60 protein-coding genes, 1 tRNA gene and 1 pseudogene (1 of these 62 cut by a window edge) are annotated in these 54,640 nt (G+C 62.7%); 36 read left to right on the top strand and 26 right to left on the bottom strand.

Annotated elements, in window-relative coordinates:
* From ACIOVF_RS13810 to ACIOVF_RS13740, 15 genes are all read left to right on the top strand, one after another.
* A protein-coding gene (locus ACIOVF_RS13810) for a GntR family transcriptional regulator (protein WP_045196763.1) crosses the window boundary here: on the top strand, positions 1–655 show its 3' portion. 17 nt of this gene lie to the left of the window's left edge; 655 of the gene's 672 nt are visible here — the last part of the coding sequence; the start codon falls outside the window, past its left edge; its stop codon occupies positions 653–655.
* A 122-nt stretch (positions 656–777) separates the two neighbouring features.
* Positions 778–1,710 carry a 4-hydroxyproline epimerase gene (locus ACIOVF_RS13805; RefSeq protein WP_401290066.1) on the top strand — a complete coding sequence of 311 codons (933 nt, stop codon included), beginning with the start codon at positions 778–780 and terminating at the stop codon, positions 1,708–1,710.
* Positions 1,707–2,822: an FAD-binding oxidoreductase gene (locus ACIOVF_RS13800; protein ID WP_045196760.1), complete on the top strand. Its 1,116-nt coding sequence runs from the start codon at positions 1,707–1,709 to the stop codon at positions 2,820–2,822. Before ACIOVF_RS13805 ends, ACIOVF_RS13800 begins: the two co-directional genes overlap by 4 nt.
* Positions 2,815–3,051, top strand: a complete 237-nt coding sequence (locus tag ACIOVF_RS13795; protein WP_045196758.1) for a (2Fe-2S)-binding protein — start codon at positions 2,815–2,817, stop codon at positions 3,049–3,051. Before ACIOVF_RS13800 ends, ACIOVF_RS13795 begins: the two co-directional genes overlap by 8 nt.
* Complete coding sequence (locus ACIOVF_RS13790; RefSeq protein WP_093383882.1) at positions 3,048–4,298, top strand: FAD/NAD(P)-binding oxidoreductase; 1,251 nt, start codon at positions 3,048–3,050, stop codon at positions 4,296–4,298. Before ACIOVF_RS13795 ends, ACIOVF_RS13790 begins: the two co-directional genes overlap by 4 nt.
* 56 nt (positions 4,299–4,354) lie before the next feature.
* Positions 4,355–5,104: a helix-turn-helix domain-containing protein gene (locus ACIOVF_RS13785; RefSeq protein ID WP_401290061.1), complete on the top strand. Its 750-nt coding sequence runs from the start codon at positions 4,355–4,357 to the stop codon at positions 5,102–5,104.
* 231 nt (positions 5,105–5,335) lie between these two features.
* Positions 5,336–6,154, top strand: coding sequence for a transporter substrate-binding domain-containing protein (locus tag ACIOVF_RS13780; protein WP_401290058.1), 819 nt, complete (start codon positions 5,336–5,338; stop codon positions 6,152–6,154).
* A gap of 10 nt (positions 6,155–6,164) precedes the next feature.
* Positions 6,165–7,946, top strand: coding sequence for an aconitase X (locus ACIOVF_RS13775; RefSeq protein WP_401290056.1), 1,782 nt, complete (start codon positions 6,165–6,167; stop codon positions 7,944–7,946).
* Positions 7,939–8,610, top strand: coding sequence for an amino acid ABC transporter permease (locus ACIOVF_RS13770; RefSeq protein ID WP_045196750.1), 672 nt, complete (start codon positions 7,939–7,941; stop codon positions 8,608–8,610). The genes ACIOVF_RS13775 and ACIOVF_RS13770 overlap by 8 nt, the downstream gene beginning before the upstream one ends.
* A gap of 10 nt (positions 8,611–8,620) precedes the next feature.
* Complete coding sequence (locus ACIOVF_RS13765; protein ID WP_045196748.1) at positions 8,621–9,271, top strand: amino acid ABC transporter permease; 651 nt, start codon at positions 8,621–8,623, stop codon at positions 9,269–9,271.
* Positions 9,264–9,986, top strand: a complete 723-nt coding sequence (locus tag ACIOVF_RS13760) for an amino acid ABC transporter ATP-binding protein (protein ID WP_401290053.1) — start codon at positions 9,264–9,266, stop codon at positions 9,984–9,986. The genes ACIOVF_RS13765 and ACIOVF_RS13760 overlap by 8 nt, the downstream gene beginning before the upstream one ends.
* A gap of 94 nt (positions 9,987–10,080) precedes the next feature.
* Positions 10,081–11,109: a proline racemase family protein gene (locus ACIOVF_RS13755; RefSeq protein ID WP_401290050.1), complete on the top strand. Its 1,029-nt coding sequence runs from the start codon at positions 10,081–10,083 to the stop codon at positions 11,107–11,109.
* A 124-nt stretch (positions 11,110–11,233) separates the two neighbouring features.
* Positions 11,234–12,151 carry a dihydrodipicolinate synthase family protein gene (locus ACIOVF_RS13750; protein WP_045196743.1) on the top strand — a complete coding sequence of 306 codons (918 nt, stop codon included), beginning with the start codon at positions 11,234–11,236 and terminating at the stop codon, positions 12,149–12,151.
* Positions 12,152–12,221: 70 nt separating this feature from the next.
* Complete coding sequence (gene abaF, locus ACIOVF_RS13745) at positions 12,222–13,604, top strand: fosfomycin efflux MFS transporter AbaF (protein ID WP_258597496.1); 1,383 nt, start codon at positions 12,222–12,224, stop codon at positions 13,602–13,604.
* 26 nt (positions 13,605–13,630) lie between these two features.
* Complete coding sequence (locus tag ACIOVF_RS13740; protein WP_401290047.1) at positions 13,631–15,211, top strand: aldehyde dehydrogenase (NADP(+)); 1,581 nt, start codon at positions 13,631–13,633, stop codon at positions 15,209–15,211.
* Positions 15,212–15,220: 9 nt separating this feature from the next.
* Here ACIOVF_RS13740 and ACIOVF_RS13735 read toward each other — a convergent pair whose 3' ends face one another.
* The 10 genes and pseudogenes from ACIOVF_RS13735 to ACIOVF_RS13690 form a co-directional block, all read right to left on the bottom strand.
* On the bottom strand, positions 15,221–16,228 hold the full coding sequence (locus ACIOVF_RS13735) for an Ldh family oxidoreductase (RefSeq protein ID WP_401290044.1): 1,008 nt from the start codon (positions 16,226–16,228) through the stop codon (positions 15,221–15,223).
* Between the two features lie 96 nt (positions 16,229–16,324).
* Positions 16,325–16,417 (bottom strand): annotated as a pseudogene (locus ACIOVF_RS13730) (DUF1330 domain-containing protein); the annotation flags it as partial.
* A 48-nt stretch (positions 16,418–16,465) separates the two neighbouring features.
* Positions 16,466–16,654, bottom strand: coding sequence for a hypothetical protein (locus ACIOVF_RS13725; RefSeq protein WP_045196737.1), 189 nt, complete (start codon positions 16,652–16,654; stop codon positions 16,466–16,468).
* 233 nt (positions 16,655–16,887) lie between these two features.
* Positions 16,888–18,450 carry an alkyl hydroperoxide reductase subunit F gene (gene ahpF / locus ACIOVF_RS13720; RefSeq protein WP_093383925.1) on the bottom strand — a complete coding sequence of 521 codons (1,563 nt, stop codon included), beginning with the start codon at positions 18,448–18,450 and terminating at the stop codon, positions 16,888–16,890.
* A gap of 121 nt (positions 18,451–18,571) precedes the next feature.
* On the bottom strand, positions 18,572–19,135 hold the full coding sequence (gene ahpC / locus ACIOVF_RS13715) for an alkyl hydroperoxide reductase subunit C (protein ID WP_010223911.1): 564 nt from the start codon (positions 19,133–19,135) through the stop codon (positions 18,572–18,574).
* A gap of 206 nt (positions 19,136–19,341) precedes the next feature.
* Positions 19,342–20,697, bottom strand: coding sequence for a glutathione-disulfide reductase (gene gorA, locus ACIOVF_RS13710; RefSeq protein WP_401290039.1), 1,356 nt, complete (start codon positions 20,695–20,697; stop codon positions 19,342–19,344).
* A gap of 89 nt (positions 20,698–20,786) precedes the next feature.
* The gene (gene galU / locus ACIOVF_RS13705) at positions 20,787–21,626 is read right to left on the bottom strand and encodes a UTP--glucose-1-phosphate uridylyltransferase GalU (RefSeq protein ID WP_045196734.1); all 840 of its coding nucleotides are present in this window, start codon (positions 21,624–21,626) and stop codon (positions 20,787–20,789) included.
* Positions 21,627–21,807: 181 nt separating this feature from the next.
* Positions 21,808–22,713 carry a c-type cytochrome gene (locus ACIOVF_RS13700; RefSeq protein WP_401290036.1) on the bottom strand — a complete coding sequence of 302 codons (906 nt, stop codon included), beginning with the start codon at positions 22,711–22,713 and terminating at the stop codon, positions 21,808–21,810.
* Positions 22,710–23,360 (bottom strand): cytochrome c, encoded by a 651-nt coding sequence (locus ACIOVF_RS13695; protein WP_258610430.1) that lies wholly within the window; start codon positions 23,358–23,360, stop codon positions 22,710–22,712. Before ACIOVF_RS13695 ends, ACIOVF_RS13700 begins: the two co-directional genes overlap by 4 nt.
* A gap of 132 nt (positions 23,361–23,492) precedes the next feature.
* Complete coding sequence (locus ACIOVF_RS13690) at positions 23,493–23,843, bottom strand: hypothetical protein (RefSeq protein ID WP_195883793.1); 351 nt, start codon at positions 23,841–23,843, stop codon at positions 23,493–23,495.
* Between the two features lie 158 nt (positions 23,844–24,001).
* On the opposite strand from ACIOVF_RS13690, the gene ACIOVF_RS13685 reads away from it, so the two are divergent.
* The 8 genes from ACIOVF_RS13685 (at position 24,002) to csrA (ending at position 29,729) form a co-directional block, all read left to right on the top strand.
* Positions 24,002–24,304, top strand: a complete 303-nt coding sequence (locus ACIOVF_RS13685; RefSeq protein ID WP_038995738.1) for a DUF1883 domain-containing protein — start codon at positions 24,002–24,004, stop codon at positions 24,302–24,304.
* Positions 24,305–24,308: 4 nt separating this feature from the next.
* Positions 24,309–24,479 (top strand): hypothetical protein, encoded by a 171-nt coding sequence (locus tag ACIOVF_RS13680; RefSeq protein ID WP_177329152.1) that lies wholly within the window; start codon positions 24,309–24,311, stop codon positions 24,477–24,479.
* A gap of 29 nt (positions 24,480–24,508) precedes the next feature.
* Positions 24,509–25,582: a nitronate monooxygenase family protein gene (locus ACIOVF_RS13675; RefSeq protein ID WP_045196724.1), complete on the top strand. Its 1,074-nt coding sequence runs from the start codon at positions 24,509–24,511 to the stop codon at positions 25,580–25,582.
* A gap of 82 nt (positions 25,583–25,664) precedes the next feature.
* Positions 25,665–26,423 (top strand): molybdate ABC transporter substrate-binding protein, encoded by a 759-nt coding sequence (modA, locus tag ACIOVF_RS13670; RefSeq protein WP_401290031.1) that lies wholly within the window; start codon positions 25,665–25,667, stop codon positions 26,421–26,423.
* Positions 26,423–27,103, top strand: a complete 681-nt coding sequence (gene modB / locus ACIOVF_RS13665; RefSeq protein WP_195883790.1) for a molybdate ABC transporter permease subunit — start codon at positions 26,423–26,425, stop codon at positions 27,101–27,103. The genes modA and modB overlap by 1 nt, the downstream gene beginning before the upstream one ends.
* A 2-nt stretch (positions 27,104–27,105) precedes the next feature.
* The gene (modC, locus tag ACIOVF_RS13660) at positions 27,106–28,194 is read left to right on the top strand and encodes a molybdenum ABC transporter ATP-binding protein (protein ID WP_045196718.1); all 1,089 of its coding nucleotides are present in this window, start codon (positions 27,106–27,108) and stop codon (positions 28,192–28,194) included.
* A 42-nt stretch (positions 28,195–28,236) separates the two neighbouring features.
* Positions 28,237–29,250, top strand: a complete 1,014-nt coding sequence (locus ACIOVF_RS13655; RefSeq protein WP_195883789.1) for a DNA topoisomerase IB — start codon at positions 28,237–28,239, stop codon at positions 29,248–29,250.
* A gap of 281 nt (positions 29,251–29,531) precedes the next feature.
* Positions 29,532–29,729, top strand: a complete 198-nt coding sequence (gene csrA / locus ACIOVF_RS13650; protein WP_010223936.1) for a carbon storage regulator CsrA — start codon at positions 29,532–29,534, stop codon at positions 29,727–29,729.
* A gap of 78 nt (positions 29,730–29,807) precedes the next feature.
* Here csrA and ACIOVF_RS13645 read toward each other — a convergent pair whose 3' ends face one another.
* The 4 genes from ACIOVF_RS13645 to ACIOVF_RS13630 all read right to left on the bottom strand — a co-directional run bounded on the left by ACIOVF_RS13645 (position 29,808) and on the right by ACIOVF_RS13630 (position 33,168).
* The gene (locus ACIOVF_RS13645) at positions 29,808–30,179 is read right to left on the bottom strand and encodes a response regulator (RefSeq protein ID WP_045196714.1); all 372 of its coding nucleotides are present in this window, start codon (positions 30,177–30,179) and stop codon (positions 29,808–29,810) included.
* 19 nt (positions 30,180–30,198) lie between these two features.
* Positions 30,199–31,644, bottom strand: coding sequence for an ATPase domain-containing protein (locus tag ACIOVF_RS13640; RefSeq protein ID WP_045196853.1), 1,446 nt, complete (start codon positions 31,642–31,644; stop codon positions 30,199–30,201).
* 1 nt (position 31,645) lies between these two features.
* Entirely contained in the window at positions 31,646–32,806 is a 1,161-nt protein-coding gene (locus tag ACIOVF_RS13635) for a nitrogen regulation protein NR(II) (RefSeq protein ID WP_045196712.1), read from the bottom strand.
* An 80-nt stretch (positions 32,807–32,886) separates the two neighbouring features.
* Positions 32,887–33,168 (bottom strand): hypothetical protein, encoded by a 282-nt coding sequence (locus ACIOVF_RS13630; RefSeq protein ID WP_045196710.1) that lies wholly within the window; start codon positions 33,166–33,168, stop codon positions 32,887–32,889.
* Between the two features lie 138 nt (positions 33,169–33,306).
* Here ACIOVF_RS13630 and ACIOVF_RS13625 point away from each other — a divergent pair, with 138 nt between their 5' ends.
* Positions 33,307–33,501 (top strand): hypothetical protein, encoded by a 195-nt coding sequence (locus tag ACIOVF_RS13625; protein WP_045196707.1) that lies wholly within the window; start codon positions 33,307–33,309, stop codon positions 33,499–33,501.
* Here ACIOVF_RS13625 and ACIOVF_RS13620 read toward each other — a convergent pair.
* Complete coding sequence (locus ACIOVF_RS13620) at positions 33,495–34,256, bottom strand: helix-turn-helix transcriptional regulator (RefSeq protein WP_045196705.1); 762 nt, start codon at positions 34,254–34,256, stop codon at positions 33,495–33,497. The two genes, ACIOVF_RS13625 and ACIOVF_RS13620, sit on opposite strands and share 7 nt — an antisense overlap.
* 108 nt (positions 34,257–34,364) lie before the next feature.
* Between ACIOVF_RS13620 and ACIOVF_RS13615 the strand changes: the two genes are divergently transcribed.
* From ACIOVF_RS13615 to ACIOVF_RS13605, 3 genes are all read left to right on the top strand, one after another.
* Positions 34,365–35,153: a sulfite exporter TauE/SafE family protein gene (locus ACIOVF_RS13615; RefSeq protein ID WP_045196703.1), complete on the top strand. Its 789-nt coding sequence runs from the start codon at positions 34,365–34,367 to the stop codon at positions 35,151–35,153.
* 103 nt (positions 35,154–35,256) lie between these two features.
* Positions 35,257–35,341, top strand: a tRNA-Leu gene (locus tag ACIOVF_RS13610).
* Between the two features lie 144 nt (positions 35,342–35,485).
* A complete protein-coding gene (locus tag ACIOVF_RS13605; protein WP_045196701.1) occupies positions 35,486–35,899 on the top strand; it encodes a DoxX family protein in 414 nt (137 codons plus the stop codon).
* 39 nt (positions 35,900–35,938) lie between these two features.
* Here the strand turns inward: ACIOVF_RS13605 and ACIOVF_RS13600 are convergent, their stop codons facing one another.
* The gene (locus ACIOVF_RS13600) at positions 35,939–36,142 is read right to left on the bottom strand and encodes a hypothetical protein (protein ID WP_045196699.1); all 204 of its coding nucleotides are present in this window, start codon (positions 36,140–36,142) and stop codon (positions 35,939–35,941) included.
* Between the two features lie 123 nt (positions 36,143–36,265).
* On the opposite strand from ACIOVF_RS13600, the gene ACIOVF_RS13595 reads away from it, so the two are divergent.
* Both ACIOVF_RS13595 and ACIOVF_RS13590 read left to right on the top strand, forming a co-directional pair.
* Positions 36,266–36,508 (top strand): hypothetical protein, encoded by a 243-nt coding sequence (locus ACIOVF_RS13595; protein WP_045196697.1) that lies wholly within the window; start codon positions 36,266–36,268, stop codon positions 36,506–36,508.
* A 73-nt stretch (positions 36,509–36,581) separates the two neighbouring features.
* Positions 36,582–37,247: an SOS response-associated peptidase family protein gene (locus ACIOVF_RS13590; RefSeq protein ID WP_258716902.1), complete on the top strand. Its 666-nt coding sequence runs from the start codon at positions 36,582–36,584 to the stop codon at positions 37,245–37,247.
* Here ACIOVF_RS13590 and ACIOVF_RS13585 read toward each other — a convergent pair.
* Together ACIOVF_RS13585 and ACIOVF_RS13580 are read right to left on the bottom strand one after the other, a co-directional pair.
* Positions 37,211–37,543, bottom strand: coding sequence for a hypothetical protein (locus tag ACIOVF_RS13585; RefSeq protein ID WP_045196693.1), 333 nt, complete (start codon positions 37,541–37,543; stop codon positions 37,211–37,213). The two genes, ACIOVF_RS13590 and ACIOVF_RS13585, sit on opposite strands and share 37 nt — an antisense overlap.
* A 127-nt stretch (positions 37,544–37,670) precedes the next feature.
* On the bottom strand, positions 37,671–37,958 hold the full coding sequence (locus tag ACIOVF_RS13580) for a hypothetical protein (protein WP_045196690.1): 288 nt from the start codon (positions 37,956–37,958) through the stop codon (positions 37,671–37,673).
* A 155-nt stretch (positions 37,959–38,113) separates the two neighbouring features.
* Here ACIOVF_RS13580 and ACIOVF_RS13575 point away from each other — a divergent pair, with 155 nt between their 5' ends.
* Complete coding sequence (locus ACIOVF_RS13575) at positions 38,114–38,584, top strand: hemerythrin domain-containing protein (protein ID WP_045196688.1); 471 nt, start codon at positions 38,114–38,116, stop codon at positions 38,582–38,584.
* A 37-nt stretch (positions 38,585–38,621) separates the two neighbouring features.
* Here ACIOVF_RS13575 and ACIOVF_RS13570 read toward each other — a convergent pair whose 3' ends face one another.
* The 6 genes from ACIOVF_RS13570 to ACIOVF_RS13545 form a co-directional block, all read right to left on the bottom strand.
* Positions 38,622–40,208, bottom strand: coding sequence for a diguanylate cyclase domain-containing protein (locus ACIOVF_RS13570; protein ID WP_401290018.1), 1,587 nt, complete (start codon positions 40,206–40,208; stop codon positions 38,622–38,624).
* Positions 40,209–40,390: 182 nt separating this feature from the next.
* Entirely contained in the window at positions 40,391–40,747 is a 357-nt protein-coding gene (locus ACIOVF_RS13565; RefSeq protein WP_045196686.1) for an I78 family peptidase inhibitor, read from the bottom strand.
* 62 nt (positions 40,748–40,809) lie between these two features.
* The gene (locus ACIOVF_RS13560; protein WP_401290015.1) at positions 40,810–41,253 is read right to left on the bottom strand and encodes a GNAT family N-acetyltransferase; all 444 of its coding nucleotides are present in this window, start codon (positions 41,251–41,253) and stop codon (positions 40,810–40,812) included.
* Between the two features lie 28 nt (positions 41,254–41,281).
* Entirely contained in the window at positions 41,282–41,410 is a 129-nt protein-coding gene (locus tag ACIOVF_RS13555) for a hypothetical protein (RefSeq protein ID WP_309475549.1), read from the bottom strand.
* A gap of 259 nt (positions 41,411–41,669) precedes the next feature.
* Entirely contained in the window at positions 41,670–42,098 is a 429-nt protein-coding gene (locus tag ACIOVF_RS13550) for a hypothetical protein (protein WP_045196679.1), read from the bottom strand.
* A 106-nt stretch (positions 42,099–42,204) separates the two neighbouring features.
* Entirely contained in the window at positions 42,205–43,056 is an 852-nt protein-coding gene (locus tag ACIOVF_RS13545) for a phage tail protein (protein ID WP_052676511.1), read from the bottom strand.
* A 321-nt stretch (positions 43,057–43,377) separates the two neighbouring features.
* Here ACIOVF_RS13545 and ACIOVF_RS13540 point away from each other — a divergent pair, with 321 nt between their 5' ends.
* Positions 43,378–44,883, top strand: a complete 1,506-nt coding sequence (locus ACIOVF_RS13540; protein WP_401290011.1) for an MFS transporter — start codon at positions 43,378–43,380, stop codon at positions 44,881–44,883.
* Here the strand turns inward: ACIOVF_RS13540 and ACIOVF_RS13535 are convergent.
* Positions 44,880–45,515: a TetR/AcrR family transcriptional regulator gene (locus ACIOVF_RS13535; RefSeq protein WP_045196670.1), complete on the bottom strand. Its 636-nt coding sequence runs from the start codon at positions 45,513–45,515 to the stop codon at positions 44,880–44,882. The genes ACIOVF_RS13540 and ACIOVF_RS13535 overlap by 4 nt on opposite strands.
* A 261-nt stretch (positions 45,516–45,776) precedes the next feature.
* Here ACIOVF_RS13535 and ACIOVF_RS13530 point away from each other — a divergent pair, with 261 nt between their 5' ends.
* Positions 45,777–48,626, top strand: coding sequence for an HD domain-containing phosphohydrolase (locus ACIOVF_RS13530; protein WP_045196668.1), 2,850 nt, complete (start codon positions 45,777–45,779; stop codon positions 48,624–48,626).
* A gap of 37 nt (positions 48,627–48,663) precedes the next feature.
* Here ACIOVF_RS13530 and ACIOVF_RS13525 read toward each other — a convergent pair whose 3' ends face one another.
* Entirely contained in the window at positions 48,664–49,227 is a 564-nt protein-coding gene (locus ACIOVF_RS13525; protein ID WP_401290006.1) for a recombinase family protein, read from the bottom strand.
* A 289-nt stretch (positions 49,228–49,516) separates the two neighbouring features.
* On the opposite strand from ACIOVF_RS13525, the gene ACIOVF_RS13520 reads away from it, so the two are divergent.
* The 4 genes from ACIOVF_RS13520 to ACIOVF_RS13505 all read left to right on the top strand — a co-directional run bounded on the left by ACIOVF_RS13520 (position 49,517) and on the right by ACIOVF_RS13505 (position 53,973).
* Positions 49,517–50,584 carry a fatty acid desaturase gene (locus tag ACIOVF_RS13520; RefSeq protein ID WP_045196666.1) on the top strand — a complete coding sequence of 356 codons (1,068 nt, stop codon included), beginning with the start codon at positions 49,517–49,519 and terminating at the stop codon, positions 50,582–50,584.
* 74 nt (positions 50,585–50,658) lie between these two features.
* Positions 50,659–51,804 carry a serine hydrolase domain-containing protein gene (locus tag ACIOVF_RS13515; RefSeq protein WP_401290003.1) on the top strand — a complete coding sequence of 382 codons (1,146 nt, stop codon included), beginning with the start codon at positions 50,659–50,661 and terminating at the stop codon, positions 51,802–51,804.
* A 50-nt stretch (positions 51,805–51,854) separates the two neighbouring features.
* Positions 51,855–52,196, top strand: coding sequence for a hypothetical protein (locus ACIOVF_RS13510; protein WP_052676510.1), 342 nt, complete (start codon positions 51,855–51,857; stop codon positions 52,194–52,196).
* A gap of 1,129 nt (positions 52,197–53,325) precedes the next feature.
* Positions 53,326–53,973, top strand: coding sequence for a response regulator (locus ACIOVF_RS13505; protein WP_401290000.1), 648 nt, complete (start codon positions 53,326–53,328; stop codon positions 53,971–53,973).
* Positions 53,974–54,640: the final 667 nt, after the last annotated feature.

Genomic DNA, 54,640 nt, shown 5'->3' with positions numbered 1-54,640 from the left:
CAACGCCCCGGACCTGGGCAACACGCCCTCGACTTCGGAAATCATCACCCGTCACCTGCGCGATGCGATCATTGCCGGGCACTTCGCCGAAGACGAACCAATCCGCCAGGACGATATCGCCCGCCAGTTCAACGTCAGCAAGATCCCGGTGCGTGAAGCGCTCAAGCGCCTGGAAGCCGAAGGCCTGGTGATGTTCCAGCGCAATCGCGGGGCGATGGTTACGCGCATGTCCGAACCAGAGCTGGCGCAGATGTTCGAAGTGCGCATGCTGCTTGAAGACAAGGCCCTGCGCCTGGCCATCCCGAACATGACCGAGGAAACCTTCGCCCGCGCCGAGCGCATCTGCCAGGAGTTCGTCGGCGAGAACGACGTCGGCCGCTGGGCCGAACTCAACTGGGAACTGCACGCCTGCCTGTATGAACCGGCGCAGCGGCCGTTCCTGGTCAACATGATCCGCTCGGTGAACGACAAGCTGGAGCGCTACCTGCGCATGCAGATGAGCCTCTCGGCAGGCAAGGAGCGCGCCGACCACGAACACCGCGACATCCTCGACGCCTGCCGGGCCAAGGATGTCGAGCTGGCAGTGAGGCTGCTCGACGAACACATCGCCGGCGTCTGCAAGACCCTGTTCGAGCACCTGCCGCCGAGCAAGTGACAGAAACCTGTGGGTTGCGCCACTGTGCCGATTTCGTCATCGGCACGACATAAACGCATCAAGCCTGCGCGCCGCATGACACGCCACTCTGTCCTTCACTTCCCTGAACGGACGCGGCCTCCATGAAACGCATTACCGTGATCGATTCCCACACCGGCGGCGAACCGACCCGCCTGGTCATCGACGGCTTCCCCGAGCTGGGCACCGCCAGCATGGCCCAGCGCCGCCAGCGCCTTGCCGAGGCGCACGATCAATGGCGCACTGCCTGCATGCTGGAGCCGCGCGGCAGCGATGTGCTGGTCGGCGCGCTGCTGTGCGAGCCGGTGGACCCCAGCGCCTGCGCCGGGGTGATCTTCTTCAACAACACCGGTTACCTGGGCATGTGCGGCCACGGCACCATCGGCCTGGTGGTGTCGCTGGCGCACCTGGGCAGGATCGGCCCGGGCGTGCACCGCATCGAAACCCCGGTCGGCACCGTGCAGGCGACCCTGCACGAGGACCGCTCGGTCAGCGTGCGCAACGTGCCGGCCTACCGCTACCGCAAGGACCTGGCGCTGGAGGTGCCCGGCATCGGCAAGGTAGTGGGCGATGTGGCCTGGGGCGGCAACTGGTTCTTTTTGATCGCCGACCACGGCCAGGAGGTCGCCGGTGACAACATCGAGGCGCTGACGGCCTATACCTACGCCGTGCAGCAGGCCCTGGAAGAGCAAGGCATTCGCGGTGAAGACGGCGGCCTGATTGACCATATCGAGCTGTTCGCCGACGACCCCGACGCCGACAGCCGCAACTTCGTGCTGTGCCCCGGCAAAGCCTACGACCGCTCGCCCTGCGGCACCGGCACCAGCGCCAAGCTCGCCTGCCTGGCTGCCGACGGCAAACTGCAACCCGGGCAGACCTGGCGCCAGGCCAGCGTGATCGGCAGCACCTTCGAGGGCTCGTTCGAGGCCGACGGCCAACGCATCATCCCGACCATTCGCGGCCGCGCGCACATTAGCGCCGAAGCCACGCTGATCATCGAGGAGGACGACCCGTTCGCCTGGGGCATTCGCCCGTGAGCCGTGGTGCCGTGGCCGATGTCATCGTCATCGGCGCCGGAATCATCGGCGCCGCCTGCGCGCAGGCGCTGGCCGCGCGCGGGCTGCAAGTACTGGTACTCGATGCCGGGCTGCACGGCGCCACGGCCGCCGGCATGGGCCATTTGCTGGTGCTCGACGACAATCCCGCAGAGCTTGCGCTCAGCCAGTATTCGCTACAACGCTGGCGCGAACTGGCCCCGCAACTCCCCGAGACCTGCGCCTATCGCAGCAACGGCACCCTGTGGCTGGCGGCCAACACCGAAGAAATGGCCGTGGCCGAACACAAATTCAACCTCCTGCAAGCACAGGGGGTGGCCTGCGAATTGGTCGCCGGGCACGCCCTGCGCCAGCGCGAACCGGCGCTGCGCGAGGGGCTCGAAGGCGGTCTGCTGATCAACGGCGACGGCATTCTCTATGCCCCGGCCACTGCCGGCTGGATGCTGCAAACAGCAGGGATCGAACAGCGTCGGGCGCGGGTCAGCGCAGTAGAGGGCAACCGTGTGCGCCTCGACAGCGGCCAGTGGCTGAGCGCCGAGGCCGTGGTGTTGGCTAACGGCATCCAGGCCACGCAGCTGTGCCCGGAGCTGCCGATCGAGCCGAAGAAAGGCCACCTGCTGATCACCGATCGCTACCCCGGCACCGTCACCCATACCCTGGTGGAGCTGGGCTACGTGACCAGCGCCCACAACGCCAGCGGGCCGTCGACTGCCTGCAATATCCAGCCACGGCCCACCGGCCAGCTGTTCATCGGCGCCTCGCGCCAGTTCGGCACCACTGACCCGGCCGTGGAAGGCTGGATGCTGGCGCGCATGCTCAAGCGCGCAACCGAGTACATGCCGGACCTGGCAAATCTGAACGGCATCCGCGCCTGGACCGGCTTTCGCGCCGCCAGCCCCGACGGCCTGCCGCTGGTGGGCCGCCATCCGCAGCAGGATGGCCTGTGGCTGGCGGTCGGTCATGAAGGGCTGGGCGTGACCACGGCGCCGGCGACCGCCGACCTCTTGAGCGCGCAGCTGTTTGACCAAACGCCGCCGCTGGCGGCCAGCCCTTACCTGCCAGATCGCTTTCTTGGAGCCCTCGCCCATGCCTGACCTGACCCTCGATGGCCGCCCGCTACGCGTGGCCGACGGCACCAGCGTCGCTGCTGCTCTGGCCCTGGGCGGCGATGGCTGCTCGCGCACTTCGGTCAGCGGCCAGCGCCGCGCCCCGCTGTGCGGCATGGGCGTTTGCCAGGAGTGCCGGGTGACGATCGACGGTCGCCGGCGCCTGGCCTGCCAGACCCTGTGCCGTGACGGCATGCAGGTGGAGACCCGCGCATGAACGAACACACCAACTTGCTGATCATTGGCGCCGGCCCCGCCGGGCTGGCTGCGGCCCTGGCCGCCGCGCCGCGGGCCGCGCGCATCGTGCTGCTCGACGACAACCCGCTGCCGGGCGGGCAGATCTGGCGCGACGGGCCACAGGCCAAGCTGCCCAAGCAGGCGCGCCGGCTGCGCGAGCAGGTGCTGGCCTGCGCCAATGTGCACTGGCACAGCGGCACGCGGGTGATCGCCAACGCCGGCCCCAACAGCCTGCTGGTGGAGAACGCCGAGCGCGGCTGGCAAATCCACTACGAGCGCTTGGTCCTCTGTACCGGCGCCCGTGAACTGCTGCTGCCCTTCCCTGGCTGGACGCTGCCTGGGGTGACCGGTGCCGGTGGCTTGCAGGCGCTGATCAAGGGCGGGATGCCGGTACGCGACGAGCGTATCGTCATCGCCGGCAGCGGCCCCTTGCTGCTGGCCAGCGCCGCCACCGCCAAGGCCAATGGCGCGCGGGTACTGCGCATCGCCGAGCAGGCCTCGCTTGCGGCCGTCAGCGGCTTTGCCGCACAGTTGCCGCGCTGGCCGCACAAGCTGCTGCAATCGTTTAGCCTGTTCGACCGCCAGTACCGCAGCGCCAGCCATGTGCTGGCCGCGCTGGGCACCGACCGGCTCGAAGGCGTGCGCCTGCAGCAGCACGGCCAGGTGGTTGAAATTGCCTGCGATCGGCTGGCTTGCGGCTTCGGCCTGATCCCCAACATCCAGTTGGGCCAGGCCCTGGGCTGCGCCGTGGAGCAACAGGCGCTTGCCGTCGATGCCTGGCAGGCGACTTCACAACCCGGCGTTTACGCGGCAGGCGAATGCACAGGTTTCGGTGGCAGCGAGCGCGCTCTGGTTGAAGGCGCTATTGCCGGTCTTAGCGCCACCGGCAATCGCCAGGCGGCGCAGCGGCTGTGGCGCCGCCGGGCGCGCTGGCACGCCTTTGCCCGCGCATTGAACACGGCCTTCGCCCTCGACCCCGCACTGAAGTCGCTGGCAACCGCCGACACCCTGGTGTGCCGCTGCGAAGACGTGCCCTATGCCGCCCTCGCCGGGCACAGCGACTGGCGCCAGGCCAAGCTGGCCAGCCGTTGCGGCATGGGCGCCTGCCAGGGCCGGGTGTGCGGTGCGGCCACCGCCCACCTGTTCGGCTGGCAGCCCTCGGCACCGCGCCCGCCATTCAGCCCGGCGCGCATCGACACCCTGCTGCACCTTGAGAGCGACACTTGAGGTAAACACCGGGGGCGCTCTATGATCCCGACGGTCGCCCCCGGAACGTCAGCGCCATGCACGCCACGCTCAACCACTTCGCGCCCTGCGACCTGCCGACCCTGCTCAGCAGCCTGCAGCCGATTGCGCCGCTGCTCGACACCCTCAACGACGTGGTGTTCTTCATCAAGGATTGCGAGGCGCGCTACGCCTTCGTCAACCAGACCCTGGCCCGGCGCTGCGGGCGCAAGCACCGCGAAGACTTGCTTGGGCTTACCGCCGAGCATGTGTTCCCCACCCGCTTCGGCCCGCTCTACACCGAGCAGGACCGCCGCGTGCTCAGCAGTGGCCGGGAACTGGCCGACCAGCTCGAACTGCACCTTTACTTCGGCAACCAGCCGATCTGGTGCCTGACCCACAAACGGCCACTCAAGGACGCCGAGGGCACTATCGTCGGCCTCGCCGGCATTTCCCGCGACCTGCAACTGCCCCAGTCCAACCACCCGGCGTTCCACAAGCTCGCTGCCGTCGATGCACATATCCGCGCCCACTTCACCCGCCCCATCAGCCTTGCAGAGCTGACCGCCATCGCCGGGCTGTCGGTGGCGCAGCTGGAGCGCCACTGCAAGCGCATCTTCCAGCTCACGCCGCGACAGATGATTCACAAGGCGCGCCTAGAAGAAGCCTCGCGCCTGCTGCAGGAGCTCGACCTGCCGATCACCGAGATCGCCCTGCGCTGCGGTTACACCGATCACAGCGCCTTCAGCCGACAGTTTCGCGCCCTCACCGGGCTTTCACCGAGCCAGTACCGCGACAGCCAGCGCTAAGTGTTCCTTTATCGGGCGCTGCGCACAGGCAGTGCTCCGATATGTAACACCTGCCCCGCTCCCCTGCTGCAGCACCCCAACTGCCCTTGTTTGCTTCGAGCGCCCTAGCCCACGGGCCGAAAGATTATTCCTACATCGGCGACAAAACAGGCACGGCCATTGCACTAGAAAATATCGTATACGAAATTACCAATACGATATTTAACAGCACGCTCCCAACCCGAGGCCTCTATGAAAAACCGCACATTTGCCGTAGCCCTCAGCGCTGTTCTCAGTACCACCTTTATCGCCAACGCCCAGGCTGACAAGCTCGATGACATCATCGGCTCCGGCAAGCTGCGCTGCGCCGTGACCCTGGACTTCCCACCGATGGGTTTTCGCGATGAGGCCAACAAGCCCGCCGGCTTCGACGTCGACTACTGCAGCGACCTGGCCAAGGTGCTCGGGGTTGAGCCGGAAGTGGTCGAAACGCCCTTTCCCGACCGCATTCCGGCGCTGGTTTCGGGCCGTGCCGACGTGATCGTCGCGTCCACCTCCGACACCCTCGAACGGGCCAAGACCGTCGGCCTGACCGTGCCCTACTTTGCCTTCCAGATGGTCGTGCTGACCCGCGACAACACCGGCATCAACAGCTTCGACGACCTCAAGGGCAAGGCGCTGGGCAACACCAGCGGCACCTATGAAGCCATTGCCCTGGAAAAAGACGTGAAGAGCTGGGGCAGCGGCACCTTCCGGGCCTACCAGTCGCAGAACGATACCCTGCTGGCGGTCGCCCAGGGACACATCGACGCCACCGTGGTCACCAACACCGTCGCCGCCGCCACCCTCAAATCCGGCAAGTACAAGAACCTCAAGGTCGCCGGCAATGCCCCTTACGTGATCGATTACGTGTCGCTGGGCGCCAAGCGCAACGAGTATGGCCTGCTGCGCTACCTCGACCTGTTCGTCAACCAGCAGGTGCGCACCGGGCGCTACAAGGAGCTGTTCACCAAGTGGGTCGGCACCGAAATCGCCCCGACCGACCTGACCGTGCCACAGGTCTACTACTGAGGTGGGCAGCATGACCAGCACACCGATCCCCCAGGCCGGGCGCAGCCTGGTCGCGGGCGCGGCCCAGGGCCCCTGGCTGTTCGCCGATACCGGGCTGAGCTTCTGGGGCGGGGTCGACGCCGCCAGCGGCGAAGTCATCGACCGTCATCATCCACTGAGTGGCCAGTGCATCGCCGGGCGTGTGCTGGCGATCCCCAGCGGGCGCGGCTCGTGCACCGGCAGCAGCGTGATGATGGAACTGATCAGCAACGGCCACGCACCGGCGGCACTGGTGCTGGCCGAGGCCGACGAGATCCTGACCCTCGGCGTGCTGGTTGCGCAGACCCTGTTCCAGCGCTCCCTGCCGGTGCTGTGCATCGGCAAGCAGGCCTTCGCCAGTTTGCCCGGTGCAGGCTGGGCAAGGGTCGAAGGCGATTGCCTGAGCCTGTATCCCCAGGCCCCGGCCGATCACTGGCAGGCCGCGCCGTATGACCACAGCGCCGAGTCTTTCAGCACCCGCCTGAAGCTGCAAGCCGAGGACCAGGCGCTGCTCGACGGCACGCACGGCAAGGCGGCGCAAATGGCGATGCAGATCGTTTTGCGCATGGCCGAGCTGCAAGGCGCCGAGCAGTTGCTGGACGTCACCCAGGCGCACATCGACGGCTGCATCTACACCGGCCCCGCCAGCCTCGGCTTTGCCGAACAGCTGGTGCGCTGGGGCGCAAAGGTGCGGGTGCCGACCACCCTCAATGCCATCTCGGTCGATCAGCGCCGCTGGCGCGAGCTGGGCATCGACCCGGCGCTGGGCGAGCCGGCCAGCGCCCTGGGCGATGCTTACATGGCCATGGGTGCGCAGATGAGCTTCACCTGCGCGCCGTACCTGCTCGACAGCGCGCCGAGTCAGGGCGAACAGATCGTCTGGGCCGAATCCAACGCCGTGGTCTACGCCAACAGCGTGCTCGGCGCGCGCACCCTCAAGTACCCCGACTACCTGGATATCTGCATCGCCCTGACCGGCCGCGCGCCGCGCATCGGCTGTCACCTGGACAGCCAGCGCAAGGCGCAGTTGTTGGTGCAGGTGCCGGCGCTGGCGGCACTGGATGACAGCTTCTACCCGCTGCTCGGCTACCATATCGGCGCCCTGGCAGGCTCGCGAATTCCGCTGATTTACGGGCTGGAACAGGCGCAGCCGAGCCTGGACGACCTCAAGGCGTTCGGCGCCGCCTTTGCCACCACCTCGGCGGCGCCGCTGTTTCATATCGCCGGGGTCACCCCCGAAGCGCTGGAGCCGGCGCAGGTCCTCGAACCGGGCGCCAGCCTGCCCAGTGAGCGCATCCAACTGGCAGACCTGCTGCACAGCTGGCGCGCGCTCAACAGTGCCCGCGAGTCGCAGGTGGATGTGGTGTCGCTGGGCAACCCGCATTTTTCCTTCAGCGAGTTCGCCGCACTTGCACAGCTGTGCCAGGGCCGGCACAAACACCCGGAGGTGGTCGTGGCCATCACCTGCGGTCGCACAGTGCTCGAACAGGCCCGCGCCGCCGGGTACATCGCCGAGCTTGAGCGCTTCGGCGTGACCCTGGTGACCGACACCTGCTGGTGCATGCTGGGTGAGCCGGTGATCCCGCCAACGGCGCGTACGCTGATGACCAACTCGGGCAAATATGCCCACTACGGGCCGGGCCTGGCCGGCCGCCCGGTGCATTTCGCCAGCCTCGCCGAGTGCGTCGCGTCGGCCTGCAGCGGCCAGGCCAGCGGTCGCTTGCCGGCCTGGTTGCAAGCGGCCCAGAGCCAGGAGGGCCGCGCGCATGTTTGACTTTGACTACACCTTCCAGTGGCGCTCGGCGTTGCGCGCGCTGCCCGACATGCTCGCCGGCGCCTGGGTGACCTTCGAGACCGCCGCCCTGTCGATGATCTTCGGGGTGCTGATCGCCCTGGCCCTGACCGTCATGCGCGAAGGCAAGCAACCGCTGCTGCGCGGTTTTGCCAACGGCTGGGTGTCAATTGCGCGCAACACGCCGTCGCTGTTCCAGATCTACATCCTGTACTTCGGCCTCGGCTCGCTGGGCCTGCACGTCAGCTCGTGGATCGCCCTGCTGGCGGGCATCACCTTCAACAACGCGGGGTACCTGGCGGAGAACTTTCGCGGCGGCCTCAAGGCCGTGCCGACCACGCAAGTGCGTGCGGCGCGTTCGCTGGGCATGAGCGCCTTCCAGACCTACCGGATGATCGTCATCCCGCAGCTGCTGCGGGTGGTGTTCTACCCGCTGACCAACCAGATGGTCTGGGCGGTGCTGATGACCTCGCTGGGGGTGATCGTCGGCCTGAACAACGACCTCACCGGCGTGACCCAGGACTACAACGTCAAGACCTTCCGCACCTTCGAATACTTCGCCCTGGCGGCGGCGCTGTACTACCTGATTGCCAAGGCGATCGTCGCGCTGGCCCGGCTGATGGCCTGGCGGCTGTTCCGTTACTGAGGAGCTCGGCATGTTTTCCACCGGTTTTACCTGGAACGACTTTGTGTTCCTGCTCGACGGCGCGCGCATCACCTTGCAGCTGACCTTCTGGGCGATTTTGCTGGGGACCTTTGCCGGCTTGCTGTTCGGCCTGGCCCGGGCTCTGTGGCCACGGCTGAGCCTGCCACTGGCGTGGGTGCTGGATGTGTTTCGCAGCGTGCCGCTGCTGATCCAGTTCGTGCTGTTCAACTCGTTCAAGAGCATCGTCGGCCTCGACATCAGCGCCTTCAGCGTCGGCTGCATCGTGCTCGGCGTCTACACCGCCGCGTACTTCACCGAGATCGTCCGCGGCGGCGTGCTGGCGGTGTCGCTGAGCGTGCGTCGGGCCAGCCGCTCACTGGGCATGAGCTACCTGCAGGACCTGCGCTGGATCGTCTTGCCAATGGCCACCCGGGTGGCGTTTCCCGGCTGGCTGAACCTGGTCCTGGGGGTGATGAAAGACACGGCGCTGGTGATGTGGATCGGCATCGTCGAATTGCTGCGCGCTTCGCAGACCATCGTTACGCGGATTCAGGAACCCCTGCTGGTGCTGTGCATCGCAGGCCTCATCTACTACGTCATGAGCCTGGTGGTTGCCCGCCTGGGCGCCCGTCTGGAAAGAAGGTGGCAGGAAAATGATTGAGATCGAGAACGTACACAAATCCTTCGGCGACCTGGAAGTGGTCAAGGGCGTAAGCCTGACCGTGAACAAGGGCGAAGTGGTATCGATCATCGGCGGCTCGGGCTCGGGCAAGTCGACCTTGCTGATGTGCATCAACGGCCTGGAGCCGATCCAGAAAGGCAACATCCGCGTCGACGGCGTCGAGGTCCACCACCGCGCCACCGACCTCAACCGCCTGCGCCAGAAGATCGGCATCGTCTTCCAGCAGTGGAACGCCTTCCCGCACCTGACCGTGCTGGAAAACGTCATGCTCGCGCCGCGCAAAGTGCTTGGCAAAGACAAGCACGACGCCGAGGCGCTGGCCGTCAAGCAGCTGACCCACGTCGGCCTGGGCAACAAGCTCAAGACCTTCCCCGGCAAGCTCTCGGGCGGCCAGCAGCAACGCATGGCGATTGCCCGGGCGCTGGCGATGTCGCCGGACTACATGCTGTTCGACGAGGCCACCTCGGCACTCGACCCGCAACTGGTCGGCGAGGTGCTCGACACCATGCGCATGCTCGCCGAGGACGGCATGACCATGGTGCTGGTGACCCACGAGATCCGTTTTGCCCGCGATGTGTCGGACCGCGTGGCGTTCTTCCGTAACGGCCTGGTGCACGAGATCGGCTCGCCCGACCAGGTGATCGGCAATCCGTTACAGCCGGAGACGGCGGCGTTTCTCAAGTCGGTGAAATAACAGCATCGCTGGCAAGCCAGCTCCCACAGGGATCTGTGTGGGAGCTGGCTTGCCAGCGATGAGGCCTGCCCTTACAACACAAGGAGTCCTGCGAATGCGCTCATCCAAGATCATCCACATCGTCAACTGCCACGCCGAAGGTGAAGTCGGCGACGTCATCGTCGGCGGCGTCGCCCCGCCTCCCGGCGCCACGGTCTGGGAGCAGTCGCGCTGGATCGCCCGCGACCAGACCCTGCGCAACTTCGTCCTCAACGAGCCACGCGGCGGCGTGTTCCGCCACGTCAACCTGCTGGTGCCGCCCAAGGACCCGCGGGCGCAAATGGCCTGGATCATCATGGAGCCGGCCGACACTCCGCCGATGTCCGGCTCCAACTCGCTGTGCGTGTCCACCGTGCTGCTCGACAGCGGCATCCTGCCGATGACCGAGCCCGAGACGCACCTGGTGCTCGAAGCCCCGGGCGGCCTGATCGAAGCGGTCGCCCAATGCCGGGACGGCAAGGTCGAACGGGTGGAAGTGAAGAACGTGCCGTCCTTTGCCGACCGCCTCGACGCCTGGATCGAGGTCGAAGGCCTGGGCTCGCTGCAGGTCGACACGGCCTACGGCGGCGACAGCTTCGTGATTGCCGATGCCCGGCAACTGGGCTTTACCATCCGCCCGGACGAAGCCAAAGATATCGTCGAGGTCGGCCTGAAGATCACCCAGGCCGCCAACCAGCAACTGGGTTTCAGCCACCCGCTGAATCCGGACTGGGCGCACATTTCCTTCTGCCAGATCGCCGCGCCCATCGACTATGAGGACGGCGTTGCCAGCGGCGCCAACGCGGTGGTGATCCGCCCCGGCAAGATCGACCGCTCGCCCTGCGGTACCGGCTGTTCGGCGCGCATGGCGGTGCTGCAGGCCAAAGGCCTGATGAAAGTCGGCGAGCGGTTCATTGGCCGCTCGATCATCGGCTCGCGCTTCGACTGCCGCATCGAATCACTGACCGAAATCGCCGGACGCCCGGCCATCTACCCGTGCATTTCCGGCCGCGCCTGGATCACCGGCACCCATCAATTGCTGCTCGACCCCAGCGACCCCTGGCCACAAGGCTACCGGTTGTCGGACACCTGGCCCGGCGCCTGAACGCTAAGCTTTTGATTTGCAAACACCCTTGATAACCGATCAATAAACGAAGTGAAAAAACACTGGTCCACTTCAAACACTTCAAATATCGTATACGAAATACAATAAACAACCGGAGAACACCATGAGCAAGTACGTAAACTGGAGCGGCGTCTTCCCTGCGGTCACCACTCAATTCAACGATGACTTCTCGATCAACCTGGAAAAGACCCACGAGGTGATTTCCAACGTGATCCGCGACGGCGTCTCGGGCCTGGTGGTGTGTGGCTCGGTGGGCGAAAACACCTCGCTGAGCGCCGAAGAGAAAATCGCCGTCACCGAAGTCGCCGTCGATGCCTCGCGCGGCCGGGTTCCAGTGATCTGCGGCGTGGCCGAGTTCACCAGCGTGCAGGCCGCCAAGGTGGCCAATGCGGTACGCCAGGTCGGCGTCGACGGGGTGATGCTGATGCCGGCGCTGGTCTATGGCTCCAAGCCGTTCGAGACCGCCGAGCACTACCGTTACGTGGCCAAGCACACCGACGTGCCGCTGATGGTCTACAACAACCCGCCGATCTACAAAAACGACGTCACCCCGGACATCCTGATTTCCCTGGCCGACTGCGACAACGTGGTGTGCTTCAAGGACTCCTCCGGCGACACCCGCCGCTTCATCGACGTGCGCAATGAAGTGGGTGACCGCTTCGTGCTGTTCGCCGGCCTGGACGACGTGGTCCTGGAAAGCATCGCGGTCGGCGCCCAGGGCTGGGTCTCGGGCATGTCCAACGTGTTCCCCAAAGAGGGCGAGACGATCTTCCGCCTGGCCAAGGCCGGGCGCTTCGCCGAGGCCATGCCGATCTACGAATGGCTGATGCCGATCCTGCACCTGGATGCCCGCGCCGACCTTGTGCAGTGCATCAAGCTGTGCGAAGCCATCGCCGGTCGCGGCAGCGCCCTGACCCGTCCGCCACGCCTGGCCCTGCCAGAAAGCGATCGGGTCTATGTCGAGCAGATCATGGCCAAGGCCCTGGCCAACCGTCCGCAGCTGCCGGACGTCGGCCTCTGAGTGATTGCCGGGCCGGCTCCGCCCACGGAGACCGGCCTGCCTGTTTTGCGCCCATACAGGAAACGCCAGCATGTCCAGTCACCCCTCCAGCGCAACCAGCCCTTCGGGCTTGAAACGGGTCGTCGCCGCGGCCATGGCCGGCACCGTCGCCGAATGGTATGAATTCTTCCTTTACGGCACCGCCTCGGCACTGGTCTTCGGCCAGTTGTTCTTCCGCCAGACCGACAGCCCCGTCGACGGCATCATCGCCGCCTTCGCCCTCTATGCCGTAGGCTTTCTCGCCCGCCCCCTGGGCGGTTTGGTATTCGGTCACTACGGTGACAAATTCGGCCGCAAGCGCTTGCTGCAACTGAGCCTGGTGGTGGTCGGCATCACCACCTTCCTGATGGGTTGCCTGCCGGGCTTCGACACTATCGGCTATGCCGCGCCGGTGTTGCTGGTACTGCTGCGGCTGATCCAGGGTTTTGCCTTCGGCGGCGAATGGGGTGGCGCGATTTTGCTGGTGTCCGAGCACTGCCCGGACAACCGGCGCGGCTTCTGGGCCAGTTGGCCGCAAGCCGGGGTGCCGGCCGGTAATCTGGTGGCGACGGTGGCCTTGCTGCTGTTGTCGAGCAACCTCTCGGAAGAACAATTCCTGGCCTGGGGCTGGCGCGTGGCATTCTGGTTCTCGGCGGTGGTGGTGCTGATCGGTTACTGGATCCGCACCAGCGTCGACGACGCACCAATCTTCAAAGAGGCCCAGGCCCGCCAGGCACAGAAAGCCGAGCAGCAACTGGGCGTGGTCGAGGTGTTGCGCCATCACTGGCGCGCGGTGCTGGTAGGCATCGGTGCCCGCTTTGCCGAGAACATCCTCTACTACACCGTGGTGACCTTCTCGATCACCTACCTCAAGCTTGTAGTGCACAAGGACACCTCGCAGATCCTCTTGCTGATGTTCGGCGCGCACCTGCTGCATTTTTTCATGATCCCGCTGATGGGCTACCTGTCCGACCTGGTCGGACGCAAGCCGGTGTACCTGACCGGCGCGGTGCTCACCGCCTTCTGGGGCTTCATCGGCTTCCCGCTGATGGACACCGGCAACAACTGGCTGATCATGGCCGCGATTACCCTGGGCCTGGCCATCGAGTCGATGACCTACGCGCCCTACTCGGCGCTGATGGCCGAGCTGTTCCCCACCCATGTGCGCTACACCGCGCTGTCGCTGTGCTACCAGGTGGCGCCGATTTTCGCCGGCTCCCTGGCGCCGCTGATCGCCATCAGTTTGCTCAATGAGTTCCACAGCTCGACGCCGATTGCCTGGTACCTGGTTGGCGCTGCGCTGATCTCGATTGTCGCTGTTGGCCTGACCCGCGAGACCCGCGGCAAGTCGCTGCACCAGGTTGACGCCGAAGCTGCCGCGCGCATCGCCGCCGGGCAAGCGGCGCCCGTTCGCCCGGGCAGTTCGCTGGCCTGACCCCACCTTTTTTTCAGGAGTAATCCATGGCGGATATCATCGGCCACAACTACATTGGCGGCGCGCGCAGCGCCGCTGGCAGCCTCACCCTGCATAGCCATGACGCAACCAGCGGCGAGGCCCTGCCCTATCGGTTCCACCAGGCCACCGGCGCAGAAGTGCATGCCGCTGCCCAGGCGGCGGCCGAGGCCTACCCGGTGTTTCGCAGTTTGTCGCCGGAGCGACGGGCGCAGTTTCTTGAGGCCATTGCCGCGCAACTGGAGGCCCTGGGGGATGATTTCATCACCCTGGTGACCGGCGAAACGGCGTTGCCCGCCGCGCGGATCCTCGGCGAGCGCGGGCGCACGTGCGGGCAGATGCGCCTGTTCGCCCAGGTGCTGCGCCGCGGTGACTTTCTCGGCGCACGCATCGACCGCGCCCAGCCCGATCGCCAACCGCTGCCCCGCGCCGACCTGCGCCAGTACCGCCTGGGCGTCGGCCCGGTCGCGGTGTTTGGCGCCAGCAACTTCCCCCTGGCTTTCTCCACCGCCGGCGGCGACACCGCCGCGGCCCTGGCCGCCGGCTGCCCGGTGGTATTCAAGGCCCACAGCGGCCACATGGCCACCGCTGAGCGGGTGGCCGATGCGATCATCCGCGCGGCCGAACAGACCGGCATGCCCAAGGGCGTGTTCAACATGATCTACGGCGCCGGCGTCGGCGAAGCGCTGGTCAAGCATCCGGCGATCCAGGCGGTGGGTTTTACCGGCTCACTCAAGGGCGGCCGTGCGCTGTGCGACATGGCGGCGGCACGGGCACAACCGATCCCGGTGTTCGCCGAAATGAGCAGCATCAACCCGGTGCTGGTACTGCCCCAGGCCCTGAACCTGCGCAGCGAGCAGATCGCCCGCGAACTAGCGGCCTCGGTGGTGCTCGGCTGCGGGCAGTTCTGTACCAACCCGGGGCTGGTGATCGGCCTGCGCTCGCCGGCATTCAGTGCATTTACCGAACAACTGGCCGCGCAACTGGCCGCGCAACCGGCACAGACCATGCTCAACGCCGGCACCCTCGCCAGCTACCGCAAGGGCGTCGAGGCGCTGCTCGCTCACCCTGGCATCAGCCACCTGGCCGGGCAGCCGCAACAGGGCAAGCAGGCGCAGGCGCAGCTGTTCAAGGCCGATGTCAGCCTGTTGCTCGAAGGCGATGCGCTGTTTCAGGAAGAGGTGTTCGGGCCGGCCACGGTGCTGGTCGAGGTGGCCGACAGCACGCAGTTGCAGCAAGCATTGCACGGCCTGCACGGTCAGCTCACCGCTACCCTGATCGCCGAAGCTGAAGATCTGCAAAGCCACGCTGAACTGCTACCGCTGCTGGAGCAGAAGGTCGGCCGGGTACTGTTCAACGGCTACCCGACCGGCGTTGAAGTCTGTGATGCAATGGTGCACGGCGGCCCCTACCCGGCCACCTCCGATGCCCGCGGGACGTCGGTGGGCAGCCTAGCCATCGAGCGCTTCCTGCGCCCGGTGTGCTACCAGAACTGCCCGGATGCGCTGCTACCGCCGGCACTGCAGAACGCCAACCCGCTGGGCATCGCGCGCCTGGTCGACGGCCAGAGCAGCCGCACCGCCCTGTAAGGGCGGCTTTCAGGCCAGCAGCGCCCTGAGATCGTTGTACAGGGCCTGCGGGATTTCCACCCCTTCCACCAGGCTGCGCGCCCGTGCTGTATAGCGGCGCGCAGACGGCAGCCGCGCGCCCTGCCCCTCGATGCTCTCGAATACCACCTCGGCCCGGGCCAGGTGTTGATCGGCGGCGTCACCCAAAAACCTGCGCGGGTCCAGGGCAATCAGCAACTCACCATGATAAGGCGAGGATCTGCTGCCGTCGGCATGGGCCAGTGATTCGGCACTGGTCAGGTCGCCGATCAACGGCCCGGCGATCAGTTCGACCATCGCCGCCAGCGCCGAGCCCTTGTGCCCGCCGAAAGTGAGCATGGCGCCACGGTCCAGCACCACGTTGGGGTCGGTGCTGGGCTGGCCGTGCTCATCCACGCCCCAGCCTTCGGGAATCGCCTTGCCGGCACGCCGATGCAGCTCGATGTCGCCACGGGCGATGGCGCTGGTAGCGAAGTCAAAAACATACGGATGCGTGCCCGCCCTCGGCCAGCCGAAGGCGATGGGGTTGGTGCCGAACACCGGCCGATGGCCACCGGCAGGCGCCACCCAGGCATGGCTGGGGGTGAATGCCAGGGCCACCAGGCCGGCCTCGGCCAACTGCTCGATCTCGACCCACAAGGCCGAAAAGTGCACACAGCGGTTGATCGCCAGGGCGGCGATGCCGTTGCGTTGGGCCTTGGCTTGCAACAACGGCAAGCCGGCCTGGAATGCCAGCTGAGAGAAGCCGCCGCCGGCATCCACGCGCACGATCGACGGCGCCTGGTCGATGACTTCGGGGCGGGCGTCGGCAACCACCTTGCCGGCCTTGAGCGAGCCGACGCAGCCCAGCACCCGGTACAGGCCATGGGAGGCGCAGCCATCGCGCTCGCCGGCGACGATGGTATCGCTCACCGCCCGGGCATGGTCGGCGTCAAAGCCGTTGTGCAAAAGGATCGAAAAGGCCAGCGAATGGGCTTCGGACAGGGTCAGGCGGATCATGGTCATCTCCTTGGGCTGACTGTCCAGCCTGCCTCAAGCCCGCTGCGCCGACTTGATCGCTTTAGCCCCCGGTGATGACGATCTCGGCATAGCGGGGAAGGCTGCAAGGGCCGCCAGTGCCCGCTGGATATACTGCTGATACCGCTCAGGGTCGCTGACCTCGACATGGGCAATCCAGCAGGCCTTCAATGCATACTCCCGCCCCAGGTAGATTTGTATTACGGCATACCCTATAGCTTACTCCTCAGCCTCGGGAAAGTTGCGGCAGCTTTTGCGCTCGGCCAGTTCCTGGTCGGTAGGTCGCTGCTCGACGAACACGGCGCGGCCATCCTTGTAGATCTCCAGATACCCCCATTCCAGATCCTGCTCTCGCTGACCAGGCTTGGGCGGATTGCGCCACCAGGGCTCGCGACTGATCAATTGCATGGCAATGGCTCCCGCTGAAACACACTACTTCACTATAGACACTGGACCACGAGCGCTCTGGCTCGGCCATCGGCGCCCGCACACCGATGCCGGGTGGTAGCTTGCAGACTCTTGTCAAAGCGCCGCTGGAATGGCCGGTGTTCCCGACACCGGGCTGGCGCATTGAAACCATCGCGGGGCAAGCCCGCTCCTACCTGGTCTGTAGGAGCGGGCTTGCCCCGCGATAACGCCGGTCAGGCTGGCGCCGAGGTGCGAATCAGGTGATCGAAGGCTGCCAACGAAGCCTTGGCGCCCTCGCCCACGGCAATCACGATCTGCTTGTATGGCACGGTGGTCACGTCACCGGCGGCGAACACGCCCGGCAGGTTGGTCTGGCCACGGGCATCGACGATGATCTCGCCACGCGGGGTCAGCTCGACCGTGCCTTTGAGCCAGTCGGTGTTGGGCAGCAGGCCGATCTGCACGAAGATCCCTTCCAGCGCCAGGTCATGCAGCTCATCGCTGTTGCGGTCCTTGTAGCGCAGGCCGTTGACCTTCTCGCCATCACCAAGCACCTCGGTGGTCAGCGCACTGGTGATCACCTTGACGTTCGGCAAGCTGTGCAGCTTGCGCTGCAGCACGGCGTCGGCACGCAACTGGCTGTCGAACTCGATCAGGGTCACCTGGGCAACGATACCGGCCAGGTCAATGGCCGCTTCCACACCCGAGTTGCCGCCACCGATCACCGCCACGCGCTTGCCCTTGAACAGCGGGCCATCGCAGTGCGGGCAGTAGGCAACACCGCGGCTGCGGTATTGCTGCTCGCCGGGTACGTTCATTTCGCGCCAGCGTGCACCGGTGGCGAGGATCACAGTCTTGGCCTTGAGCGAGGCACCACTGGCCAGGCGCACTTCGTGCAGGCCGCCGTCGGTGGCCGGAATCAAGGCTTCACCGCGCTGCAGGTTGATGATATCGACGTCGTACTGCTTGACGTGTTCTTCCAGGGCCATGGCCAGCTTCGGTCCTTCGGTTTCCTGCACCGAGATGAAGTTCTCGATGGCCATGGTGTCGAGTACCTGGCCGCCGAAACGCTCGGCGGCAACGCCGGTGCGAATGCCTTTGCGCGCGGCATAGATCGCCGCGGCGGCGCCCGCCGGGCCGCCACCGACCACCAGCACGTCAAAGGCATCCTTGGCGTTGATCTTCTCGGCCTGACGCTCGCCGGCGCTGGTGTCGAGCTTGGCGAGGATTTCTTCCAGGCCCATGCGGCCCTGGCCAAACACTTCGCCGTTGAGGTAGACGCTGGGCACGGCCATGACCTTGCGGCGCTCGACTTCGGCCTGGAACAGCGCACCGTCGATGGCGACGTGGCGAATATTGGGGTTGAGCACCGCCATCAGGTTCAGCGCCTGGACCACGTCCGGGCAGTTCTGGCACGACAGCGAGAAGTAGGTTTCAAAGTTGAACTCACCCTTGAGCGCGCTGATCTGCTCGATCACCTCCAGGCTGGCCTTGGACGGATGACCGCCGACCTGCAGCAGGGCGAGCACCAGCGAGGTGAACTCGTGGCCCATGGGGATGCCGGCAAAGCGCAGGCTGATGTCAGCGCCAGGGCGATTGAGCGAGAACGACGGGCGACGGGCGTCGCTGCCATCTTCACGCAGGGTAATCAGGTTCGACAGGCCGGCGATTTCCACCAGCAGGTCGCGCAGTTCGCGGGACTTCGCGCCGTCATCGAGGGAAGCAACGATCTCGATCGGCTGAGTGACCCGTTCCAGGTAGGCTTTCAACTGAGTTTTAAGCGTGGCGTCCAACATACGGGCGATTCCTTTTTCAAACGGTAGAAATAACAACGCCCGGGCGAAAGCGCCCGGGCGTTTTGCGGGGCGGTGACAACGTCAGGTGCGGTAGACCACCGCCCTCGGCTGGCTCACGGTCTTAGATCTTGCCGACCAGGTCCAGCGATGGCGCCAGGGTAGCTTCGCCTTCTTTCCACTTGGCCGGGCAGACTTCGCCTGGGTGGGCGGCAACGTACTGGGCAGCCTTGACCTTGCGCAGCAGCTCGCTGGCGTCACGGCCGACACCACCGTCGTTGAGTTCGACGATCTTGATCTGGCCTTCTGGGTTGATCACGAAGGTGCCACGGTCAGCGATGCCGGCTTCTTCGATCAGCACGTCGAAGTTGCGCGAGATGACGTGGGTCGGGTCACCGATCAGCGGGTACTGGATCTTGCCGATGGTGTCCGAAGTGTCGTGCCAGGCTTTGTGGGTGAAGTGGGTATCGGTGGACACGCCGTAGATTTCCACGCCCAGGTCTTTGAACTGCGCGTAGTTGTCGGCCAGGTCGCCCAGCTCGGTCGGGCAGACGAAGGTGAAGTCGGCCGGGTAGAAGAACACTACCGACCATTTGCCTTTCAGATCGGCATCCGAGACTTCGACAAACTTGCCCTGGTGGTAAGCGGTAGCTTTGAACGGTTTAACCTGGCTGTTGATGATAGGCATGAGTGACGCTCCTTCAGGGGGTTGAAAAAACTGATGGGAGAATCGTAGCCAATGCATTGGATTAATGCTCATTGGCAAAGCTCATGTTGTTGATTGGTTTTGGCTATAAGGCGGGGCTATTAATAGAGGGTTTGAAGCTATCGCGGGGCAAGCCCGCTCCTACCGGCCAGTAGGAGCGGGCTTGCCCCGCGATTGGAGTACGCCGTTTAACGCGATGGCGTACGCAAGGTGACGAACTCTTCCGCCGCCGTAGGATGCACGCCAATGGTCTCGTCGAACTGCTGCTTGGTCGCCCCGGCCTTGAGGGCAATGCCCAGGCCCTGGATGATTTCGCCGGCGTCCGGGCCGACCATATGGCAACCCAGCACGCGGTCGGTGTCGGCATCGACCACCAGCTTCATCAGGGTCTTTTCCTGCACCTCGGTGAGGGTCAGCTTCATCGGCCGGAAGCGGCTTTCGAAGATCTGCACCTTGTGGCCCTGCTCCAGCGCCTGTTCTTCGGTCAAGCCAACGGTACCAATCGGTGGCTGGCTGAACACGGCGGTAGGGATGTTCTGGTAATCCACCGGGCGGTACTGATCGGGCTTGAACAGGCGCCGGGCCACAGCCATGCCTTCGGCCAGGGCCACCGGGGTCAGTTGCACACGGCCGATCACATCGCCAATCGCCAGGATCGACGGCGCGGTGGTCTGGTACAGGTCGTCGACGCGGATAAAACCACGCGGGTCGAGTTCGACGCCGGTGTTTTCCAGGCCCAGGTTGTCGAGCATCGGTCGCCGGCCAGTGGCATAGAATACGCAGTCGGCCACCAGTTCGCGACCATCCTTGAGGGTAGCCTTGAGGCTGCCGTCGTCCTGGCGCTCGATACGCTGGATATCGCTGTTGAACTGCAGGTCCATGCCGCGTTTTTCCAGCTCCTCCTTGAGGTGCTCGCGCACACTGCCATCAAAGCCGCGCAGGAACAGATCGCCACGGTACAGCAGCGAGGTTTTTGCCCCCAGGCCCTGGAAGATCCCGGCAAATTCCACGGCGATGTAACCGCCGCCAACCACCAGCACGCGCTTGGGCAGGTCTTTGAGGTAGAACGCCTCGTTGGAGCTGATCGCCAGCTCCTTGCCCGGAATATCCGGGATCTGCGGCCAGCCGCCGGTGGCAATGAGGATGTGCTCGGCGCTGTAGCGCTGGCCATCGACTTCCACCTCATGGGCACCCGTCAGTTTGGCGTGGCCTTCCAGCAAGGTCACGCCGCTGTTGACCAGCAGGTTGCGGTAGATACCGTTGAGCCGCTCGATTTCGCGGTTCTTGTTGGCGATCAACTGGCCCCAGTCGAACTGGGCATCTTCCAGCGACCAGCCAAAGCCTGCGGCCTGCTCGAAGTCATCGGCAAAATGCGCGCCGTAGACCAGCAGCTTTTTCGGCACGCAGCCGACGTTGACGCAGGTACCACCCAGGTAGCGGCTTTCGGCAACCGCCACTTTTGCACCGAAGCCTGCGGCAAAGCGCGCAGCGCGCACACCGCCAGACCCGGCACCAATCACGAACAGATCAAAATCGTAGGTCATCTCGAGGGTCTCAAGCTGCAAGTATCAAGCTACAAGCTACAAGAAAAAGCCACCCGAAGGTGGCTTTATCAAACCGCTAGCTACCAGGCTCAGTACGCTTTGCCGGTTTTGTAGAAGTTCTCGAAGCAGAAGTTGGTCGCTTCGATGTAGCCTTCGGCGCCACCGCAGTCGAAACGCTTGCCCTTGAACTTGTAGGCAATAACGCAGCCATCTTGGGCCTGCTTCATCAGGGCGTCGGTGATCTGGATTTCACCGCCTTTGCCCGGCTCGGTTTCTTCGATCAGTTTGAAGATGTCCGGGGTCATGATGTAGCGGCCGATGATCGCCAGGTTCGACGGAGCATCCTCAGGCTTTGGCTTCTCGACCATGTTGCGCACGCGGTACAGGTCGTCACCGATCAGGTCACCGGCGATCACCCCGTACTTGCTGGTTTCCTGCGGGTCGACTTCCATGATGGCAACGATGGTGCAGCGGTACTGTTTGTACAGCTTGACCATCTGCTTGAGCACGCTGTCGCCTTCGAGGTTGACGCACAGGTCGTCCGCCAGTACCACGGCGAACGGCTCGTCGCCGATCAGCGGGCGACCGGTGAGGATCGCGTGGCCCAGGCCTTTCATTTCGGTCTGGCGGGTGTAGGAGAACGAACACTCGTCGAGCAGACGACGGATGCCGACCAGGTATTTTTCCTTGTCGGTGCCCTTGATCTGGTTTTCCAGCTCATAGCTGATGTCGAAGTGGTCTTCCAGGGCGCGCTTGCCACGACCGGTGACGATGGCAATTTCGTTCAATCCAGCTTCCAGCGCTTCTTCAACGCCGTACTGGATCAGTGGCTTGTTCACCACCGGCAGCATTTCCTTGGGCATGGCTTTGGTAGCGGGCAGGAAGCGAGTGCCGTAACCGGCTGCCGGGAACAAGCATTTCTTGATCATATACGTCCTTAACAAGGGCTTTGCGTACGAAATTCGGCGCAGTCTAATCAGGCGGCGGTCACCTTACAATGCCCCACCACGCTGGCCGATGCCATCATAGATGAAATCCCGGGGGGGATAGTTCCCCGGGAGCATAAATAATGCGCCGGTGGCTGACCACCGGCAGTTAAACAGCCGATGCCTACATGCCCTGCCCGACCAGCACCCCATCGACCTTTTGGCCATAGAGGTTGACGCCATCATTGGCGTGGAACTTCAGCCGGGTCTTCTCGATCGAGCCGTCGACCAGGCGCGGATCCTGCGGCCGTTCGTGGCGGTTGATGTAAGCGGCCACGTCCCAGGCCTGCTGGTCGCTCAGGCTGCCGGGCTTGCCCAAGGGCATATTGTGCTTGATGAAGGACGCGGCGGTATTGATCCGGTGCATCCCGGCGCCCCAGTTGTAGGAGTCCTTGCCCCACAATGGCGGCATCACGTAGTTGCCGGCTACCTTCTGCCCTTCGCCACTGGCGCCGTGGCAAATGGAGCACTGGGCCTGGTACACCTGCTCACCGCGTTTGAAGTCGTAACCTTGCGCCGATTGCGCCACCTCCGGGTAGCCGCGGCCAGCACTCTCGACGCCAATCGGCGCCTTGCTCGCCAGCCAGTAGGCATAGACCGACAAGGCTGTCATCTGCGGGCTGTCGGCCGCCGGTGGCTTGCCGTTCATGCTGAACTGAAAGCAGCCCTGGATGCGCTCGACGAAGGTGTTGACCTTGTCGTTTTTCTTGCGATAGGCCGGGTACATGGGATACGCGCCCCACAGCGGCGCCGAGTTGCCCAGGCGGCCCTGGTCGAGGTGACAGTTGCTGCAGTTGAGGCCGTTGCCGACGTTGTCAGGCATCAGCCGGCGTGTGTCGACAAACAAGGCGTAGCCATCGCGGACCATCTTGCCGTAGGCGTTGTCGGGCAGTTCGCTTTCTGCCGGCGGGGTAAAGCCAGGCGCGGCAGCTGGCGGGGTCTTGAGTTGCGACTGGTCTTCCATGGCAATCGGCGCAGCATGGACACTGCCAAAGGCCAGGGTCAGGGCAGCGAGAATTATTGGCTTCATGGCTTGACCTCCGGGCTGACAGGGTTGGCGAAGTAGTTGGCCACGGCCTTTATTTCGTCATCGGTCATGGCCTTGGCCACCCCGACCATCAACTGGTTGGGGTCGTTGCTGCGGCTGCCGTCGCGCCAGGCGTTGAGCTGGGCAACCAGATAGGTGGCCGGTTGATGGGCCAGTGGCGGAAAATGCTCACCAACACCGGCGCCACCAGGGCCGTGGCACTGCACACAGCCGGGGATCTTGCGGTTCCAGTCGCCGTACAGCGCCAGTTTCTGCACCGGGTCGGCAGCCATTTGCTGGCGATGAAGGTCGCTGGCAGGCTCGCTGGGCATGGCCGCCAGGGTCGTGGTCACCGCCTGGATTTCCTCGGCGCTGAGGGCCTTGGCCAGCGGTTCCATGATCGGGTGCTTGCGGCTGCCGTTCTGAAAGTCGTGCAGTTGCTTGCTCAGGTACGCCGCAGGCAGGCCGGCCAGGCGCGGAAAGCCGGCAGGCGCAATGCCCTTGGCGTCGGCGCCATGGCAACCCAGGCAGGCCATGGCGGCCGGGTTCTGGCCACCCTGGGTGAAGATTTTCTGGCCATCGACGGCATGTGCGGCAGGCAATGAAAACAGCAGCAGGCTGCTGATCAGGATGCGATCCAGTGGGATCATCACGGACTCCATTTTCTTGTTATAAGCTTAGGCTTAATAAGTATAAGCCTATGAATAGTAGGCCTATACGCCGCAAGCTACAACGCAGAAAGATGGCTAGATGCCAGCTGAATCGATTAGCCGAAAAAGGATTTAGCCCGAGATACAGCGCGTTGCTGCCGTTTTCACATCACCCAGGCGCAGCGGGAAGTTGTTCAGGCGCTCATACAGCTTGATGCTGCTGCCGCTACCGCGCTTGTCGATATCCACCAGCGCCGCCGGGCCGCCGCCGACCTTTTGCGGCACCACCAGGCGCAGACCGTCGTGGCGTTCTTCCACGGTCAGTTGCCCGCGCGACTCGGACAATTGCTGCTGCACGCAGTCCGCGTATTCCTGGGGTTTCTTGCCAGAAATCACATTGAGGGTTTCCGGGCTGTGCTCCAGCTCCGACACACTCACACAGCCACCCAGCGTTACTGCCAACGCTGCTACGACCCACTTCATCAAGCACACCTCCACCACGGAAAAAGAATATGACCTCGCGCAGACCATTTTGCTCCCTTGATTGGCAGTTTTATCCTGGGCCTGGCACGAAGGCCGACAGTGTAACCGACATCATGGTATCGTTTTGATTTGCTGACAGATCCAATGCGGAGTGCAACATGAAATTCGTACACCAGCGCGAGCACCTCAACGAGGATGACATCGTGGTCATTCATTGCTCCCAGCGCTGCAATATCCGCCTGATGAACGACGCCAACTTCCGCAGCTTCAAGAACGGCGGCCGTCACACCTACCACGGTGGCGCCTTTGTCGACTTCCCGGCGAAGATCACCGTGCCCAGCACCGGCTTCTGGAACATCACCATCGACACCGTCGGCCCGCGCGCCCTGTCGGCCGTGACCAAGCCAACCTTTACCCATACCATCAAGTTCATTCGCCGTTCGTCGTCGAAGTTGAGATAAGCCCATGAGCCAGACCACCAAGTTCGTGATCAAGTACAAGATCGATGGCGAGCAACGATTCGACTTCGCCCAGATGATCAGCGATGCGCCCGAGCACGTGCAGGCAGCGCTGCAACAATTGCACGGCGAAGACGCCAGGAAAATCACTGATATCAAGGTGAGCAAAGCGCTGTAACACCCTCCTCAGCACAAGGAACCCCAGGCATGCGCCAATGGCCGGACACCCGTCTCCTCGATCTGCTCGGCATCGAGCTGCCGATCCTTCAGGCGCCAATGGCCGGCTCCACCGGCTCGGCCATGGCCATTGCCGTAAGCAACGCCGGCGGCCTGGGTTCGCTGCCGTGTGCCACCTTGAGCCTGGATCAGATCCGCGCCGAGTTGCAGGCCTTCAGCGAGGCCAGCAACGGCCCGCTCAACCTCAACTTCTTCTGCCACCAGCCGCCACAGCCGGACCCTGAGCGCGATGCGGCCTGGAAGCAGGCGCTCAAGCCGTATTACCTGGAGCTGGGCGCCGACTTCGATGCGCCCACACCGGTGTCCAACCGCGCGCCCTTCGACGACGCCAGCTGCCAGCTGGTCGAGCACTACAAGCCGGCCGTGGTCAGCTTCCACTTCGGCCTGCCCGAAGCCAGCCTGCTCAAGCGGGTCAAGGCCACGGGCGCCAAGGTGCTGTCCAGTGCCACCACCGTGGATGAAGCGCTGTGGCTGGAAGATCACGGCTGCGACGCAATCATCGCCATGGGCTATGAAGCCGGTGGCCACCGCGGGATGTTCCTCAGCAGCAACCTCACTACCCAGGTCGGCACCCTGGCGCTGGTGCCGCAAATTGTCGATGCTGTGAAGGTGCCGGTGATTGCCGCGGGCGGCATTGGCGACCACCGCGGCATCGTTGCCGCCCTGGCCCTGGGCGCTTCGGCGGTGCAACTGGGCACCGCTTACCTGTTCTGCCCTGAGGCCAAGGTCTCGGCAGCCCATCGCCAGGCGCTGCACAGCGCCAAGGAAAGCGACACGGCGCTGACCAACCTGTTCACCGGGCGCCCGGCGCGTGGTATCAACACGCGCATCATGCGCGAGCTGGGGCCAATGAGCGAGCTGGCACCGCGCTTTCCCCTGGCCGGCGGTGCGCTGATGCCGCTGCGGGCCATCAGCGAGCCAAAGGGCAACAGCGATTTCAGCAACCTCTGGGCAGGCCAGGCGCTGCGTCTGGGGCAGGCGCTGGCGGCCGGTGAACTGACCCGCACACTGGCACAAAACGCCCTCGCCCAGCTCAAACGCTGAAGCAGTACTTCCCGTTGGTCGGGTATTCGCTATATATTCACCTATATAACGACTACCCCCCCAGCCTGTGGAGCTGTTTTTCATGAGTAAGTGCGCACCTCGTTTTGCCCTGGCCGCCCTGGCCACCTTCATGACCTTCAACAGCGCCTGGGCCGATGAGGTACAGGTAGCCGTCGCCGCCAACTTCACCGCGCCGATCCAGGCGATTGCCAAGGACTTCGAGAAGGACACCGGCCACAAGCTGGTGGCCGCCTACGGCGCCACCGGCCAGTTCTACGCGCAGATCAAGAACGGCGCACCGTTCGAAGTGTTCCTTGCCGCCGACGACAGCACCCCGGAAAAGCTCGAGAACGAAGGCGACACCGTCAAGGGCTCACGCTTCACCTACGCCATTGGCACCTTGGCACTGTGGTCGGCCAAGGACGGCTATGTCGATGGCAAGGGTGATGTGCTGAAAAAGAATGAGTTCAAGCACCTGTCGATCGCCAACCCGAAAGCTGCGCCCTACGGCCTGGCCGCTACCCAGGTACTGGACAAGCTGCAGCTGACCGAGGCGACCAAGGGCAAGATCGTCGAAGGCCAGAACATTACCCAGGCGTACCAGTTCGTCTCCACCGGCAATGCCGAACTGGGCTTTGTCGCCCTGTCGCAGATCTACAAGGACGGCAAGGTCAGCAGCGGCTCGGCCTGGATCGTGCCGTCCAACCTGCACGAGCCGATCAAGCAGGACGCGGTGATTCTCAACAAAGGCAAGGACAACGCCGCAGCCAAAGCCCTGGTTGAATACCTCAAGGGCCCGAAAGCCGCAGCCGTGATCAAATCCTACGGTTACGAAATCTGATGCCACTGGATTCCAGCGACCTCGGCGCCATCTGGCTGACCTTCAAACTGGCCAGCCTGACCACGCTGATATTGTTGCTGATTGGTACCCCCATCGCCTGGTGGCTGGCGCGCACGCGCTCATGGCTGCGCGGGCCGGTGGGCGCGGTGGTGGCCCTGCCGCTGGTGCTGCCACCGACGGTGATCGGCTTTTACCTGTTGCTGGCTTTGGGGCCCAACGGCTGGATCGGCCAGACCACCCAGGCGCTGGGGCTGGGCACCGTGGTGTTCAGCTTCAGCGGCCTGGTGATCGGTTCGGTGGTGTATTCGATGCCCTTCGTCGTACAGCCGCTGCAAAACGCCTTCAGCGCCATCGGTGAACGCCCGCTGGAAGTGGCCGCGACCCTGCGTGCCAGCCCCTGGGACACCTTCGTCCATGTGGTATTGCCCCTGGCCCGGCCAGGCTTTATCACTGCCAGCATCCTCGGCTTTGCCCATACCGTCGGTGAGTTCGGCGTGGTGCTGATGATCGGCGGCAATATTCCCGACAAGACCCGGGTGGTCTCGGTGCAGATCTTCGACCACGTCGAAGCCATGGAGTACCTGCAGGCCCACTGGCTGGCCGGGGCCATGCTGGTATTCTCTTTCCTCGTGCTGCTGGCGCTGTACTCCAGCCGCCGGGGCAAATCGGCCTGGAGCTGAGCATGGCGGCGATGATTCACGCCCGATTGAAACTGGACCGCGGCGACTTCAGCCTGGATGTCGACCTGCAACTGCCCGGGCGCGGCATCAGTGCGCTGTTCGGCCATTCAGGCTCCGGCAAGACCACCTGCCTGCGCTGCCTGGCCGGGCTGGAACGGGCCCCTGAAGCCTACATCGAGGTCAATGGCGAGATCTGGCAGGACTCGCGCCGCGAACATTTCATTGCCCCGCACCAGCGCCCGATCGGTTACGTGTTCCAGGAGGCCAGCCTGTTCGCGCACCTGTCGGTGCGCGCCAACCTGACCTTCGGCTACAAGCGCATCCCCACCCAGCAGCGCAAGGTCAGCCTCGAGCAGGCCTGCGAACTGCTCGGCATCGAGCACCTGCTACAGCGCAAGCCAGCCACCCTGTCCGGCGGCGAAGCCCAGCGCGTGGGCATTGCCCGGGCGCTGCTAAGCAGCCCGCAACTGCTGTTGATGGACGAGCCGCTGGCAGCCCTCGACGGCCCGCGCAAGCGCGAGATCCTGCCCTACCTCGAGCGCCTGCACAGCGAGCTGGAGATTCCGCTGGTCTACGTCAGCCACGCCCAGGATGAAGTGGCACGGCTGGCCGATCACCTGGTGCTGCTTGAGCAGGGCAAGGTCCAGGCCAGCGGGCCGATTGCCGCCACCCTCGCGCGCCTCGACCTGCCGCTGGCCCAGGGCGACGACGCCGGGGTGATCATCGAAGGCCAGGTCAGCGCCTACAGCAGCGACTATCAGTTGCTCAGCCTGCAACTGCCGCACAGCCACCTGCAATTGCGCGTGGCCCACGAACCGCTGGCCGTGGGCATGCCGCTGCGCTTGAAGGTGCAGGCGCGGGACGTCAGCCTGAGCCTTGGTGCCGACCAGCAATCGAGCATCCTCAATCGCCTGCCGGTGACCGTCAGCGGCCATCGCCCGGCCGACAACAGTGCCCACGTGCTGGTCAGCCTGGACGCCGCCGGCACCACCTTGCTGGCGCGCATCACCCGCTACTCCGCCGACCAGCTGCAGCTGCACGCCGGCCAGTCGCTGTGGGCACAGATAAAGTCGGTGGCACTGTTGGGTTGAGCGTGCGGTCCATAGTACAAACCCCGCAACCGGACCTGCGCCATGCCCGACACCGCCCTGCCCGCCGCCTTGCATTATGTCGATGACAGCCAGCCAGGCCTGCGGCGCAAAAGCCTGCGTGGCAAGTTCGCCTACTTCGATGGGCAAGGCGGGCGGGTCAAAGATCCGGCCACCCTCGCGCGGATCAAGGCCCTGGTGATCCCCCCGGCCTACACCGATGTGTGGATCTGCGCCGACCCGCAAGGCCACCTGCAGGCTACCGGCCGTGATGCCCGCGGGCGCAAGCAGTACCGCTACCATGCCGACTGGCGCAGTTACCGCGACAGCCACAAGTACGCGCGCATGCTGGACTTTGCCAGCCTGCTGCCCAAGCTGCGCCGGCAACTGGACAGCCACCTGGCGCGGCCGGGGCTTGATCGGCAAAAGGTCATGGCCCTGGTGGTGAGCCTGCTCGACAGCACCTTGATCCGCATCGGCAACCGCCAGTACGCCCGCGACAACAAGTCTTACGGGCTGACCACCCTGCGCACCCGTCACGTCAAGGTCGACGGCAGCGCCATCCGCTTTCAGTTTCGCGGCAAGAGCGGTATCGAGCATCAGGTGACGGTGAAGAACCGGCGCCTGGCCAACCTGATCAAACGCTGCATGGACCTGCCCGGCCAGGACCTGTTCCAGTACCAGGATGACCAGGGCCAGCGCCACAGCGTCGGTTCAGCCGACGTCAACGCCTACCTGCAGGAGCTGACCGGCAGCGACTTCACCGCCAAGGACTACCGCACCTGGGCCGGCAGCGCCCTGGCCCTGAGCTTGTTGCGCCAGCTTGAATGGCAACCGGAGCAGGAGGCCAAACGTCAGATCGTCGAGACCGTCAGGCAGGTCGCCAGCCGCCTGGGCAACACCCCGGCGGTGTGCCGGCGCTGCTACATCCACCCGGCGCTGTTCGAGCATTTCACCCTCGGCGAGCTGGCCAAGCTGCCACGGGCGCGCACGCGCAAGGGGCTGGAGGCCGAGGAAGTGGCCCTGGCGCTGTTTCTGCAAAACCTGGCGGCCCCTTGAAAAGCCATTCAGCGAAACCCACCTTGGGTATCATGCAGAGAAATTTCCCATATTCCTTCAACCCCCCTATGCTTGCGGGTACGGGCAGCACTCGCTGCTTCGGAGTGCTCATCCAGCCAATCGGCACCTGCGACTAAAGACTCACTACAGAATCTGTGTTCGGGGGAATTAATATCCGCCGAAAGCGTCTTTAATGAAGGGAAAGAGGGATGCACCCCTGTGTGATCCCGGCTTCTGCGGGCCGCGCCCGCAAGGCAACTTACGTTACCAAGGAGATATACATGCTGATACTCACCCGCAAGGTTGGCGAAAGCATCGTCATCAACGATGACATCAAAGTCACCATTCTGGGCGTCAAAGGGATGCAAGTGAGGATCGGCATCGATGCACCGAAAGATGTTCAGGTGCACCGCGAAGAGATTTTCAAACGCATTCAGGCCGGTAGCCCGGCACCGGAAAAAGGAGGCGACGAGCACTAAGCAGCCCCCAACCGACTCAAGCCGCACGGATGCGCTTGATCCTGACACTGGCAACCCGCCCGGTTGCAGTCACAGGCCTCAAGGCGCCTCGGGCGTATCGACCAGTTCCTTCACTTTGGCAATCAGTTGCTCGATGTCGAAGGGTTTGTCGAACACGGCGGCGAACAGCCCGGGATTGTCCCGCCCCTTGTGAGCCTGCGCCCCGCTCATCAGTATGATCGGCAAGCCTTGCAAGAGTGGCTCTGCACGAATACTGACGGCCAACGCCTCGCCATCCATCACCGGCATCATGTAATCGGTGATCACCAACTCCACCCGCTTGCCTTTCAATACGTCCAGGGCCTTCTGCCCATTGCCGGCCAGCTCCACGTCGAAACCTTCGTCTTCCAGGGCCCAGCCGAGGATATTGGCGATCAGGTACTCGTCGTCGACGACCAGAATGGTGCTCATGCCGTTGCCACCCCCGGCCTCATGATCCAGGCACCTGCGAAGGCGTGCCGGACATCACCCCCGTGGCCTGGGTAAAGGCTTTTTGCAGGTCGATGCCATGGTCGCTGATGATCAGCTCCAGCAGGGCCGGGTCGTAATAGCTGTCGCGCACCTTGAGGATCGACAGCAAGCGCTTGAGCTCCGAGTCCATCTCGACAAAGCGCATCAACAGCAGGTTGTCGACAATGCTCGAAAGGTCCGGTGCCGGCGCGTTGATTTCCGAGCCGAAGATATCGCGCATCTCCCAAGTGGCCAGGACGCTGACGTCACGGGCCCGCAGCTCGCCGGTCAGGGCGCGGAAGAATTCATTCAGGCGCGTCGGGTTGCTGGCCAGGCGGGTGAACGCGCCGAGGCTGTCGATCAGCACGCGTTTGATGCTGTGCTGCTCGACCAGGCGCAACAAGCGCATGCCGACATCATCGAGCACGCCTTCGGTGGTCGGTTGCCAGGCAATGTGCAAGGCCTCGGCGCGCTCCATGGCGGCGAAGTCGTAGCCCAGGGCGCCGGCCTTGAGACGCAGGCGCTGCGGGGTTTCATAAAAGCCGAAATGCAGGCCGGGTTCTGCCGCTGTTGCCGCACCGAGAAAGCTCACGCCCAGTGAAGTCTTGCCGATGCCCGAGGGGCCCATCACCAGGGTCACCGAGGCGGCCGGCAGGCCGCCGCCGAGCAGGCGGTCGAACACCGGCACGCCGCTGGGAATGCGCATCAGTTCGCCCATGCCGTGCCCGCTGGGGTGGCTGTACAGTGATTCCAGGCGCGGGTAAACCTGCAGGCCGTGTTCGGTGATTTCGCATTCGTGAATACCCGACAATGCACCACTGCCGCGGGTCTTGCGCAGCTGGATCCGGCGCACCGAGCGGCTGCCCAGCAGCTCGTCACCCAGCTCGATGACGCCGTCGACCATGGTGTGTTCGGGGCTGCCGTCCTCCAGCCGCGAGCTGGTCAAGAACAGCACGGTGCAACCGGCGAAGGCGGCATGACCATGCAGCTCGGCGATGAATTTCTTGGTGTCCAGCGGCGTTTCCGCGCGCGATCGGGCATTGAGCAGGCCGTCGACGATCAGCAGGCTGGCCTGGTGGCGGCTGATCTCGCCGCGCAGCAGTTTTACCACTTCATCCAGGCCCTCTTGCTCGAGGGTGTCGAAGGCGCTGACGAACTGCAGCTGCGCGCCGATTTTGCCGGGGTCGAAAAAGCTCAAGGTAGACAGATACTGGAACAAACGCTCGTGGGATTCGCTCAGTAGCGTCGCCACCAGCACGCGCCCACCCTGGCTGACGTGATTGAAGGCCAGCTGGTTGGCGAGGATGGTCTTGCCCGAGCCAGGCCGGCCCTGGACGATGTAGGAAGCACCGACCACCAGCCCACCCTTGAGCAGTTCGTCGAGACCAGGAATACCGGTGGCCAGGCGTTTGAGTTGTTCCACGATGCTATGCACCTCCGCGTTCAGGGTCGGGGTTGGCGGTGTAGACCGGCAGGTAGACACTCATGCAGGTGCCCTTGCCCGCTTCACTGCTGACGCTGACCGTGCCGTTGCTCTGCTTGGCAAAACCATAGACCTGGCTCAGGCCCAGGCCGGTGCCCTTGCCAAAACTCTTGGTGGTGAAAAAAGGCTCGAAGATGCGCGGCAGTATCTTGCTGTCGATACCCCGGCCGGTGTCGCTGACACTGATGCAGACAAAGCGCCCGAGCAAGCCGTCGGGACGCCCCTGCAGCTCGCAGTTGCGCGCCTGCATGGTGATCGTCCCCTCGCCGTCGATGGCATCGCGGGCATTGAAGATCAGGTTGAGCAAGACCATCTGCAACTGCCCGGCGTCGACTTCGACATCCCACAGTTCATCGGCCAGCAGCACCTGCAACTCCACCGAGACAGGCAAGGTCTGGCCAAGCAGCAGACGTGTCGATTCGACCAGGTCCGGTACCTTGATGCGGCCGAACTTCAACGCCTTGTGACGGGCGAAACTGAGCAGCTGCTGGGTCATCTGGCTGCCACGCTCGCCAGCGTCGAGGATGTGCTCGAGCAAGCGCCGGGTGCGCTGCGGGTCGCGGCTGTTGAGGGCCAGGCGCGCCGAGCCGATGATGATGGTCAAAAGGTTGTTGAAGTCGTGGGCCATGCCCCCGGTCAACTGGCCGAGGGCTTCGAGCTTTTGCGACTGGAACAGCTGGGCACGGACCTCATCGAGTTGCAGCGCCGCGTCACGGCGGTCGGTGATGTCGCGGGTGATCTTCGCCAGCCCGACCACCTCGCCGTCCGGCGACTTGATCACATCCAGCGCCACCAGCGCCCAGAACAGCGTGCCATCCTTGCGCTGGCGCCAGCCTTCATCCTGGGCGCCACCGGTGCTCAAAGCCCGTTCAAGCAGCCGGGCCGGCTTGCCATCGGCACAATCTTCGGGGGTGAAGAACATCGAGAAATGCTTGCCGATGACTTCTTCGGCGCGGTAGCCCTTGATCCGCTGGGCGCCTGCGTTCCAGGACACCACATGGCCTTCGAGGTCGAGCATGTAGATGGCGTAGTCAACCACTGTTTGCACCAGTTGCTCGAAGCGACTGGCGTGCATCACATGAAGTTCGGAGTCGGATGAGACCATGGCTGCCCCACGAAGCCGTAGATGGCTTGTCTGGATATGACAGCATACGCTGCAAGCGATTCCCTGCGCTGGTCTAAAACTTAGTCGGAATCTTGCGCCACTGCCAACCGCCGACGCGGCAACGCCAGCTGGCCCAGGTAGGTACAGGTCGCCAGTACACCGATACCGGCAGTCAGCGCCAGCCAGCGCTGGCTGGCATCAAGGCTGCTGTCGGCGCTGGTTATCAGCAGCAATACCCCCGCCCCCAGCAGGCTCAGGAACAAAAACGCGGCAGCCAGCCAGACCTTGGCGAACAGCACGCGCCAGTACCATTTGACGCGCGGTTTGCCGGTGACGGTTTCAGCTGCGGCGTGCTTGGCCACGTTCCCTTGCCTCTATTGGATCCAACATGAAACCCACAGTGGCGCAATGACAGCAAGGAGTCAATTGCTCTATAGTCGCCCCGCACTTAAGACCTGCCACCTACCTCGAGGGAACGACGCGTGGCCGCAGACTTACGAATGAAAGCCATACACGACGATTTGCAAGCGACCGCCGCCGATCTTGAGCGGGTCTCACGCGACCTGCGCGGGCATGTGTTGTACCTGCAGCACTCCGTCCACCAGGCCGATGCCGTTGAAGTGCTGGGCAGGATTGCCGGCCTGAAGACTTCGGTGGATGACTTGCGCGGCGTCGCCGATAGCATCCACTACTGATCGCGCAGGCTGCGCGGCGTCTGCCCGAGGGTGCGGCGGAACATGCTGGAAAACGCCGCCGGGCTGTCGTAGCCAAGGTCCAGGGCAATTCGCGTGATCGCTTCGCCCTGGGCCAGCCGCGCCAGGGCCAGCAGCACACAGGCACGCTGGCGCCACTGGCTGAAGCTCATCCCGGTTTCGGCGCGAAACCAGCGCCCGAAAGTGCGCAGGCTAACATGCAGTTCACCCGCCCAATGCGCGGGTGATTGGTGCGCATCAGGCGTGCGCAAAAAAGCCTGGCAACGCATGAGCAGCGCCGGGTCACGCGGCAGCGGTATGTGGAACGGCAAGCTGGCCGCGGCCCTCAGCTCATGCAGCAGCAGGTTGACCAGCGCCCCGTCCCTGCCCTGCTGGTCGTACTCCAGGTCCATCTCCACCGCCGCCAGCAACAACTGGCGCATCAGCGCTGAAACCTCCAGCACCTGGCACTCGCCCGTCAACATCAGCGCATCGGCTTCGATGTACAGGCTGCGGGTACTGACGCCGAGCATCAGCACCTCATGCTCCACCCCCGGGGCAATCCACACCGCCCGTTGCGGCGGCACGACCCAGTCGCCGGCCGGCGTGCGCACCTGCATCACTCCGGTGGCACCATAGAGCAGTTGCGCGCGACGATGGCGATGGCGCGCCAGCAGGAAGCCGTCGGGATAATCAGTGCCAATGGCAACCACGGCGCGGGGCGTAGCATCGAGCAGATTGATCGAGACATTGTACATGGGGCAAGTCCGTGGCCGATTGGCGATCATTATTGACCGTTTTGCTCAAGCCGGCCAAATCACTGCTGGTTAACCTGTCGCTCCTGACCCGCAAAAGGACGACCCTCCATGCTTCTTGTACTCCTGGCCCTGTTCGGTTGCCTGAGCGGCATCACCACGGTGCTGTTCGGCTTTGGCGGCGGCTTCGTCGTCGTGCCGCTGTTGTATCACCTGCTGCGCATGAACCCGGCCACCACCGGCTCGGCCATGCAGATTGCCGTGGCTACCTCCACCTGCGTGATGATTGTCAGCGCCGCACTGGCCACCCTCAAGCATTGGCGTGCTGGCAACCTCAACCGTGAATTCCTGTGGCCATTGGCAGCGTACATCGCCCTCGGCGCGGTGATCGGCGCCGCCCTGGTGGGCGCCCTGGCCAGTGAATGGCTGCGCTGGGCGTTCATCCTCTACCTGGCATTTACCCTGCTCGACTGCCTGCTGCGCGAAGGCTTTGTCCACGGCCAGGCTTCAGCGCGCCCGCTCGGGCCCGTGAGAACCGCCACTTGCGGTGTGCTGATCGGCAGCATTGCCAGCGTGCTGGGGGTTGGGGGCAGCGTCATGAGCGTGCCGTTGCTGCGCCGCCGCGGGCTGGGCATGACCCAGGCCACCGCCATGGCCAGCCCGCTGACCTTGCCGGTAGCGCTGGCGGCGACGGCGACCTACCTGATTACCGCCAGTAGCGATTTCGGGCCACGGTTTGTCGGTTATGTCGATCTGTCGGCGTTTGCCCTGCTGGCCTTCGGCGCCTGGCTCGGCACCCGGCTGGCGGCGCGCTGGATCGGCAGAATCGACGATCGTAAGCATGCGCAGGTCTATCTCGGGCTACTCGCCCTGGTGCTGCTGAGCATGCTCTGGAGTTAGCCTGGGGCGCCGTCCAGAGCCTTGCACGCGGTTGACTCGAATATAACGATGGGTTATAAAGCTCGCTTGATTGAGGGATCAAATGCATTTCCCTCGAGCCAGTGCGAGTGTGGTGGAATTGGTATACACAGCAGACTTAAAATCTGCCGGCGTGAGCCTTGCGGGTTCGAGTCCCGCCACTCGCACCATCTTCTGAAAAGGCGCCTAAGGGCGCCTTTTTGCTGCCTGGGATTTACCCAGAATTGCCCTTATGCCTTTTTTGTGCACGCCGGGCCGCAAAACCTTCCGGCAACTGCTAAGGTAAAATTGCCCAACAACAAAGGAAGGCCGCCATGCGCTACACCCTCTTCGACAACCAGCGCGACGTTATCATCCTGCTGGCGCGGATTCTGCTGATGATCCTCTTCGTCATGTCCGGCTGGAGCAAGCTCACCGGCTTCGAGGGCACGGTCGGCTACCTGGCATCGCTCGGCGCGCCAGCGCCTACAGTGGCAGCCGCGGTGGCGGTGATCATGGAGTTCTTCGTCGCCATCATCCTCATCCTCGGTTTCTACACCCGCCCGCTGGCCTTCCTGTTTGCCCTGTTCGTGATCGGCACGGCACTGATCGGCCATCCGTTCTGGACCATGGTCGAGCCGGCCAAAGCAGCCAACACCGTGCAGTTCTTCAAGAACATGAGCATTGTCGGTGGCTTGCTGTTGCTCTCGGTCACCGGTGCCGGACGCTTCTCGCTGGACGGCCGCTAAACACGCCCTGCTTCCAGGTGCCGGCGGCTGCGCTGGTGCCTAGAGGTCGTCAAGGGTGTCGACGCCCTCGTCCCAGAATCCTTCGTCATCGCCTGCACAATCGCGGGCATCCTCGTCTTCGTCATCCTGCGGATCGAACAGCGGATTGACCTCGTCCTGCGGCTCGTACTCGTCCTCGGCAAACTCATGGTCAAGCAGGTGATCATGTTCGGGCTCGTGAATGTCCAGATCGTCGTCGTTCATCTCGGGGTCCTGTAGCATCGGGAACGTGGGGGCGCCTGTATAAGCCGAGCTCACCACGGCGTCAATATCAGCCCGTGCTGACAACCCGTGCTGAAAAGGGAAGCGTATTGCCAAGGAGCGACAGTGAAGTACCTGCTGATAGTCATCGCCAGCTATGGCGCAACATTCTTCGTGGTCGGCTCGATCATCGAGGCCCGGCTGCATGACCTGGCCGAAAACCTGCGCTACCGCGAACGGGCGCCGACCAAGGCGCAGTACCTGCGCGAGGTGCGCGCCAGCGTGCAACGTTCGAAATTTGAGGCCAGTGCCTGGCTGGGCACCTTGCTGGCCCTGCTTCTGTCGCTGGCGGCCTGGTGGTTGAGCTGAGCGTCGGCGCCGCAAGCGTGCCCGGCGATTGCGTCTATCCTCCAGCGATAGGCCCCTCGCGGAGCAACGCGCCATGTGCGGCAGGCTTTCTCAATACCGTGGCATTCACGACTTCGTCGACGCCCTGAGCATGCCAGGCGCCCTGGTCAACAACGTCGGCGATCAGGCACTGGGTCACTACAATGTGGCGCCGAGCACCCGCGTGGCGCTGTTGCACCTGCAGGCCGGTACCCTCCAGGCCGACTTGTTGCCCTGGGGCTGGCGCCCGCACTGGGCCAGGGACCGCGCAGCGCCGATCAATGCGCGCGTGGAGAAAGTCGCCCACGGCGCGTTCTTTCGCGCCATCTGGCCACAGCGGGCCATCGTGCCGATCGACAACTGGTTCGAATGGGTTGACCAAGGCGCAGCGAAAAAACAGCCTTACTTGATTCGCCGCAGCGATGGCCGCCCTGCCCTGTGCGCGGCCATCGGCCAGTTCAGTGGCGAGCATGCGGGGTTCGTGATCCTCACCGCAGACAGTGAAGGTGGCCTGCTCGACGTGCATGACCGCCGGCCTATCGTGCTGGCGCCGGCTGTCGCCCGGCAATGGCTGGACCCGGCCACCGCAGGCGAGCACGCCGAGCAGATGGCCTTGAACCTGGGCGAGCCGGCGGCGCGGTTCGAGTGGTACCCGGTCAGCGCGGCGGTCGGCAATGTGCGCAATCAGGGCGCCGAGTTGATTGATCGCAACCCGGCGTAAGCATTCATGGAAGGCAGTTCGTGAAGCTCGATGACTTCGGCGGCAATCGCCCGACAGCGTTTTACCCCCCAGACCATGGCCCGGGTCAGCGTAACTTCATCGAGACGGTCGTGATACTCCTCGACGACCGGTAAGCCGGCACTGGTATAAACCCCGAGAAACAACTGCGTACAACCACTGCGCGAAAGCCGCGCCTTGACATCAAGGGTAATTCCGGACTCCAGCGATTCTTCATGCTCCTGGCTGTGCAGTTGGCAGTCTGCCCAAGCCCAGTAGTGCGCGCCTCTGTACCTCATTATTATTTTCCTTGGTGAGTCGGCAGCACACGAAAGATATATAAAAAAAGTATGAAACAGAAGAACTCAATTGGCTGTTAAACAGGGTGCAATAGCGCCAGTGGCTATAAAGCATCCGGCGCGGGCTTCACATCAGCGAGACATACCAGGCGCCAAACGCAAGCAGCCCTACCGCCTGCAAAATCAACAGCGTACCGGCCCCTGCAGGCTTGCCGGCGAGATACCAGTAAGTGCCGACCAGCGCCAGGCACAGGCCGTTGGTGACGCCCAGGGTAAACACTGCCAGCGCACTACTAAGGCCGGGGAACTGGCCGCCGGGGTTGGCCAGCAAAAATACGAAAATAGCGCCGCCAATTAGCGCGACAACAATCGCCGCCCCGGCAAAAAAGCGCTGTGGCAAGAAAGGGTCGTCCATGATCAGTCCGTGGTTGAGATAGGCCGAGCATCATACCCGTTGGCGAAACCGCGGTTAATGAGCAGTTGGGCAATCCGGTTGAATCCCTGGCGTCAGGCCGAGTCACTACTAACGCAAGGCCCCTTTTCAACCATCCGCTTTGCCGAGGATCCACCATGAATGCCATCGACCTGCTTAAAGCTGACCACAAGACCGTCAAGGCCCTTTTAACGCAACTGAGCGAGTCCACCGAGCGCGGGATAAAAAAACGTTCGGAACTGCTGGCCAAACTGGAGATGGAAGTGGCCGTGCATACCCGGCTTGAAGAGGAGATCCTCTACCCTGCCTACAAGAAAGCCGGGGCCAAAGAACAGGTGATCATGTACCACGAGGCCAAGGAAGAACACCGCACCGTCGACTCGTTGGTGCTGCCCGACCTGAAAGTCACCGACCCGGGTACGCCCGAGTTTTCCGGGCGGGTGAAAGTGCTCAAGGAATTGCTCGAGCACCACATCGAGGAAGAAGAAACCGAGATGTTCCCGCAAGCCAAGAAGCTGCTTGGCAAGGACGTGCTCGAGGCCATGGGCGAGCAGATGGAAATGATGAAAGCCCAATACCGCAAGGACATGGCCAAGCAGGCGGCGTGAGGTTTATGTTGGTGGGTTAGTCACCAGGCTGCAGTGCTCAGTCGTGGGCTAACGGTGCTGGCCGCTCACTCAAACCATCGATCAGGCACCAGCCATTGCGGCCTTTATCCTTGGCCTGGTATAGCGCCGAGTCGGCGGCGCCCATCAGGGTGTCGGCGGCTACCGGTTCCTTGACCGGGTAACCCAGGGCAATCCCGGCACTTGCCGTGACCCGCCCCGCCGGGCTTTGCACATGCTCGATCGCCAGCGAGCGGATGGCCTGGAGAATGTCTTCGACAATCCTGCTGGCCCCGGCAGCATCGGTGTTGGGCAGCAGCAGGGTAAACTCCTCGCCGCCGTAGCGCACGGCCAGATCACCCGGTCGCTTGAGGCTGCTTTGTATTGCCGCGCCCACCGCACGCAGGCAGTCGTCACCGGCAGGATGGCCATAGTTGTCGTTGAAGCGCTTGAAGTAGTCCAGGTCCATCATTACCAACGCCAACGAGTAGCGTTGGCGCTTGGCGCGGCGAATTTCTTCTGCCAGGGCCGTATCAAGGCGGCGTCGATTACCCAGCCCCGTGAGGCTGTCGCTCAAGGCCAGGTCGCGGACTGTTTGATGCGCACGGCGCAGCGCAGCCTCCATCACCATGCGCTCGCGCAATTGGCGCAGCACCAACGCGCCAAAGCCGCCCAACCCGACCAGCAGCAACAGCAGCACGACGGCGGTCTTGATCAGGTCCTCTCGCCAAGGGTCAATGATCGATGCCCTCGACAGCCCGGCCTCCACCACCAGCGGGTAGGCGTCCAGGGCCTTGTAGGCATACAGGCGTTGAGTGCCATCGACTACGGCCGTGGTTTCGACGACGCCTTCGGGGGCCTGCGGCAGGTAGTCCTGGAAGATCTCGCTATCGGCCAGGCTGCCGCCGATTACCCGCTCGACAAACGGCCGGCGAACCAGGATGGTGCCGTCGCGCTTGGCCAGTACCAAGGCGCCGCGGTCATCAATCTTGAACGCGCCATAGAACTCGACGAAGTAATCAACCCTGACAGTCCCCAGCAGCACGCCGAAGAACGAGCCGTCGGGGTTGTTCAGGCGTCTGGAAATAGGAATGATCAGATCACTGGTCGAGCGGCTTTTGACCACCGCGCCGATGTAGACGCCGCGGTCGGTATGGGTGCGGTGATAGTCGAAATAATCGCGATCGGCGTTATTGGCATTGGTCGGTGTATCGCTCTTGTCGGTGACGATCCAGCGCCCGTCCGCGCCATACACGAACAACCCGTGCAACTGTGGCATCAACAAGGCTTGCTGCTTGAGCAGCCGGTGCAGCCGCGGGATGTTCATTCGGGTAAAACCGTCACCTTCAAGCCGCTCACCGAGCATCGCGGTAACCACATCGACCTGGCGGATCGCGTCTTCGGCATGCTGGGCGGTGGCGCTGGCAAGGTTGGTGACCGAATCATGGGCGCTGGCGAAAGCGTGCCGGTAGTCGCGCCAGATCCGCCAGCCCTCGATGGCGACGAACAGCAGCACGACCACCAGCATGAAGCTCAGGATCAAACGGAACAGCGGCGCTGAACGCCCTTCACGTGGCGAGAACGACTCGGCGGCTTCTTGCCCGTTCAGGTCATCGGATGGGTGCATACAGGTCCCTGCTCCATGAAACTCCCACCCCAGTGATAAACCACCTCCAGACCGACTGTTAATGCTTGCCGTTTAACATAGACCACCCAGGCCCGCGCACCTAGCGCCGCTGTGCAAAAAAGCGAATGAACATTCGAGGAAATCGGCCGTTTGCATGACCGTGGTGACCCGGCACTGCGGCACTAGCCGCAGAATGCCCCGTAGATCCGCTGCTGCTCGTTGACCTCAAGGTTCAGGCGGTCGGGAACGTAGCTCAGGTCGCGCCCAGGCGTCGACAACACGCGCACCGAACTCACCCCCGAAAGCACCTTGGCGACCAGCAGTACCTCCTTGCCCACTTCCTGGCCAAAGAGGATCTGCAGCGGCTCTGACGAGCACTCCTGAAGGTCGCTGGTGTAGGCACTGGAATCGTCGTTGAGGGTATCGGCGAGCTCGACTGCAACGACGCGAAACACCAGCCAGCCGACCAGCACCAGGGCGAGCCCGAGGATAAGGGTGGGGAGTGCGTCAAGCACACTGCGTGCTGCACTGTTGTCCATAAAAGAGCGCCTTGAAAGTCAGCTCAGACCGATCAGGCGAGCGCGAGTTCCCTGACCGCCATTCAAGCGCGAATGCGCTTGAAATACACCAGTTCCGGATCGTGCTCGTCGAGGTTCTCGATGACACCGCTGGGCACGAAGCCGGCCTTGAGAATGAGCCGGCGCGAAGCCAGGTTGGATTGATTGGTCGAGACAAACAGCTTTGCCGTAGTACAGGCGGCTTCGGCGGCGGCCAGGAGTCGGGAGGCGACACCCTGGCGTTGATGACCTGGCGCCACGACCACCAGGCTGACAAAGCCGTGGTCGAAGAAGTGATAGGTAAGTACCACGTAGCCGATCACCGCGCCCGCGCGCAACGCCACCCAACACTGCTGCTTGTCGACGGACTCTTCAAGGAAGCACTGACGCTCAGGGTGGCTGCTGGCGTAGGCATCGAACGCGAGCATTGCGCGCACATCTTCAAACGTAGCCGGGCGAATCAACGGCGTATCCTGCATTGTGTCCATGTGGCCTCCTGCCTGATGTTTGCGCTGCTCAGCGTTGGCCCAGCAATGCCGCGTTGGCCTGGCGCACCATCGCCACCCACTCCCCCGGACTGACCCGGCCGGACTGTTCGAGCTGCTGCGCGGCCATCAACGCCCGGTCGTATTCAGCTTCCTGCAACCTACCTTCCCCCAGGAAGCGGGCTCGCCATTCCACAATCGCCGCCATCCCTTTGTTCGTCTCCATCCCCGCCCCCAAGTGCACTGTAAACAGGTGTGCGACCGGGTCGCCACCTGAGCGGCGGCGAGATTACAGGAGAACAGTAAGTTTGAGAATGCTTCGTAATACCGTTTGTCGTCAAAATGGCAGACGCGCCGCCTACAGTTGGGCCCCGCCATTCCTCGGGCCGGGCCACTGCCATAGGGTCAATAGCTGGTGATTATTGCTTCGCTGGCGGACAGTCCGCTTGCAGAAAAACCATCGAATATGTGAAATGCCTGTCGAACGTAAAAGGGGCGGTACCCGGCGCTGTCCATTCGGCGTAGTTGCCGGTCATGGTGGTAGCACTGTCCAGGTTACCCATTGCCATGCTCGCGACATTGCCAATGTGAGAGATCGGTATACCGCCGTACCAGCGCACCTGTTTTTCATTCTGGAACCAGCCGCCATTCCAGTTCGGCTGACTGGTGGAGTACCAGGTGTGATCAGATTTGAGACAGACCGTCTGGACCGTCGCAGCAGCCCCACCTGGACTGGTGAACGTCGACACTCGCCAGAGGCCAGCAGGCGAGCTATCCGCGTGTGCCGCGCCAACAGAGCCTGTGGCAAGGCCGAACAACAGTGCAAAACGAGTAAAACTTCCCTTCATGATGTTTCTCCATGGAAATATGCGCTATCGGGTTGAGCTGCAAACATTTGCGCGTACCTTTACGTCGTCGTGAAACAGCGCCAAGGCCTCAACCCGAGCAATCTATTCAGTATTTGATAAGTGCGAGCATTGCGATGTTGCGTGGGCGCGTCACACCCGAGTAGCCACGGTCCAGACCCACCCCAGGCAACGGGAAGTTGTTGATCGCATCGGCGCCGCCAATGGTGACGGTTGCGTAGTCGTTGACCTCGTAGGGGTCGACGCCCATTGCCACCTGCGAAGCCGCACCGGTTTTCAGTGAGGTGCAGGCACTCCAGACGCCATTGGCCTTGTTGTACTCGGTGGTGTCGTAGGTCTGCAGGGTGCCCTTCTGGCGCGAGCCGAACACGCGACCGGCGTCCACCCCCCTGCCGCCGTCAAAGCCGCGGATGAACTCGCCGCGCAAGTCGGGCAGCGTGAAGGTAGAGGTGCCATCGCCCTCCCCGTAGGTCGTGCCGATTGCGGCAAAGAGCGCCGCATAGGTGCAACGCGATACCGCTGCGCCATCGGCCTTGAGCCAACCGGCAGGAACGGCATTGGCCGCAGAATATTTAACATCACCCGGCGCAGCCCCCGAAGCGATGGAGATCTGCCCCAGGGTTACCGCGTGATGGCTACGGGTTGCGTTGGCGACCTGTTGCGCGCCGCCGTCACAGCTGAGCAATACCCAGCACAACGCGCCGCCGTTGAGCAAAGGACCAATGTGCGAAACCAGCGTGACGTTACCGCCAGCAACGATCTCGTCACCCTGCAACAGGTGCCCGCCCAGGCCGTAGATCGGTGCTGCCGCCAGCCCGTCAGGGGCATAGGTGGCATCGGCAGGGTTGGTCATGCTGGCGCGAAAATACTGGACCACACCGTTGGTAGTGGGCAACGCGGCAAAAGGAAGAGAATTTGCAGCGGTGTAGATAATTGTCATCTGACATTCCTTGTTAGCTGACATGGAAAATGAATACGCATCGGCCGTGGTTCGCCCCACCCGGGGCACGTTCGGCTGCGTGAGAATACTGTATATCCATACAGCATTATTGACAAGAAAATTTTTCATCATGCGTGCCGAGCCTGGGCACGCTTACGCGGTTCTCACTGTTGTCCCAGGGAGAAAATGACACTCGCGTTACGCCTGGCTGGCGCCTCTACGCTGGCGGAATATTTCCATCAGCCAATTGACCGACGGTCAGTCGATTAACTATGGTCTGCTTTCCCCGTTTATTTCCCGACGGCTCTGGAGACCTCAAGCATGCATCGCTACAAGCGCCCCGCCGTGCTCGCCGCCGCTTACCTGGGCACTTTTCTTGCGTCGCTGGACATCAGCATCGTCAACCTCGCCCTGCCCTCGCTGCAAAACGCCCTGGCCACCGATCTTGGCGGCTTGCAATGGGTGGTCAGCATCTACGCCGTCGCGCTCTCTGCGTTCATGCTGTCGGCAGGCCCAGTGGCAGACCGTTACGGCCATAAACGCGCCTGGCTGACGGGTGTTGCACTGTTTACTACCGGCTCCGCGCTGTGTGCCCTGGCCGAGGCGCTGCCGATGTTGCTGTTCGGGCGGGCAGTCCAAGGTATCGCTGGCGCCTTGCTGATTCCCGGAGCCATGCCGCTGATCACCCATGCCTTCCCCGAGCCCAGGGCCCGCGCCCACGCCATCGGTGGCTGGTCGGCCTTCAGTGCCCTGGCCCTGGTGCTCGGCCCTTTGCTTGGCGGTGTACTGCTGCAGCACTTCGGCTGGCAGAGCATCTTCCTGATCAACCTGCCGCTGGGCGGCCTGGCCCTGTTACTCGGCGCCTGGGGCATCAGCGAGCGAGCCCACCCGCAACAGGCCGCACTCGACCCCTGGGGCCAGTTGCTCAGCGTGTGCTGCCTGGGCGCGTTGAGCTACGGCCTGATCCGCGCCGGCGAATCGGGTTTTGCCGCACCGGCACCGAGCCTTGCCATAGGCCTGGCGCTGATCGCGCTGCTGGCCTTGATCGCCGTGGAAAAGCGCGTAGCGCGGCCGTTGGTTCCCCTGGACCTGTTTCGTGACCGACGCTTTGCCGTCAGCAACCTGGCGTCATGGGTGCTGGGCTTTTCCAGCTACAGCAGCCTGTTTTTCTTCTCACTGTTCCTGCAACAGGCGCAAGCCCTGAGCGCCACCGAAAGCGGCTTGCGGATGATGCCGACGTTCATCGCCAGCGGTGCGTTGTCGTTAATGTTCGGTCGGTTGCAACGGCATTTCGCCCTGGAACACTTGCTGGCCTGGGGTTACGGGCTGATCGGCATGGCGATGACCGCCATGGCGCTACTCAGCGCCAACACGCCCTATTGGCCATTGTTACTGTGCTTTGTGACCCTCGGCCTGGGCATGGGCCTGGCCGTACCCGCCACCGGCCTGGTAGTGATGAACGCGGTTCCCGCCAGCCGCGCCGGTATTGCTTCGGCAACCATGAACGCCCTGCGCCAGACCGGTATGAGCCTGGGCATCGCCCTGCTTGGCAGCCTGATGAGCTTGCGCGCCACTGCCGAACTGACGCGTTTGCTGACGGTTGCAGGCGTCGACGATGCGGCGGCCCTGGCGCAACAAGCGGTTGCCGAGCACCCATTGAGCAGCGCCACGCCGTTGTTCGCCCAGGCCTACGCCACGGCGATGGCCGCAGGCTTCAACCTGGCAATGCTGGCTGCCGGACTGTGCAGCCTGGGATGCGCCGTGTTGCTGCAGCGGCAATTGCCGGTGCCCAGCGCGTCGGCGACCAACGAAAGAGCACAGGGTTAGGCGTTGCCGGCAGCGCCGAGCATGGCCAGGCAGGCATCGGCAACCGATTTGGCGAACGCCGTGCAGTCGTCGAGACGCTCGACGATGGCGTCGTCGCTGACCCCATGCACCGCGGCGTAGATCATCAAGGCGCTGATGCGCGGCTGCGGCAAGGCCCAGGCACCGGCGGCGCGCCCGCCTTCGAGAATGCCCTGCAACTGGTCGAGAATGTCGTTCCTGGCCTTGTTGCTGCGGTCATGGTGGTGATGGTTGGTGTAGACGATATCGTGTATCGCGAAGGTTTTCAGGTAAGTAGCGATATTGGCATGCACCCAGGCGCGCAGGCGGCCGGTCCAGTCATCAGCGGCGCACTGCTCCACCGACTGTTCGAGTTGCTCGAGAAAGGCCTGGGTGTAGCGCTCGCCGAGGGCTACCAGCATGTCCTGCTTGGATGGGAAATAATGATAGAAGGTGCCCTTGGCCACCTGTGCCTGCTCGACGATGTCACTGATGGTCGTAGCTTCCACGCCTTTGGCCAGAAACAAACGTTGCGCCGCCGCCATCAATTCCTCCAGACGTACCTCGGCCGGCTTGGTTCGTGGCGTATTGGCCGCTTTACTACGCGGTGTGCTCCGTGGGGGTCGCTGAGTCATCAGGGGTTCCGGCAGATGAAAAAAACGCTGCAGTTTATGCGAATGCCGATAGCACTGACCAATAGCGGCCTCTGATGTCGGTTCGCAGGTAGCGCAAGTGAGCTCATCGTTGATCCATTTTATAGGTAAGCCACCAGGTTGCTGAAGCGAATTGTCCGGCGCCGGCCCCAGCCCCTGCTGATTAGCAGCTAAGCTTTTCGCGATTGCGCTTCATGTTCCTGCTACCCGCCGATGAGTGCCAACCGCACAAGGTCAACCGCCATGAATCAACACAGGCGCAGCTTCTCCCTGCAATGGATGGTGGCGCTGGCCATCATGCTGGGCCTGTTGCTGCTGGGCACAGGGCTCGCCTGGCAGGGTAATCGGGCAATCCAGAAGGCGCTGGTGGCAGCCGCAGGCGATTCCGCCCTGCAGCTTGGCAAGACCATCGACGAACGGGCGCGGCGCCTGCTCGATCCGGCGCAAAGCAGCATCCGGTTGCTGGCGTTCAACCCTGGCGCAGGCACTCTGGCCGAGCGCCTGGAGCAGGTCCCGCAACTGATCGAGAGCCTGAACGCCAACAAGATGCTCAGCGCCGCCTACATCGGCTATTCCAGCGGCGAATTTCTCCTCGTCCGCCGGCTACGCGACCCGCAGCTCATGCAGCACTTCGGCGCACCGGCCGGCAGCCGCTTCCTGGTGCAGAGCATCAGCAAGGGCGACGACGGCGTGCTGCAAGGCGAATGGCGCTTCTACGACCGGCAACTGACCCTGCTGCAAACACAAGCCAAGCCGGACTATCACTACGACCCCCGCCCGCGCCCCTGGTTCGTCGAGGCCTTCGGGCAATCCAGCACCGTGCTGACCCGCCCCTACGTGTTCTTCACCACCCGCGAGGTCGGCATCACCCTGGCCCAGCGCAGCATCGATGGCGCCGCGGTGATCGGCATGGACGTCTCGGTCGATGACCTGGCCAGCGAGAGCCGCGACCTGCGCATGACCGCTGGCACCGAGACGGTGGTTATCGACCAGCAGGGCAACGTGGTGGCGTACCCGGACCTGCAGCGGGTGATCGTGCAAGAAGGTGACGCGGTGCGCCTGTCACACGTTGCCGAGCTGGGGGTGCCCAGCCTTGAGCACCTTTATGCCAGCCCGACCCTGGGCCCTGGGCCGCAACCGTTCCAGGTACAAGGCAAGACCTGGTACGGCATGCGCATACCGCTGACGACCCTGGCCGGGCAAGACCTACAGGTGCTGATCGCGGTACCTGGCAATGAACTGCTTGCCGACGCGCGCAAGGTGCTCTGGGAACAGGTGCTGTGGACGGCGGTGCTGATGGTCGTGCTGCTGTTCCTGGGGGGCGTGCTTGGCCAGCGCATTGGCCACTCGCTGCGGCTGCTGGCCGAGCAAGTACGGGGCCTGGCCGGTTTTGATTTCAGCCGCGAGGTGGGGGTGCAATCGCGGGTGTCCGAGGTGCGGGAATTGAGTCAGGTGCTGAGCCAGATGTCCGCAACCATCCTCAACTTCCAGGCCATCACCCTCACCCTCAGCCGCGAAACCCAGCTGGAGCGCATGCTCGACGGCGTGCTCAGCCATCTGGTGGACGCCGCCAGGGCAAGCGCTGGCGCGGTGTACCTGTTCGACGCCGAGCGTGGCCTGCTGCGCCTGGCTGCCGCTTGCCGAGGCAGCGGTTACCCTGCGCAACTTGCGGTCGACGAAAACCAGCATGAGGATCTGCCAAGCACTGTGACACGCGCCCTGAAGCTGAGCCGACGCAGCCATGCGGTGGTGCTCCGGGACCGCAGCCAGGCGCTGCTCGGCATTTTGCTGTTGCAACTGCAAGATGAGCCGGCGGGCGATGAGGTCGGCCAACCGTTCCGGCGTTTTGTCGAGGAATTGTCCGGCGCGGCCGCCGTGGCCATCGAAACCCGCCAGTTGGTCGAGGCCCAGCAACAGTTGCTGGATGCCATGATCAAGCTGCTGGCCGATGCCATCGACGCCAAGAGTCCTTACACCGGCGGCCATTGCGAACGGGTACCGCAACTGGCGCAAATGCTGCTCGACCAGGTTGCGCTGGCTGACAGCGGCCCCTACGCCGAGTTCAGCATGACCGAGGCCGAGCGCTATGAGTTTCGCGTCGCCGCCTGGCTTCACGATTGCGGCAAGATCACCAGCCCCGAGCATGTGGTCGACAAGGCGACCAAGCTGGAGGCCCTGTACAACCGAATCCACGAGGTACGCATGCGCTTCGAGGTGCTCTGGCGCGATGCCGAGCTTGCCTACTGGCAAGGGCTGGCCAACGGTGAGCCGCAGCAGCGGCTGCAAGCAACCCTGGCGCACTGCCAGGCGCAATTACAGGAAGACTTCGCCTTCGTCGCCAGGGCCAATGCCGGTGGCGAGTTCATGGAAGAAGCCGACATCGAGCGACTGCAGCAAATTGGCCAGCGCCGCTGGTGGCGGCATTTCGACAACCGCCTGGGCATTTCCCGCGAGGAAGATGAACGCTTCAAGGATGTGCCGCCGGCGCAACTGCCGGTGGACGAGCCGCTACTGGCCGACCGTCCCGAGCACCGGGTGCCCTGGGGCGCGCGCAAGCCGCCGGTGCTCAAGGACGACCCGCGCAACCATTGGGGCTTCGACATGCGCCTGCCGGCCAACGCCAGCAACCTGGGCGAGCTGTACAACCTGTCGATCCGGCGTGGCACGCTGAACGACGAAGAGCGCTTCAAGATCAACGAGCACATCGTGCAGACCATCGTCATGCTCAACGCCCTGCCGTTCCCGCGCCACCTCAAGCGCGTGCCGGTCATCGCCGGCAACCACCACGAGAAAATGGACGGCAGTGGTTATCCGCGTCGGCTGGGCAAGGATCAGTTGGGCATTGCCGAGCGGGTGATGGCGATCGCCGACATCTTCGAAGCGCTCACCGCCGCAGACCGGCCGTACAAGACGCCCAAGACCCTGTCCGAGTCGGTGAAGATCCTGGTGTTCATGGCCCGCGACAAGCACATCGATGGCGACCTGTTGCGGCTGTTCCTCAGCAGCGGGGTCTATCGCCAGTATGCCGAGCGGTTCTTGCAGCCCGAGCAGATCGACAAGGTGGATGTCGAGCACTGGCTGCGGCAAATATAGCGGCGAACAACGCTGCACACCAGGCGCTGAACAGTCGCTAGGTCGATTTCAAGTACCGATAAAGTGTCTGACGGCTGATATCAAAATCACGCGCCAATTTGGATTTACTTTCTCCTGCACCGGCGCGGTCAATTAAACTTACAACCTGATTGTCAGACAGTTTCTTCTTGCGCCCACTGTAAGATCCACGATTTTTGGCAGCGGCAATACCGGCTGCCTGTTTTTCCCTGGCCACAACGCGTTCAAACTCTGCAAGTGCCTCCATTACCGAAATAATAGGCCGTACAACCTCCAGATCGTCATGCCGGAACACCAGGCTTTCGTTCAAAAACTCCAGCGTTACCTGCTTTTCAACCAACTGTCGAATCAGCGTGCACAGCTGCTCTGTACTGGAGCTGAGCGATGCCATGCTGTCCACTACCACAGTATCCCCGCCCTGTAGGTAGCGAAACAGCTTTTCAAGGCCTGCACGATTGGTGGCATTGTCCGTAGGTTCATCGCAAAACACGGCGTCAAATACATCATGGCTGGTTCTTTTCTCTACGCGGCCCTCGGCGTCTTGTAGAGAGAGCCGGAGATATTTGATGCGGTGCAATCTCATGGTGCCTCCTTGGCATTAGCTGTACGCCGTACTCAAAACTTATACAAACTGTAACTAAATCATCAAATCCTTACACAAACGCCTGTCACACTTAGCCCACCCAAAATACACAGTTGCAAAGACTTAAACTTACCTTATCATTTTGAAGCTTGAAATGATCCTAACAAGTTTTTGCCACACCGTCGATTTCGCAGTTCTTGAATGAGCCGCGTCCATTCACGCGGCGAGTGCGAATGCGCCTGTTTTACCGTGCACACGCAATTCCCCGACGTAAACAGAGGATACAGGGATGAATGCCTTGGAAAACACCGTCGAAACTGACCAGTCAATTACCGACCAGGAAAAAATTGAACATGTAACCCGGCGCATTACCGAGCATGGTAATTACCTGCGCCAGCGTTATCCGATCTTGCAGTATCAAAGTGCCTTGGGCGCGAGTGTCATGGTATTTTCCCTGGTGGGAATGGTGGTTACCGGCGGGCTCTACCTGAAGGGTTTTATCCCGGCATGGACGTGTATTTTAATCAACGCGCTGTTGACGTCGTTCATACACGAAATTGAACATGATCTGATTCATCGCCTTTATTTCAGAAAGCAGCCGCTGGCCCATAACGCCATGATGTTCATGTGCTGGCTGGCCCGGCCAGGAATGCCCAGCCCGTGGCTAAGGCGCAGCCTGCATTTTCATCATCACAAGGAGTCCGGCACGGATTCGGATGTCGAAGCATGGATCACCACCAGTGGCAACCCGTGGGGCGTATTGCGGCTGTTGAAACTGATGGATGGATTTATATTTGGATTTTTAAATGCGATCTTCGCGCCGGGATGGCGACAAAAGGTAAGGTTGTTAGGCAAAATCATTCGCCTCAATACACCGTTCGGGCTTTTGTACTGGGGCTGCTGGTACGTATTTCTCGGCTATCACCTGTATGGGTGGCTGGGGTCAATCATCGGCGCCGAAGTTCACCGCTCTGCGGCAACCCTGGCACTGATGGATGTCGTTAATAGCGTCGTGGTTATCCTTATCGCGCCGAACCTGATACGGCAGTTTTGCCTATTCTTTATAAGTTCAAACATGCACTATTACGGCGATGTCGCTCCGCGCAATGCGCTGCAACAAACCCAGGTAATGAACCCGTGGTGGCTGTGGCCGTTTCAGTTGTTCTGCTTCAACTTCGGCAGCACCCACAGCATTCACCATTTCGTGGTAAGAGACCCATTTTATCTTCGCCAGATGACCGCGCCGTATGCGCATAAAGTCATGGCCGAGGCGGGTGTGCGCTTCAATGACTTCGGCACTTACAAACGAGCCAACCGTTTTTCCATGAACCACGTTCAAACTCGCTCACGGGGTTGATGGGTGGCGGCTGACGCTGCGCCATCAATGTTTTGGCCCTCGGTAATGGTGTTCAGCTACAAGGAGTGTGAAATATGAAAGCGCAAGGGATGTGTGCGAGTCAGTTCGACGCGGTCCGGCAGGCCTTCGAGGACATGTTTGATGATCCGCAGGAGCGCGGTGCCGGGCTCTGCGTGCAGATTGACGGAGAGATGGTTGTCGACCTGTGGGCCGGCGTGGCGGACCAGGAAGGCACCAGGCCCTGGACCCGCGATACGCTGGCCAACACCTTCTGCGTGGTGAAACCCTATGTCGCGGTAGCGGTATTGATGCTGGTTGAACAGGGCAAGCTGGAGCTCGATGCGCCGGTTGCCCGTTACTGGCCTGAGTTCGCCCAGAATGGCAAGGCAAAGGTCACCTTGCGCCAGGTGATGAGCCACACCGCAGGCCTGCCGGCGCTACGCGCCCCCGACCATAACGCCATGATGTATGACTGGGAGCATATGGTCCGGGTTCTGGCCGCCGAGCCGCTTTGGTGGGAAGCGGGAACCGACCTGGGCTACGGCACCACCACCTTTGGCTGGATTATCGGCGAGTTGATTCGGCGGGTGGACGGACGAGACCCCTGCGACTTTATCCACGCACAGATTCTGCAGCCCCATGGCCTGGACGTTCACCTTGGCGTCGACGAAAAACACTTTCACCGTATCGCCCGTTTCGACAGCGCCAGGGGGCGGGTCGGTGACCCTTACTCGCAAGGCTTGCGCGCTGTGCTGAAAAACCAGCCAACGCACATCGCGACCTTCGCCTTCACCAACCCCGGCATGGTGCCTAAACGCACCAGCGACCCGCGCTGGTGGGCCTATCGGCAACCGGGTGTGTGCGGGCATGGCACCGCGCACGGCCTGGCCGGTTTCTACAGCGCACTATTGGCAGGCAACTTCATCGGGCGCGAACTGCTCAATGAGTTCCGGCGAGAACACAGTCATGGCATGGATCGGGTCTGGATGCGACCAATGCGTTACGGGCTGGGCTGTATGCTTGAGCAGCAACGCGACCCGACGGCCTCCCACGCCATGGGCCCGCAGACTTTTGGCCATATCGGGCTTGGCGGCCCGATAAGTTTCGCCGACCCCGAACGGCAAGTGAGCTTTGGTTTTGTCACCACCACCTCGGGCAGTCATACGATGATCGATCCGCGCCCTAGCCGGCTGTCATCGCTGGTCTATGCGGCGCTTTGATTCAGGGGCTGCCTGGGGGTAGGATGGCCGCCCTGACAAGGAGATCAAGATTGCAGCCATCCGAAAAACAATGCCCCTTCTGCGCTGAAACCATCAAGGCGCAAGCGCGACGCTGCAGGCATTGCCATGCCGACCTGAGCAAGAAAACCCTAGGCGTGTTTGCCAAGACAGGCATTACGGTTGTTGTCCTTGGCATTGTTTTGCTTGGGTTCGGCGCATATGTCGCAAGCTCATCTGAAAGCAAGGAACAGTCCGAAGCGCAAGCTGCAATTGACCTCTGCCGCGAACGCGAAGCGTCTTATACGGGGCCTGCCAATGGGCGCAGCATAATCAGCAGTGCCTGCCAGAAGATCGAGGATGAACTGCGGGGTAAATTCGGGCACGCACCGTAAGCCACTGCATTGCCCTTTAGAAGAGCTGGAGCGAGACGGCATTATCGGCTCGCTTGTGCCATGACACTCCTGGCAGAGGCCGGGGCCGTCAAGCGCTCTTGCGGCGCTGGACACGCCGGTGCACAGCAAAAGCGATGTTCGGCAACATCATGATTGTGAACATGCCCCAAAACCCGACCTTGCCGGCGCCATGTAGGTAGCCACCCAGCGCGATGAAAGCCACTGTAAGCAAGAATTGAAGCGATACGAATTTCTCTAGACCTCTCATCCTGACTCCTTTTCTGCGCGCAAAGAAAAACCCCGCAGACGTTAATCTGCGGGGCTTTCAATAATGGAGGCCGAGGTCGGAATCGAACCGGCGTAGACGGATTTGCAATCCGATAGATAGAAGCCCGCCCACCGCGGACTTGGACCGATTTTTAGTTCCAAAACTTTCAATTTTCAACACCCCTGAAAGCCGCATTCTACAAGGGGCTCCGTCTTCAGTTTTGGAACTGATAATCACCCCTCCTACGGCGTCCTGCCGACTTAACACAATCCCCCTCGCCTACAGCTCATCGACCTGAACTGGCCTGAACTACCCAGCCTTTATTACTGCATATCCAATCAGTATTGATAGGCCGCACTATGATCATCGAAGACGACAACTTCGCGCTGGGAATGCCCAGCCTGTTCATATTTTGCGCCAGTCTGCGCTCTCGGTCGAAGCCGAGTGCGAGCAACTGACCCTGCGTGTCCACTTCCAAATTGCACGGCGTAATGGCGTGGGTCAAGCCAACAACCTCACCGCTCCGCTGCCGTCCAGGCCAGCGACAGCCTGTACCATGCGCGATGACCTGCAGTTGATTCGCTGCGCGCTGTAGCAAAGTGCCGGTAGAATCGTCGCCCAAAGGCTGAACAGCATTGCCGGCGCCCTTGGCGTGGTACAGGCCACCGACCTGACCGAGCGCTGCACTTGCGTGCCGTCTGACTGGCGCGGTGCGGTGCGGGATTCTTCACTGCGCCTTGAAGTGCAGCAGATACTGAGCCGACTTGCCGCCGTTTTGGGTGCGCTCGAGAAACAACAATCAGGCTTACCTGCGGCCGTATGCCCCCCTAACCCTCTATGCCGGTACTACGGACAGCCACTATGGACAAACTCAAAGTCATCATCGCGGACGATCACCCGATCGTGCTTCTCGGTGTGCGCGAACTAGTAGAACGTGACGAACGTTTTTGCGTGGTCGGCGAGGCCGTGTGCTCGAAAGGCCTGATTGAGCTGCTGGAGCAACAACCGGTGGACCTGGTGATCACCGACTACAACATGCCGGCCGACTCGCCTTATGGCGACGGGCTGAAACTGGTCGATTACCTGAAACGGCACTTTCCGCACCTGCAGGTGCTGATCCTGACGATGATCTCCAATCACCTGATTCTCACCCGCCTGCATGAACTGGGCGTGGTCGGGGTAATCCAGAAGAGCCAGCTGCACACCGATATCCAGCTGGCGCTCAAGGCCGTGGCCCAGCAGAGCCAGTACCGCAGCCTGGAACCGGCAAAAACCTCGGTCACCGAAACGCCGGCGGCGATCGAAGACCGCTTCGCCACCCTGTCACCCAAGGAGTTTGAAATACTGCGACTGTTTGTCGCCGGTAAAAGTGTCAGTGATATTGCCCGCAGCCAGAACCGAAGTGTCAAGACCATCAGCACACAAAAGATTTCAGCCATGCGCAAACTTGATGTTAATAGTGACCAGGACTTACTGGCTTATTGCCTGGAGCGCAGCATTTTCAACTAAGCCATATAGCAACAAAGTCATTCGCCGACCGTGGCTTTTTTGCACAAGCGACCGCCATTTGTTGCGTGCAGCCCTCAAACTGCAATCAACCTTAATATCAAGCTCACGCTATCCTCGCCCTAATCGCCCCCTTACTCCACTCTGCACCACCACGACTGCGCATAAAAGGCACCGTGCACTTCTTCGATCCCGGTCAGGTTCATCCCGACCTGAGCCATGCCGGTGATCTTCACGTCGAGCAGCCGCAGGAAAACGTCAGGGCCTGGCCCTGAACTGAAGATCCAAGCGCTGATTGTCGAACGCCCACGGCCTGGCAATTACTGATCAGCGGCAGAATCGAGCGCCTGATGGTGTCTGCCCGACGCCAACACAAGGAGCCCCACCTTGAGAACCATGTGGCTCGGTGGTTGCTCGCCAACCTGGGGAGGAGTTCCGTCTAAGGCCTAGAGCCTCTGGCGATAATAAGAATCGTCTGATTCCAGACGGTTGGAACAGAAGGTAACGTCAAGTATTGCCTTCAGCCAGCATGACTTATCAATGATCTATGAAAATCAAAAAATGGAATTAACGCAAAGCAAGCAAGCAAGCAAGCAAGCAAGCAAGCAAGCAAGCAAGCAAGCAAGCAAGCAAGCAAGCAAGCAAGCAAGCAAGCAAGCAAGCAAGCAAG

It is taken from the genome of Pseudomonas sp. NPDC087612, from assembly GCF_044743505.1.
Lineage (GTDB): Bacteria > Pseudomonadota > Gammaproteobacteria > Pseudomonadales > Pseudomonadaceae > Aquipseudomonas.
This window is presented reverse-complemented; position numbering and strand designations above follow the sequence as displayed.

Excerpts from the sequence above, each read along its gene's own strand:
- ACIOVF_RS13625 (WP_045196707.1), top strand. The coding sequence starts at position 33,307 with ATGAAAGCCATACACGACGATTTGCAAGCGACCGCCGCCGATCTTGAG.
- modB (WP_195883790.1), top strand. The coding sequence starts at position 26,423 with ATGCCACTGGATTCCAGCGACCTCGGCGCCATCTGGCTGACCTTCAAA.
- ACIOVF_RS13520 (WP_045196666.1), top strand. The coding sequence starts at position 49,517 with ATGAATGCCTTGGAAAACACCGTCGAAACTGACCAGTCAATTACCGAC.
- ACIOVF_RS13685 (WP_038995738.1), top strand. The coding sequence starts at position 24,002 with ATGAAATTCGTACACCAGCGCGAGCACCTCAACGAGGATGACATCGTG.
- ACIOVF_RS13525 (WP_401290006.1), bottom strand. The coding sequence starts at position 49,227 with ATGAGATTGCACCGCATCAAATATCTCCGGCTCTCTCTACAAGACGCC.
- ACIOVF_RS13645 (WP_045196714.1), bottom strand. The coding sequence starts at position 30,179 with ATGAGCACCATTCTGGTCGTCGACGACGAGTACCTGATCGCCAATATC.
- ACIOVF_RS13765 (WP_045196748.1), top strand. The coding sequence starts at position 8,621 with ATGTTTTCCACCGGTTTTACCTGGAACGACTTTGTGTTCCTGCTCGAC.
- gorA (WP_401290039.1), bottom strand. The coding sequence starts at position 20,697 with ATGACCTACGATTTTGATCTGTTCGTGATTGGTGCCGGGTCTGGCGGT.
- ACIOVF_RS13775 (WP_401290056.1), top strand. The coding sequence starts at position 6,165 with ATGACCAGCACACCGATCCCCCAGGCCGGGCGCAGCCTGGTCGCGGGC.
- ACIOVF_RS13550 (WP_045196679.1), bottom strand. The coding sequence starts at position 42,098 with ATGAAGGGAAGTTTTACTCGTTTTGCACTGTTGTTCGGCCTTGCCACA.
- modC (WP_045196718.1), top strand. The coding sequence starts at position 27,106 with ATGGCGGCGATGATTCACGCCCGATTGAAACTGGACCGCGGCGACTTC.
- ACIOVF_RS13805 (WP_401290066.1), top strand. The coding sequence starts at position 778 with ATGAAACGCATTACCGTGATCGATTCCCACACCGGCGGCGAACCGACC.
- ACIOVF_RS13505 (WP_401290000.1), top strand. The coding sequence starts at position 53,326 with ATGGACAAACTCAAAGTCATCATCGCGGACGATCACCCGATCGTGCTT.
- ACIOVF_RS13615 (WP_045196703.1), top strand. The coding sequence starts at position 34,365 with ATGCTTCTTGTACTCCTGGCCCTGTTCGGTTGCCTGAGCGGCATCACC.
- galU (WP_045196734.1), bottom strand. The coding sequence starts at position 21,626 with ATGATCAAGAAATGCTTGTTCCCGGCAGCCGGTTACGGCACTCGCTTC.
- ACIOVF_RS13735 (WP_401290044.1), bottom strand. The coding sequence starts at position 16,228 with ATGATCCGCCTGACCCTGTCCGAAGCCCATTCGCTGGCCTTTTCGATC.
- ACIOVF_RS13725 (WP_045196737.1), bottom strand. The coding sequence starts at position 16,654 with ATGCAATTGATCAGTCGCGAGCCCTGGTGGCGCAATCCGCCCAAGCCT.
- ACIOVF_RS13750 (WP_045196743.1), top strand. The coding sequence starts at position 11,234 with ATGAGCAAGTACGTAAACTGGAGCGGCGTCTTCCCTGCGGTCACCACT.
- ACIOVF_RS13795 (WP_045196758.1), top strand. The coding sequence starts at position 2,815 with ATGCCTGACCTGACCCTCGATGGCCGCCCGCTACGCGTGGCCGACGGC.
- ACIOVF_RS13785 (WP_401290061.1), top strand. The coding sequence starts at position 4,355 with ATGCACGCCACGCTCAACCACTTCGCGCCCTGCGACCTGCCGACCCTG.
- ACIOVF_RS13545 (WP_052676511.1), bottom strand. The coding sequence starts at position 43,056 with ATGACAATTATCTACACCGCTGCAAATTCTCTTCCTTTTGCCGCGTTG.
- ahpC (WP_010223911.1), bottom strand. The coding sequence starts at position 19,135 with ATGCCTATCATCAACAGCCAGGTTAAACCGTTCAAAGCTACCGCTTAC.
- ACIOVF_RS13675 (WP_045196724.1), top strand. The coding sequence starts at position 24,509 with ATGCGCCAATGGCCGGACACCCGTCTCCTCGATCTGCTCGGCATCGAG.
- ACIOVF_RS13760 (WP_401290053.1), top strand. The coding sequence starts at position 9,264 with ATGATTGAGATCGAGAACGTACACAAATCCTTCGGCGACCTGGAAGTG.
- ACIOVF_RS13565 (WP_045196686.1), bottom strand. The coding sequence starts at position 40,747 with ATGGACAACAGTGCAGCACGCAGTGTGCTTGACGCACTCCCCACCCTT.
- ACIOVF_RS13575 (WP_045196688.1), top strand. The coding sequence starts at position 38,114 with ATGAATGCCATCGACCTGCTTAAAGCTGACCACAAGACCGTCAAGGCC.
- ACIOVF_RS13535 (WP_045196670.1), bottom strand. The coding sequence starts at position 45,515 with ATGACTCAGCGACCCCCACGGAGCACACCGCGTAGTAAAGCGGCCAAT.
- ACIOVF_RS13755 (WP_401290050.1), top strand. The coding sequence starts at position 10,081 with ATGCGCTCATCCAAGATCATCCACATCGTCAACTGCCACGCCGAAGGT.
- ahpF (WP_093383925.1), bottom strand. The coding sequence starts at position 18,450 with ATGTTGGACGCCACGCTTAAAACTCAGTTGAAAGCCTACCTGGAACGG.
- ACIOVF_RS13680 (WP_177329152.1), top strand. The coding sequence starts at position 24,309 with ATGAGCCAGACCACCAAGTTCGTGATCAAGTACAAGATCGATGGCGAG.
- ACIOVF_RS13740 (WP_401290047.1), top strand. The coding sequence starts at position 13,631 with ATGGCGGATATCATCGGCCACAACTACATTGGCGGCGCGCGCAGCGCC.
- abaF (WP_258597496.1), top strand. The coding sequence starts at position 12,222 with ATGTCCAGTCACCCCTCCAGCGCAACCAGCCCTTCGGGCTTGAAACGG.
- ACIOVF_RS13655 (WP_195883789.1), top strand. The coding sequence starts at position 28,237 with ATGCCCGACACCGCCCTGCCCGCCGCCTTGCATTATGTCGATGACAGC.
- ACIOVF_RS13530 (WP_045196668.1), top strand. The coding sequence starts at position 45,777 with ATGAATCAACACAGGCGCAGCTTCTCCCTGCAATGGATGGTGGCGCTG.
- csrA (WP_010223936.1), top strand. The coding sequence starts at position 29,532 with ATGCTGATACTCACCCGCAAGGTTGGCGAAAGCATCGTCATCAACGAT.
- ACIOVF_RS13540 (WP_401290011.1), top strand. The coding sequence starts at position 43,378 with ATGCATCGCTACAAGCGCCCCGCCGTGCTCGCCGCCGCTTACCTGGGC.
- ACIOVF_RS13780 (WP_401290058.1), top strand. The coding sequence starts at position 5,336 with ATGAAAAACCGCACATTTGCCGTAGCCCTCAGCGCTGTTCTCAGTACC.
- ACIOVF_RS13700 (WP_401290036.1), bottom strand. The coding sequence starts at position 22,713 with ATGAAGCCAATAATTCTCGCTGCCCTGACCCTGGCCTTTGGCAGTGTC.
- ACIOVF_RS13580 (WP_045196690.1), bottom strand. The coding sequence starts at position 37,958 with ATGGACGACCCTTTCTTGCCACAGCGCTTTTTTGCCGGGGCGGCGATT.
- ACIOVF_RS13770 (WP_045196750.1), top strand. The coding sequence starts at position 7,939 with ATGTTTGACTTTGACTACACCTTCCAGTGGCGCTCGGCGTTGCGCGCG.
- ACIOVF_RS13570 (WP_401290018.1), bottom strand. The coding sequence starts at position 40,208 with ATGCACCCATCCGATGACCTGAACGGGCAAGAAGCCGCCGAGTCGTTC.
- modA (WP_401290031.1), top strand. The coding sequence starts at position 25,665 with ATGAGTAAGTGCGCACCTCGTTTTGCCCTGGCCGCCCTGGCCACCTTC.
- ACIOVF_RS13560 (WP_401290015.1), bottom strand. The coding sequence starts at position 41,253 with ATGGACACAATGCAGGATACGCCGTTGATTCGCCCGGCTACGTTTGAA.
- ACIOVF_RS13585 (WP_045196693.1), bottom strand. The coding sequence starts at position 37,543 with ATGAGGTACAGAGGCGCGCACTACTGGGCTTGGGCAGACTGCCAACTG.
- ACIOVF_RS13635 (WP_045196712.1), bottom strand. The coding sequence starts at position 32,806 with ATGGTCTCATCCGACTCCGAACTTCATGTGATGCACGCCAGTCGCTTC.
- ACIOVF_RS13620 (WP_045196705.1), bottom strand. The coding sequence starts at position 34,256 with ATGTACAATGTCTCGATCAATCTGCTCGATGCTACGCCCCGCGCCGTG.
- ACIOVF_RS13690 (WP_195883793.1), bottom strand. The coding sequence starts at position 23,843 with ATGAAGTGGGTCGTAGCAGCGTTGGCAGTAACGCTGGGTGGCTGTGTG.
- ACIOVF_RS13590 (WP_258716902.1), top strand. The coding sequence starts at position 36,582 with ATGTGCGGCAGGCTTTCTCAATACCGTGGCATTCACGACTTCGTCGAC.
- ACIOVF_RS13515 (WP_401290003.1), top strand. The coding sequence starts at position 50,659 with ATGAAAGCGCAAGGGATGTGTGCGAGTCAGTTCGACGCGGTCCGGCAG.
- ACIOVF_RS13605 (WP_045196701.1), top strand. The coding sequence starts at position 35,486 with ATGCGCTACACCCTCTTCGACAACCAGCGCGACGTTATCATCCTGCTG.
- ACIOVF_RS13790 (WP_093383882.1), top strand. The coding sequence starts at position 3,048 with ATGAACGAACACACCAACTTGCTGATCATTGGCGCCGGCCCCGCCGGG.
- ACIOVF_RS13600 (WP_045196699.1), bottom strand. The coding sequence starts at position 36,142 with ATGAACGACGACGATCTGGACATTCACGAGCCCGAACATGATCACCTG.
- ACIOVF_RS13695 (WP_258610430.1), bottom strand. The coding sequence starts at position 23,360 with ATGATCCCACTGGATCGCATCCTGATCAGCAGCCTGCTGCTGTTTTCA.